Source organism: Nocardia sp. NPDC059229 (assembly GCF_042754165.1).
Taxonomy (GTDB): domain Bacteria; phylum Actinomycetota; class Actinomycetes; order Mycobacteriales; family Mycobacteriaceae; genus Nocardia.
The window spans coordinates 57672-115342 of the sequence record NZ_JBHZAK010000022.1; the positions used below are offsets into that span (position 1 = coordinate 57672).

Annotated in this window: 42 protein-coding genes and 1 pseudogene (2 of these 43 cut by a window edge); 9 read left to right on the forward strand and 34 right to left on the reverse strand. The window is 65.1% G+C overall.

Annotated features, from left to right (window positions below):
* The 21 genes from ACFXHE_RS35870 to ACFXHE_RS35970 all read right to left on the reverse strand — a co-directional run.
* Positions 1 to 1335: the 5' portion of a hypothetical protein gene (locus ACFXHE_RS35870; RefSeq protein ID WP_379389111.1), read on the reverse strand. Its footprint begins 1251 nt before the window's first position; the window shows 1335 of its 2586 coding nt (coding positions 1-1335); it begins with the start codon at positions 1333 to 1335; its stop codon lies beyond the left edge, outside the window.
* A complete protein-coding gene (locus ACFXHE_RS35875; RefSeq protein ID WP_379389112.1) occupies positions 1325 to 1666 on the reverse strand; it encodes a hypothetical protein in 342 nt (113 codons plus the stop codon). The genes ACFXHE_RS35870 and ACFXHE_RS35875 overlap by 11 nt, the downstream gene beginning before the upstream one ends.
* A 16-nt stretch (positions 1667 to 1682) precedes the next feature.
* On the reverse strand, positions 1683 to 2018 hold the full coding sequence (locus ACFXHE_RS35880) for a hypothetical protein (RefSeq protein WP_379389113.1): 336 nt from the start codon (positions 2016 to 2018) through the stop codon (positions 1683 to 1685).
* 14 nt (positions 2019 to 2032) lie between these two features.
* Positions 2033 to 2746, reverse strand: a complete 714-nt coding sequence (locus ACFXHE_RS35885; protein WP_379389114.1) for a hypothetical protein — start codon at positions 2744 to 2746, stop codon at positions 2033 to 2035.
* On the reverse strand, positions 2743 to 3084 hold the full coding sequence (locus ACFXHE_RS35890; RefSeq protein ID WP_379389115.1) for a hypothetical protein: 342 nt from the start codon (positions 3082 to 3084) through the stop codon (positions 2743 to 2745). The genes ACFXHE_RS35885 and ACFXHE_RS35890 overlap by 4 nt, the downstream gene beginning before the upstream one ends.
* Positions 3081 to 4613 (reverse strand): hypothetical protein, encoded by a 1533-nt coding sequence (locus tag ACFXHE_RS35895; protein WP_379389116.1) that lies wholly within the window; start codon positions 4611 to 4613, stop codon positions 3081 to 3083. Before ACFXHE_RS35895 ends, ACFXHE_RS35890 begins: the two co-directional genes overlap by 4 nt.
* A gap of 25 nt (positions 4614 to 4638) precedes the next feature.
* Complete coding sequence (locus ACFXHE_RS35900; RefSeq protein ID WP_379389117.1) at positions 4639 to 6297, reverse strand: hypothetical protein; 1659 nt, start codon at positions 6295 to 6297, stop codon at positions 4639 to 4641.
* A 7-nt stretch (positions 6298 to 6304) separates the two neighbouring features.
* Positions 6305 to 6787, reverse strand: a complete 483-nt coding sequence (locus ACFXHE_RS35905; protein WP_379389118.1) for a hypothetical protein — start codon at positions 6785 to 6787, stop codon at positions 6305 to 6307.
* A gap of 217 nt (positions 6788 to 7004) precedes the next feature.
* Complete coding sequence (locus tag ACFXHE_RS35910) at positions 7005 to 8756, reverse strand: HEXXH motif domain-containing protein (protein ID WP_379389119.1); 1752 nt, start codon at positions 8754 to 8756, stop codon at positions 7005 to 7007.
* A gap of 41 nt (positions 8757 to 8797) precedes the next feature.
* Positions 8798 to 10024 carry an FxsB family cyclophane-forming radical SAM/SPASM peptide maturase gene (locus ACFXHE_RS35915; RefSeq protein WP_379389120.1) on the reverse strand — a complete coding sequence of 409 codons (1227 nt, stop codon included), beginning with the start codon at positions 10022 to 10024 and terminating at the stop codon, positions 8798 to 8800.
* Positions 10025 to 10270: 246 nt separating this feature from the next.
* Positions 10271 to 11788, reverse strand: coding sequence for an NlpC/P60 family protein (locus ACFXHE_RS35920; RefSeq protein ID WP_379389121.1), 1518 nt, complete (start codon positions 11786 to 11788; stop codon positions 10271 to 10273).
* Complete coding sequence (locus tag ACFXHE_RS35925) at positions 11785 to 12663, reverse strand: hypothetical protein (RefSeq protein ID WP_379389122.1); 879 nt, start codon at positions 12661 to 12663, stop codon at positions 11785 to 11787. The genes ACFXHE_RS35920 and ACFXHE_RS35925 overlap by 4 nt, the downstream gene beginning before the upstream one ends.
* A gap of 46 nt (positions 12664 to 12709) precedes the next feature.
* On the reverse strand, positions 12710 to 15136 hold the full coding sequence (locus ACFXHE_RS35930; protein WP_379389123.1) for a hypothetical protein: 2427 nt from the start codon (positions 15134 to 15136) through the stop codon (positions 12710 to 12712).
* A 2-nt stretch (positions 15137 to 15138) separates the two neighbouring features.
* The gene (locus ACFXHE_RS35935; RefSeq protein WP_379389124.1) at positions 15139 to 17661 is read right to left on the reverse strand and encodes an ATP-binding protein; all 2523 of its coding nucleotides are present in this window, start codon (positions 17659 to 17661) and stop codon (positions 15139 to 15141) included.
* On the reverse strand, positions 17661 to 18152 hold the full coding sequence (locus tag ACFXHE_RS35940) for a hypothetical protein (protein WP_379389125.1): 492 nt from the start codon (positions 18150 to 18152) through the stop codon (positions 17661 to 17663). The genes ACFXHE_RS35935 and ACFXHE_RS35940 overlap by 1 nt, the downstream gene beginning before the upstream one ends.
* The gene (locus ACFXHE_RS35945) at positions 18149 to 18514 is read right to left on the reverse strand and encodes a hypothetical protein (RefSeq protein ID WP_379389126.1); all 366 of its coding nucleotides are present in this window, start codon (positions 18512 to 18514) and stop codon (positions 18149 to 18151) included. The genes ACFXHE_RS35940 and ACFXHE_RS35945 overlap by 4 nt, the downstream gene beginning before the upstream one ends.
* A complete protein-coding gene (locus ACFXHE_RS35950; RefSeq protein WP_379389127.1) occupies positions 18511 to 18777 on the reverse strand; it encodes a hypothetical protein in 267 nt (88 codons plus the stop codon). Before ACFXHE_RS35950 ends, ACFXHE_RS35945 begins: the two co-directional genes overlap by 4 nt.
* Before the next feature lie 18 nt (positions 18778 to 18795).
* Positions 18796 to 19746, reverse strand: coding sequence for a conjugal transfer protein (locus tag ACFXHE_RS35955; protein ID WP_379389128.1), 951 nt, complete (start codon positions 19744 to 19746; stop codon positions 18796 to 18798).
* Positions 19747 to 19796: 50 nt separating this feature from the next.
* Positions 19797 to 21017 carry a GAF domain-containing protein gene (locus ACFXHE_RS35960; RefSeq protein WP_379389129.1) on the reverse strand — a complete coding sequence of 407 codons (1221 nt, stop codon included), beginning with the start codon at positions 21015 to 21017 and terminating at the stop codon, positions 19797 to 19799.
* Positions 21018 to 21184: 167 nt separating this feature from the next.
* Positions 21185 to 22078, reverse strand: coding sequence for an ROK family protein (locus ACFXHE_RS35965; RefSeq protein WP_379389130.1), 894 nt, complete (start codon positions 22076 to 22078; stop codon positions 21185 to 21187).
* Between the two features lie 50 nt (positions 22079 to 22128).
* Complete coding sequence (locus ACFXHE_RS35970; RefSeq protein ID WP_379389131.1) at positions 22129 to 22575, reverse strand: hypothetical protein; 447 nt, start codon at positions 22573 to 22575, stop codon at positions 22129 to 22131.
* Positions 22576 to 22842: 267 nt separating this feature from the next.
* On the opposite strand from ACFXHE_RS35970, the gene ACFXHE_RS35975 reads away from it, so the two are divergent.
* The 3 genes from ACFXHE_RS35975 to ACFXHE_RS35985 all read left to right on the forward strand — a co-directional run bounded on the left by ACFXHE_RS35975 (position 22843) and on the right by ACFXHE_RS35985 (position 24537).
* Positions 22843 to 23541 (forward strand): MerR family transcriptional regulator, encoded by a 699-nt coding sequence (locus ACFXHE_RS35975; protein WP_379389132.1) that lies wholly within the window; start codon positions 22843 to 22845, stop codon positions 23539 to 23541.
* 371 nt (positions 23542 to 23912) lie between these two features.
* Positions 23913 to 24137 carry an FAD-dependent oxidoreductase gene (locus ACFXHE_RS35980; protein WP_379389151.1) on the forward strand — a complete coding sequence of 75 codons (225 nt, stop codon included), beginning with the start codon at positions 23913 to 23915 and terminating at the stop codon, positions 24135 to 24137.
* A 70-nt stretch (positions 24138 to 24207) separates the two neighbouring features.
* A complete protein-coding gene (locus ACFXHE_RS35985; RefSeq protein ID WP_379389133.1) occupies positions 24208 to 24537 on the forward strand; it encodes a hypothetical protein in 330 nt (109 codons plus the stop codon).
* A gap of 257 nt (positions 24538 to 24794) precedes the next feature.
* Here the strand turns inward: ACFXHE_RS35985 and ACFXHE_RS35990 are convergent, their stop codons facing one another.
* The 11 genes and pseudogenes from ACFXHE_RS35990 to ACFXHE_RS36040 all read right to left on the reverse strand — a co-directional run bounded on the left by ACFXHE_RS35990 (position 24795) and on the right by ACFXHE_RS36040 (position 37222).
* The gene (locus tag ACFXHE_RS35990) at positions 24795 to 26135 is read right to left on the reverse strand and encodes a 2OG-Fe(II) oxygenase (protein WP_379389134.1); all 1341 of its coding nucleotides are present in this window, start codon (positions 26133 to 26135) and stop codon (positions 24795 to 24797) included.
* 132 nt (positions 26136 to 26267) lie between these two features.
* Entirely contained in the window at positions 26268 to 26402 is a 135-nt protein-coding gene (locus ACFXHE_RS35995; RefSeq protein WP_379389152.1) for a hypothetical protein, read from the reverse strand.
* Positions 26365 to 26535, reverse strand: a complete 171-nt coding sequence (locus ACFXHE_RS36000) for a Tn3 family transposase (protein WP_379389135.1) — start codon at positions 26533 to 26535, stop codon at positions 26365 to 26367. Before ACFXHE_RS36000 ends, ACFXHE_RS35995 begins: the two co-directional genes overlap by 38 nt.
* Before the next feature lie 67 nt (positions 26536 to 26602).
* Positions 26603 to 26791: pseudogene (locus ACFXHE_RS36005) on the reverse strand (Tn3 family transposase); the annotation flags it as partial.
* Complete coding sequence (locus ACFXHE_RS36010) at positions 26737 to 27027, reverse strand: DUF4158 domain-containing protein (RefSeq protein WP_379389136.1); 291 nt, start codon at positions 27025 to 27027, stop codon at positions 26737 to 26739. The gene ACFXHE_RS36010 and the pseudogene ACFXHE_RS36005, both read right to left, overlap by 55 nt.
* A 130-nt stretch (positions 27028 to 27157) precedes the next feature.
* On the reverse strand, positions 27158 to 28066 hold the full coding sequence (locus ACFXHE_RS36015; RefSeq protein WP_379389137.1) for a replication protein RepA: 909 nt from the start codon (positions 28064 to 28066) through the stop codon (positions 27158 to 27160).
* Positions 28067 to 28375: 309 nt separating this feature from the next.
* On the reverse strand, positions 28376 to 29290 hold the full coding sequence (locus tag ACFXHE_RS36020; RefSeq protein WP_379389138.1) for a replication protein RepA: 915 nt from the start codon (positions 29288 to 29290) through the stop codon (positions 28376 to 28378).
* A gap of 1206 nt (positions 29291 to 30496) precedes the next feature.
* Positions 30497 to 31174, reverse strand: coding sequence for a hypothetical protein (locus ACFXHE_RS36025; protein WP_379389139.1), 678 nt, complete (start codon positions 31172 to 31174; stop codon positions 30497 to 30499).
* Complete coding sequence (locus tag ACFXHE_RS36030; protein WP_379389140.1) at positions 31175 to 32098, reverse strand: ParA family protein; 924 nt, start codon at positions 32096 to 32098, stop codon at positions 31175 to 31177.
* A gap of 212 nt (positions 32099 to 32310) precedes the next feature.
* A complete protein-coding gene (locus ACFXHE_RS36035; RefSeq protein ID WP_379389141.1) occupies positions 32311 to 32799 on the reverse strand; it encodes a hypothetical protein in 489 nt (162 codons plus the stop codon).
* A 2842-nt stretch (positions 32800 to 35641) separates the two neighbouring features.
* On the reverse strand, positions 35642 to 37222 hold the full coding sequence (locus tag ACFXHE_RS36040) for a DUF6259 domain-containing protein (RefSeq protein WP_379389142.1): 1581 nt from the start codon (positions 37220 to 37222) through the stop codon (positions 35642 to 35644).
* Positions 37223 to 38039: 817 nt separating this feature from the next.
* Between ACFXHE_RS36040 and ACFXHE_RS36045 the strand changes: the two genes are divergently transcribed.
* Both ACFXHE_RS36045 and ACFXHE_RS36050 read left to right on the forward strand, forming a co-directional pair.
* Entirely contained in the window at positions 38040 to 39053 is a 1014-nt protein-coding gene (locus tag ACFXHE_RS36045; RefSeq protein WP_379389143.1) for a LacI family DNA-binding transcriptional regulator, read from the forward strand.
* A 151-nt stretch (positions 39054 to 39204) separates the two neighbouring features.
* On the forward strand, positions 39205 to 40461 hold the full coding sequence (locus ACFXHE_RS36050) for an ABC transporter substrate-binding protein (RefSeq protein WP_379389144.1): 1257 nt from the start codon (positions 39205 to 39207) through the stop codon (positions 40459 to 40461).
* On the opposite strand, the gene ACFXHE_RS36055 is transcribed toward ACFXHE_RS36050, so the two are convergent.
* Positions 40438 to 40677: a hypothetical protein gene (locus ACFXHE_RS36055; RefSeq protein ID WP_379389145.1), complete on the reverse strand. Its 240-nt coding sequence runs from the start codon at positions 40675 to 40677 to the stop codon at positions 40438 to 40440. The two genes, ACFXHE_RS36050 and ACFXHE_RS36055, sit on opposite strands and share 24 nt — an antisense overlap.
* 32 nt (positions 40678 to 40709) lie before the next feature.
* On the opposite strand from ACFXHE_RS36055, the gene ACFXHE_RS36060 reads away from it, so the two are divergent.
* Positions 40710 to 41624, forward strand: coding sequence for a carbohydrate ABC transporter permease (locus ACFXHE_RS36060; protein WP_379389146.1), 915 nt, complete (start codon positions 40710 to 40712; stop codon positions 41622 to 41624).
* A gap of 14 nt (positions 41625 to 41638) precedes the next feature.
* Positions 41639 to 42535 carry a carbohydrate ABC transporter permease gene (locus tag ACFXHE_RS36065; RefSeq protein WP_379389147.1) on the forward strand — a complete coding sequence of 299 codons (897 nt, stop codon included), beginning with the start codon at positions 41639 to 41641 and terminating at the stop codon, positions 42533 to 42535.
* A gap of 598 nt (positions 42536 to 43133) precedes the next feature.
* Here ACFXHE_RS36065 and ACFXHE_RS36070 read toward each other — a convergent pair.
* On the reverse strand, positions 43134 to 55451 hold the full coding sequence (locus ACFXHE_RS36070; RefSeq protein WP_379389148.1) for an amino acid adenylation domain-containing protein: 12318 nt from the start codon (positions 55449 to 55451) through the stop codon (positions 43134 to 43136).
* A 611-nt stretch (positions 55452 to 56062) separates the two neighbouring features.
* On the opposite strand from ACFXHE_RS36070, the gene ACFXHE_RS36075 reads away from it, so the two are divergent.
* Together ACFXHE_RS36075 and ACFXHE_RS36080 are read left to right on the forward strand one after the other, a co-directional pair.
* Entirely contained in the window at positions 56063 to 56755 is a 693-nt protein-coding gene (locus ACFXHE_RS36075) for a hypothetical protein (RefSeq protein WP_379389149.1), read from the forward strand.
* Positions 56756 to 56848: 93 nt separating this feature from the next.
* Positions 56849 to 57671, forward strand: part of the annotated coding region (locus ACFXHE_RS36080; protein WP_379389150.1) for a non-ribosomal peptide synthase/polyketide synthase (this coding region is incomplete at its 3' end). 15982 nt of the annotated region lie beyond the right edge of the window; 823 of its 16805 annotated nt are in view.

Below are 57671 nucleotides of genomic sequence, written 5' to 3' on the forward strand. Positions count from 1 at the left end.
CGGATTCGATTGCGACGCAACGGCTTGTGCACCTGTGGGCGCTGCCGCGGCGGAGGTCTGCGAGAGCGGGGTCTGCGAGAGCAGGGAGAACGCCGGCATGAACGCGCTCACCTCACCGATCGGACCGGCGCCCGGCTCGGCAGTCTCCGCGGGGGCCGGATCGGATGCGGCCGTGAGCGAGTCGGCGGTCCGCGCGGACTCGCGGGCTCGAGTCGGGGCCGGCGCCGATTCGCTGCCGGCCGCGGGATCGCCGGTGGCCGTCGATTCGCTGTGGGAGGGATCCGGCCGCACCGGGTCCGGCGCGCCGTCGGTTCGCTGATCCCCGGGGCTGTTCGACTGTGCCGCAACGGTACTGGGCGCAGTCGGCGACTGTTGAGCAGTGACAGCGGCGGTGCCGCGCGGTGTGGTCGCCGCCGGGGAGTGGTCGGTGGAATCGGGCGAGTGGCCGGCGGAATGGTCTGTCACGTCGCCCGCGAATCCGGCACCGGAGCGATAGACGGTGTTCGGATCGATCGACGGACCCCGTCCGGTGAACTGGTCGGGGCCGAGAGGAGCGCTGCTCGGAGCCCTCGTATCCGGCACCGTGCCGGACGGGCCGCCGGGTGACTCCAGCCCTGGCGTGGGTGTGGTGCCGGGGGGCGGGGAGCCGACGCCATTCGGCCCAGGGGTTGCCGCGGGTCCGACGACAGGAACGACCGGAGCGGTCGGAGCGGTCGCCGGGCCGGATCCACGGGAATCGCCCTGGCCGGTGGGCGGGTGTCGCGGTGATCGGTGGCCGGGACCGCCGCCGTCCCCGGTTCCCGGGTGCCCGAGCAGTTCGGTGATCACCGCGAAGCCCGGAATGGTCTGCGGCCCAAGCTGATCCGCGGCCTGCGTCACCAATCCGGCCACCTTGTCACGGGCCCGGCTGAGGATTTCGCCGATCTGCTGATCCCGCTGCCGATGCTCATCGTCGGAGGCGTCCTCGGAGTCTGCCGGGGGAATCTCGTCGAGCTTCGCCTTCGCTTTGTCGACGATGTCGATGATCTGGTGTTGGGTCCGGCCCACCAGATCCGCGATCTGTCCGAAGGCGTCGGCTGCCGCGTCCAGCGCATCGCCGAGATCCCGGATTCGGCCGGCTTGGGCGCGCAGGGCGTCCTTCGCCGGTTGCAGTCCGGCGCTCGCCCGGATCTTCTCGTCGAAATCCCGGCGCGCCTGTTCGAAGCCGGTGCTGTCCAGCGTGGCCGCCGCATCGCGGGCGGCCGCGGCCAGTGCGCCCCACTCTCGCGGTCCGTTGTCGGGCCAGTTGTCGCCGACGATCTCTTTCCAGCGCGGATCTTCCAGATCAGGTTCCATACGGCCACCGGATCGGTCGACCGGCCCGGCCGATCGCGGTGGCTCCGGTATCGTCCACGACCCGGTAGACCGGCGCGATCTCGGCTACCCGGTCGCCGGTGGCGGCCGAATCGGCGCGCAACGCCGACGCGGCTCCTTCCAGGGGCGTCGAGACGTGGGTGTGCTTCGCGTCGTCGAGTGCCCGGTCCAGCGGGGACACCGGCTTGCGCGGTAGGTCGAAGCCCCCCACCGCATCTGACACCTGCCCGGCGATGGCCGCGGCTACCGAGGCGAGGTGGCGTGCGGCCGCGACGATCTCGTCCGGGTCATCGATGTCGAACGTGTCGACCATGGTGGTTCCCGTCGTCTCAGTGGCGTCCGAATTCGGCCGCTTCCATGGCCCGATAGGAAGCCTCGGTCGGCAGGTCGAAGGAATCGATGGTATGACCGCGGGTTCCGTTGTGCTCCATCTCGATACGCAGACCCAGCCGGGACTTCTGGTGCGCGAGCCGCGCGAGGCGCACCAGTTCGGCCGCGAGCCAGATCTCGCCGTTGTCGCGGGCGTCGTCGGTGAGATGCAGGCCGATGATCTCGCCGTCGCGGTTGCAGGCGACACCGACGGTGTGATCGGGGTTGAACACCTCGTAACTGAGCGCGCGCCAGTCCGGCGCGGCAGGGTCGAGGTCGTCGTGATCGTCGCTCATTGGATACTCCTGAATCAATGGTCGGCTCGGCCGGATACCAGCGAATCGTGTTCTTCCGCAGGCATTTCCAGCTCAGCGGTGAGTGCCGCCCAGGTGAGGTCGTTGACGCTCAGCACGTGCTGCAACTGCCAGAAGCGGGTGCCGAGATACAGTTCCGCTGATCCGTCGTCGGCCACGTCGAGATGGTCGGGTCCGTCGATGGCGGGATTGAGGGTCACCGTGGTGACCGGTGGCTGCCCGTCATCGACGGTGAGCAGGGTAGCGCCACCGGGAATGAAGGTGTGCCGGCAGCGCGCCCCCGCCGGGGCGGCCAGTTCGGGGCTGTTGGTGACGATGGTGATCTGTGGACCGAGCAGCAATTGCGCGACCCAGGACCGGGCGGTGGCTTCGGGCCGCTCGGCGTTGATGCCCAGCGCCGCGATGACGGCCAGGTCGAGCACCAGGACCGATTCGGTGGCGGTCACCCCCACCACGATCAGGCGTTTGGATGTCGGGCCGGGTTCGGGCAGGTCATCGGCGGGCATGGCCACCACATCGGTGCCGGGTCCGGTGACCGCCGCGGGAAACGCGGTGATGGTCCCGGTGGCGACGTCCACGGTGTAGGCGACGATCGGGCTCATCGCGCGTTCGCCGATACCGCTCAGCCGCGCCAATCCCTCGTCGTAGAGCCAGCGCACGGTATCCGCGACCGTGACGTCGTTCTCGTCGTTGACGAGCTCGTCGCTCACGGGGCGGGTTCCGGTGTCGCCGAGGCGGGTTCGGAGTCGTGCCACGGATCGGAGTCCATCAGGGCCTGGTACTGCCGTCCGGCGTCGGCGGTGCTCTCGGTGATGGCGGCCATGATCTCGGCGACCAGTTGTTCGCAGTCGAACTGTCCGGTGCTGCCGGGGGCGAGGTAGAGATCGGTCAGGCGGCCCATGGCATCGATCTCGGGCACCACCGCGCCGGTCGGTGACGGGCGGCGGGCGCGGATGGCATCGATCCGCGCGCGGACGTCGGCGATTCGATTGCGCAGATCGCGTGCGGCGTCGAGGGCGGCTTGCACGTCGGGGTGGATCTCACTCATACAGAACCTCCGGTCTTCGTGGCCGCCTGATTGGCGGGGGCCGGTGTGGCGGGTGTCGGGGTGGGCGCGATGGTCGGCTTCTCGCCGATCACGGCCTCCACATGCGGGGTGTGGTCGACGAACATCTTCTGGTCGGGGTGCCAGGCGACGACCCGGGAGCGTTCGCTACCGCCGGCACCGCCGCCCATGCCCGGTGTCACCGGCATGTAGGGCCCCATCGGTGAGGTGCCGACGCCGGCGACGGGCCGGGCGTTCGCCGCCGTGGACAGCGGCTCGATGACGGCCGTGGGAGTCGTGGAAGAGACCGTGCTGGCCAGCGCGGGCGCGCCCACGACCGGCAGCGGTCCCTGGTCGGTCGACACCGTCGGCACGCTCGGTCCGCCCGGGTCGCCGCCGGGCAGGCCGGAACCACCGCCGCCGAAGTCGGACAACGTCGGAACCGACGGCAATGGGGTATCGAGGTAGGGGGACGGGTCCAGCGACGGTTCGTTGGACAGATTGTTTTGCGACAGTTGGCTGTTCGCGCCGGACATCGCGCTGCTCAACAGTGCCGGCAGCATCTCGGCCAGCATGCCGCTCTGGTTGTTGTTGCCGTTGTCGCCGCTGTTGCCGTTGGACGTGCCGGTCCCGCCCGGAACGGGCTGACCGCCGCTCGTCGTGGGTTTCGACGGATCACCGCCGGTGTCACCCGGCTTCGCCGAGGTTCCCGCCTTGGCGGTGTACTCCGTGAACGTCTGAACCGATCGCGCGTTGTGCTCGTTGAATTTGGCGAGCGCCTCCGCGACGGCGACGGGGTCCCGCGGCCGCGTTTTCATCGCGGCGAGCAGCTTGTCGCGGGCGGTCTGGATCTCCTGGGGCGTGGGATGCCGGTTCTTGGCGGTATCGAACGCGTCGGCGTAATTGTCGAGCGCCGAGGCGTGCCCGTCGAGCGCGTCGCCGAGGTCGCTCAGCCGTTGCTGAACCGTCCCCAGATGGGCCGCGATGGATGTCCCCACCGGTGTCCAGTCGGCGATCACCGGGAGCAGCGCCTGTAGTTCGTCGAGCGCGGAACTGTAAGGGCCGGAACGATACTCGCGGAGCGAGTCCGCGAGGTCGCGGGTCGGCCCGGTGCCCGGGCCCGCGTGCAGTTGCTTGGCGAAGGTGAGTGGATCGACCCCCGCGGCGGCAGGCGGCGTCGGCACGGGTGCCGAGTGCGGGGCATAGATGGGCGGTGGCTCGATCGGATTCGAGCGTCCTTCTCCCCCACTGCCGCCGATCGACCGCGCGCCGTCTCCATCGGTCTGGGTCAGGGCGGCGATCGCTTCGCCCATCGGATGGGGATGGCGTGCCAGCTCGTTGAAATGGGCGATGGCCTGGTTTCGCGAATCTTGTATTCCCGCATTGATTCCGGTGGTCGCGGCGTGCGAGTTCACATCCTGCCCCGCGGGCTGCGCCCAGGTCGAGGGCAGCCCGGCGTACAGGCGGCGGTGCAGTTCGTCCAGCGCCTGCGCCGCCCGCAGCTGCGCATCGGGGTCGACACTCAGGTCCACAGTCGATTCCTCCGGCGGTAGGTGGTCAGATCGTCGTCGGCAGCGCCGCGGCGTTCAGCGCCGCCGACGGGTCGTCGGTGGGCAAACCGGTGCCGGTGGGCGAGTCGGAACCGGCGGCCTTACCGGGCTCGGTGATGCCGCGCGGACGCGCGAAGCCGGCGAATCCCTTGAAACTGCCCGTGCTGTCGGACATCTCCTCGGCGTAGGTCTGCACTCGCTTGTCGACGATGACCTCGATCTGATCGTCTTCGCCGGCCCCGTCGAGTCGCCGCACGATGGCGGTCTTCGGCGGGTCCTGCCAGACGACGACGTCTCCGGTGATCAGTTCGTACGGGTCCTTCGGATCACCGATTTGTTTGTCATCCGACCAACTCGCCGAGGTCTTGTCGTAGGCCTGACGCGCGTCGAGCACCGCCGGGTTGTGGAACGCGGCATCGAGCGCCTTCCACACGGTGGCGCAGACCCGTTGCGACTTCCCATCCGGAAAGGTGAACAGCACGCCCCCGTCGGCGTCCGGCGCCGGCATGACCGAGGCCGTCGACGCCGGGCTGCCCGGATTGGTGCCGTCCGGTGACACCGACTGCGGAGCCATCTGCGCGGAGACCGCCGCGGTGGGGGTGGTCCCCGGTTGCGGAGTCAACGGCGCGGCCGGCAAGGGCTGCTGCGGCATCCGGTATGCGGCGTCCAAGGCCGGGTCGCGCCCGAAGCCCTGGTTCATGGAATTGAACAAAGTCGGGAGCGTCGAGAGCATCTCCAACGACGTCAGGTCCGGCATCGACGATGCGTTGTACCCGTCCTGGGTCGAGCCCGCCTGGGTAGGAATATTGCCCGTACCGCCGGTCGAATCACTGATCGATCCGTTATTGCCCGTTGTTCCCGAGCTGTTACCGGTGGTATCCGAGCCATTACCGAGGGTGTTCGAGTTTCCATCATTGCCGGTCGAGCCACCGATTTTCCCGGAGTCCGAATCTCCGGGCTTACTCAACCCCAGATTCTTGAGCAGATCCTCCGCACTGTTATCGGCCGAACCGTTCCCCAGCTTCCCGTTCCCCGCGCCGCCCCCGGCACCCAGTAGCGATTTGAGCGAGGCGGTATCAGTCGCTTCTTGTTGTTTCCCTGCCGCTATTTGATCCGTCAGAGCGTTCACCCTGTCCGTCAGCGCCTGCGTCCCGTTCGCGTTGTCCGACAGGGCCGTGTGCGCTTGTTTCATGGCCGTTTGAAAGTCACCGGTTGCCGTTCCGACGAAATTCATAACCCAGGTATTTTCATCCTGGTCCTCGGACAGCGGACGCTTTGTTGCATTCGTACTCATCGTGTTGATGATATTGTTTATCGACTGTCGTGCATTCTGCGCAATATCTGCCGTAGCGGTAGTAATGGGCGGGATCTTCGCCTCTAGCGCGGTGAGTTCGGTCTGGAGGCTATTCAGTCTCGCCGCAAACTCCTGGTATCCCGCCAATGTCTGACCTGCCATGCCGGCAGCGCTCGCTGATGCATCGGAGGTAGAGGGCGTCGGTGGCGCCGGAGGCGGCGTCGTCTTCCCGGTACCGAGAGAGTTGTACGCGGGTATGAACACCTGGTCAGGTAAATTTAGATAACGCTTGACCAGATTCGGGTCCAGAGTGAACTTCTTTGGCCAGGACGCCTTGAGGATATTCGGATTGGGCATCAGGATACGTGCCATATCGGAATCAGACATAGGTGTACTGACCATGCAGATCCGTAATATCTACCGGCGGGACATCGCCCAACTGAACATACGGAGCCGGACCAGTACCCGGCGATACGATGCCAGGCGGCAGGGGCGGTACAGGCGGAGGGTCGCCCGCCTGATTGTGATGACGCCCAGGTATGAATTTTGTCAGGAAATCTCCAAACTTCGGGAGGCCGCCCGCCATGACCACGCCGGCCAACCCCTTAAGTACCGTGACGGCGTCGCCGGCAGTGGCGATCCCGAGTCCCGCCTTGCCACCCAGGCCGGTGGTCACTCCGTCGATGGCGGCAGTTGCAATGACATTCCAGGGACTACCGCCGTTTTCTACAGCGGCTCCCGCGCCGATTACGGCACCCAAGGCGCCTATGGTGACAGCGCCCCCTGGAATAAATTTCGCCGCCATTCCTACCATTCCCAGCGTCGGGAGCGCCCACCCTTTGATCGAGTTGAAGAATCCCATCTTGCCTCACCCAGTCACAGATCGATGCAGAAGCATGGTGGCCTGTCGCTCCGCTCCGGACGATCACCACAGTCGTCCGAAAGGAGAGAAGCCCGAGGCTACTGCGTTCATTTTCGGCGATTCCCACTCTTGGGAAGTCGGTGCGAACAAGTCCTCATCCGGGCAATGATGGGAAACCTGAAGAGCGCAAGCTTCCCGATATTTCGGCCGCCGCGGTTCATGCCAGCCAGCGCAGGAGGGCCGGGATGTCGGTGTCCGGGCCCGTGGCGTCGTACAGGTGGGCCGCGACCTCGGGCCGCAGACTGAGAATCGTACTGTGCCGTATGCCGTAGATTTTCGGCACGATCAATGCCAATCCGGCCCACACTTGCGGGCGCAGGGGATCGGTGCGCAGTTCGCGGGTGTAGAGGGCGAGCGCTTCGCTGCGGTATCCGGCCAGGTAGGCGCTGTCGCCTTCCGGTTGTCCGGGCAGGCGGCCGGGGGCGGCCGCGCGGTCGGTCGTTTTCAGTTGGGGGGCGAGCGGAAGCCGCCGGTGGTGTTCGGGGATCGATCCCTGGTCGAGGTAGGTCACGGCGGGGACCTCGGCGCTGGGCGGGCGGCCCGCGGCCCAGCGTGCGGCGAGGTCGGCGATCCAGGCCGGGTCCGGGGCGAGATTGCGGACGCGCCAGAAGGTCCGGTGCGCGGTCATCGCCTCCGCGGCGGCGTGTTTCGCGGCCGGCGGCAGTGCCTCCTCGGCCCACGGGCGCATGGCGTCGGCGAGGGCGTCGGTGAATCGGTGTCCCTGCGCGGTCAGCAGTCCCGAGGTCTGCGCCTGGGCGATGGCCGTACTCACCTGCCGGCGCCACAGTTCGAAGTCGGCGTGGGCCTGCTGTGAGCCGTGGCAGTCCGAATGCCGGTGCACCCGCCAGAAGTCGGTGACGCCGAAGAAGGCGTAGATGCCGTGCAGCAGACCGAGGATCGGGCGCGGGTCGTCACGCCAGGGCGCGTAGAACCGGCAGGCGGGGTCGGCGTCGAACAGCTGCACCTGGTCGATCAGCAGATTGAACTTGGAGTGCTGGATTTCGTGGATCAGGGTCAGTGCCAGCTGACAGCCGTCGGCGGGCGCGGTGGTGTAGACGCAGCCCGGGCCTTCGGCGGCGGTGTGACTGGTGCTGGCCACCAGGGGTTTCGCGCTGAGCGGGACGAGACTGCGTAGGGTCTCGCGCATAGCCGGCACACAGTTCTCCAGAGTGTCGCGCAGCAGTCGCCAGGCGTCGGCGAAGTCGCGCTGCCAGTGCCGGGCCTGTTCGGTGTCCAGCCGCGGCGGCTCGGCCGATGTCGCCGCCAGCTGCCGGAACGGGTCGAGGTCGTCGAGCCACACCTTCGTTTCGCCGTCGGCGGCGCGCACCCAGCGCAGCGGCGACCAATTCGGATGCGATTCGCCTGTCACCGTGGTGATTTCGACGCTGCCCGCCTCCCAGGTGAAGGTCAGCGTACCGGTGCCGGACCACCGTAATTCACAGTGCCCGTGGTAGTCCGGGGATTCGAGCCGGGCCAGCCCGAGCATGGGAAGCATGACCACCCCGTTGCGGACCACCAGCCGCGCGGCGCCTTCGAACCGGCAGCTCAGGGCGGCGGCCGCCGCGAGCCATCCGAGATAGCCGCAGTCGGCCCACAGCGGAATCTCCGAGTCGCCCGGATCGGCGATGCGCGCGAGCGTGTGGCTCAGCCACGGGCCGGTGTGCGGATAACACAGCAGGGCCGCGACCGTTTCCGGGTGTTCGAGTTGCAGTTCCGCGAGCGTGCGGTAGGCCGCGGGGATTCCGGCCTGGTCGGCCGTCTCCGCGTCGAGGCTGCCGATCAGGGTGCGCAGCAATATCGTTCGCATGTCGAGCATGCCGCCGGTGAGCGCCGCGACGCTGTCCTCGGAGCCGTACCCGGAGCTCAGGTCCATGACGATATCGCCGAGGTCGTGCGCCGTTGCGGGCATGGTGCGTCTCCTCCTGTGCCTTCTGGGTTGCGAGCGGCACGTCATCTCGTGGTCCGGTCGAGGGCAGTGCCGAGGTCCTCGCGCACCCGGGTTTCGATGTGAGTGATCAGGGCGATCAGGTCGGGGCAGTACACCGAGGGATTGCGGAATCCCACGCCTTGGCGGTAGCGGTGCACGTAATGCCCGCCGCCGCACACGGTGTGCAGCGCGCAGGCGCGGCAGGTGTCGCCGAGCGCGGCGATGCCGATCTGGCGGGCCGCCATCGCCGGCTCCCACAGGGCCGCGTCGAGCGGGTTGCCGTCGCCGCGAATCGTCAGTGTGGCGGCGCCTTCGAAGGCCGACTTCAGCTCGTCGACCTGTTCCAGGGAGCCGTCGGTTTCGATCACGGCGATCCGAATGGGTTCCAGGCCGATGGCTTCCGAGCCGGCGGGGCGCCCGAAGAGGCGTTGAATGATGGTGTCGAACAGGCGCACTCGCGTTTCCAGCTCCGGCGCGTCGTACCAGCGGTCGAAGATCGGGATCAGCCAGTCGGCGTAGGGCGTCGCGGTGGGGTCCGGTGTGCGGCCGGGCGGTGGTGTGGTCCAGTTTCCGTGCGGCAGCAGGAAATCGACGGTGGGCGGATGATGCCGAACCAGCGCCTCGTAGGCCCGCACCGGATCGTTGGCGAGGTCGATGGTGCACAACAGCCCGGAGTACAGGTGCCGGTAGGCGGGTGCCAGCAATCGGTCCAGTCCGGCCACGACCTTGTCGTGGCTGCCGCGGCCCGCGTGGTCGAGCCGGTGCCGGTCGTGGTCGTGCTCACCGCCGTCGAGGCTGACTCCGACGCGGACGTTCCATCGCTCGCAGACGCGCAGGACGTCGTCGTCGATCAGCACGCCGTTGGTCTGAATTCCCAACCGCACCGTGCTGTTCGCGCCGATGATCGTGGTCGCGGTGCGCGCGAAGTACTCCAGTTCGGTCGGCCCGACCAGCAGGGGTTCACCACCGTGGAAGACGAGCCCGACCGCGGGCAGGGCGTGCCGGGCGGCATGATCGGCGATCATGGCGCAGGACCGGGCGAAGATCTCCCGGCTCATGGCCTTGGGCTTGGCACGCCAACTCTGGTCGGCCATTTCGTAGATGTAGCAGTAGTCGCACGCCAGATTGCAACGGCCGTGGACCTTCACGATGAACTCGTGGAAGCCCAGGGGCTTCCAGCCTCCGCGGCGCACCTCGGCGAAATCCAGTCCCCAAGTGGGCCACGGCAATTCGCCGGCCGGCTGCTCCATCGATCCGATCCTCTCGCCATCGGAGTCGAGCGGCGACGAGTTCGAGACCGCTGCCCACCCGCCGCCCTGAATCCATTGACGGGTGAACAGACGGTGCGCACGACCTTACCGATCACCGGCAGCGGTCGCGGCGACCGCTCCCCACCGATGAGAATTCGCTGGTGACAAGACTTTCGAGCCGGGAGCGGTCCCGACCACACGAATGACGCAGCGGCACAGGCGGTTACCGGTCGCACGGCCGCGGCGTCACGAGGGCAGTCGGCGGGCGTCGAAGCTGGCGGGCAACGAAGTCAGCCTGACATTCGCGCCGGTGTGCGGGGCCTCGACGCACTGCCCGTTCCCGAGGTACATCATGACGTGGCCGGGACCGTCGGCCCCGAACTCGACGAAGATCAGATCCCCGGGGCGGATGTCGGCCGGGTTCACCGCGGGCAGCTGCGCGTATTGCTCCTGGGAGGTGCGCGGGATCGAGATCCCGGCGGCCGCCGCGGCGTACTGCATCAGTCCGGAACAGTCGAAGGAATCGGGCCCGGTGCCACCCCACAGATACGGCTTTCCCAGTTCCGACAGCGCTGTCGAGATCGCCTGCTGGACAGCGGCGGGTGTGTCCGGCTGTGTGTATGCGGCTTGCCGCAGTGCGGCGGCGGGCGCGTTGGGTAGCGTGACTCCGCCGTGCCGCTGTCCGGCGATGTTGTAGAGGAACAGTTCGGTGAGTTGATCGATGGCCCCGGCGATGTCACTCGCGCTCGCGTGCCCGCCGGTGACGATATTGTCGCCCGCGACGAGCGCGGCGGTCACGATGTCATGAACACGTTGCTGACCGGCGGGGGTGTACGCCGCCGGGCCGAGGGCCTCGAGCGCGGCATTGAGTTCGCCGAGCAGACGTTTCACCGCGGCGACATCCAGATCGTGATATCCGGCGAGCGCGTCCAGGTACACGGCCAGCTGACTGTCGATGTTGTAGTAGGCGGTGGCGGTATTGCTCTGATAAAGCTGCGCGGCCTTCACCGCCGCCGCCGTGGCTCCCGTCATGGCGCCGGTCGGCTGCGCGCTGCCAGGGGGTTGGGCGCTGCCCGGCGTCTGGGCACTGCCGGGCGCTGAATTCGTGGGTGTCGGCGGCGTGGTCTGCCGGGTGCCGTATGTCTTTTGCGCCGCCTGGAGCGCGGTCTGCGCTCGCGCGGCGAGTGCGCCACTCGCCACCTTGCCGGCCGTGGGTGTCGCCCCCGATCTCGCGGAGTCGGCCAGGGCCGCTGCCAGGAGCGGGGCCAGCATGCTCGGAAGGGAATGTCCGGATGTGGCCGGTTGGGCCGCGTCCAGCAGCGGAGGTTGCCCGAGGCCGGTGCCCCGGGGGATCGTCGCCGACGTCGGGGCGGAGGTCGGATTCCGCTGTTGGACAGCAGCATTCGCTGATCGTGGCACTGTGGCCGCCGGAGCTGCGGGTGTCGGAGGGGCCGCTGTGGACGGGGACGCCGAAGCGCCGGTGACCGCGGTCGGCCCGGTCGGCGTGGCCGAAACGGTCGTGGCGGTCGGCCGGGACTCACCGGGAGGAGCGTCGGCCGACGCGGCGGATGTCGCTTCGCTGGAAGGAGAGCGAGCGGGCGGCGCCGGCTGGACCGGCGGCGGGAAGCTCGTCCGGGCGGTCCACGGGGTCGTGTGCAGGATTCGGGTCTTGCGGCCGGTCTCGGTGGCCGCTGCGGTGTCGGCCACCGGTTCGGTGTCGAATTCGGCGACCCCGATCTCACCCGCGGGCTCGAGACTCGTCATGGTAGGCCTCCGAGCACCCGTTTGATGAGAACATCACGCCCCGTGGGCATCTCGTACTCCCGGGCCTGTCCGGAGACCGGATCGCTGCTCACGATGAGGTTCGGCCCGATCCAGATACCGACGCGACCGGGCACATGACCGCGGTACGCGTGGTCCCAGAACACCAGATCCCCGGGCGAGACCGCCGAGGGGTCGACCCGTTGCCCGCAGAATCCCTGGACACTGAGGGTTTCCGGCAAGACGATGACCGCCCGGGCGGCCGGATCCTGACATCGAGCCGTCGCCGAATCGTCCTGCGCCACTGGGCTTTCGCCGACTCCGGATTGTCGCGGGTCGGTATCGGCGGTGGTCGCCGACCGGCAGACGCCGCTCAGCGCACCGAGCGACGCGGTACGGATCACCGCCGCGGTCATCACCGCCTGGTCGGCGACCCGCGAGTTCCCTTTCGTGTCACGGTCCAGCTGTGCGAGTGCGGCCTGCCGGGCGCACTCGGCGGCGAAGCCCCGGTATGGAGTCCGCAGGGGTGGCAACTGAGGCGGTGCGTACTGCATCGCGCTCGCACAGTCTCGTTCCCACTGGGACGCCGTCGTATTGTCCGGTGCGATGGTGGCCTTGGCCATGGGGTTGGCGGTCCGCGGAATCGTCGTGGTGAATTCCGGTTCTCCGGTCGGAGCCGACGGCGTGACGGTGGGCGTCTTCGTGATCGCCGGGTCGGGTCCGACCGCCGATTCGCACTGATAATGGCCCACACCGAAGGCCGCGGTGGCGCCACCGAGAACCACGATGATCGCGGCGAAAGGCAACAGAATCGCCAGCGCGATCGGAGCGATCAGACGCCGCCGGCCCATTCCACCGAGCAGTGTCCCCTGTCCCATAGCCTGCCCTCCGAGGAAGTAGTCCGATCGATTCGTGCGGGGTGATCTATCGGAAGAGCGGCGGCATCCCGTCAGGCATCCATCCTCCGACTCTCTCGGCGCGTTCAACGACCCTCATCGCTGTGTTCAAGTTTTGGATTCCCTGAGCTTCGGTCAAGGGCGGCCCCTGGTGGAGATTGGTGATGGCCTCGTGCACGGCGGAAGCATGCCGATAGCCGATTTCCTGCAGGACGATTGGTGCGTCATAAGTGGGGATTCCTTGGAGGGCGATCGGCACCTCGTACCCGCTCAAGTCCGTGCTGTGGGCCAGGTGACCCAGGGCCACCAGGTGCTCGCGCGTGGGATTGGCCATGAATTGGTCGACAAACTGCTGATGGTCGGTGCCAAGATGGCCACGACGGATACTGGCGTTATAGAAGGCAGCCGATCTCCGGTGGAGCTCGGTCACCCCGTCCGCGTAATCGTCCAGGTGTGCTGCGTTTCCGGTGGCGTAGGCCCGGTTGGCCAGGCCATGTACGTGCTCCATGGACTGGGCGATCCCGCCCACGCCCGAAGCCGTTGTCTGGAAGTGCATCAAGCCCGGCGGTATGACGCGGCCTCCTATTATCCGGCCGCCGGGTGGAGCAACGGGTACCGCCGGCCCCGCCACTCCGCCGGGTGCCGGGGCCGGCGGGGCGGCGGGGCGCCGCCACCACGGCCAAAGACCGGGCCGAGCCGCAGGTGCCCCGGGGGTCCCTCCACCACCAGCAGCAGGTCCACCGGCAGCAGGTCCGCCACCACCGGCAGCAGGTCCACCACCAGGAGCGGGGGGGCCGCCAGGAGCGGGGGGAAGGGGGCCGGCGGGGCCGGGCATCGGGGGAACAGGTGCGGCCGCCGGGGGCGCGGGCGGGGCCCCTTGACCGCCACCATTTCCTGCTATCCCATGACCTATCCCTCGACCGATGCGCCTGAGCATCGCGAGCCCGATCAACTCGCTAGCGAGGATGTTGTTGGTGGCGCCGATCATGCCCATGAACCCTGGCATGTGCCAGTGAGCGCCGATCGCGCCCATTCCCAGGGCGAGTCCGTTGCCTCCATCGGCCTGCAGGCGTAGCGCAACTCGGTTTGCCACCCAGTCGTTTCCGCGATCGAGATTGTTCGACAGCCGCCTGAGCTGGCTGATCGCCACGATTTCGAGCATCGAAGCGATGAAGAAGGCTTCCATGACCTGGCCGTGAACCAAGGTGAAGAGATCGCCGAGGAGCAGGATGTAGACGCCGAGGAAGATGGTTTCGACGGACATTCGGACGGCCGCGAAGAATCCGTCCGTGATGTTTCGGACCAGGAATGTCTGGCTCGGGCCGTAGATGAATCCCCCTGCGGCGAAACCGAAGATGGCCAGCAGACCGTGGTAGACCGAATCCAGGGCCGACCGCACGATCCGCAAGGCCAAGCTCACGGCGAACGCCAGCAGGAGAATGCCGGACAGCAGCAGGAGCAGTCCGGTCCCCAGCTGCCCGACGGACGGATATTCGACGTGATAGTAGGCATTGCGGTCACAGGTCTTCAACACGTCCAGCATGGCGCCCTCATGCCCCGTCAGGCCCGCATTCGTCCACGCGTCACGGCACACCGGGTAGTCGTCGATCACATGCCCGAAATTCCAGACTTGCAGCGGGTGACGCGCGAAGTTGTCGGCCATGTGCGTCTGCATGGTCGTGATCAGTTGCGCCGGTGGCGTATAGCGGTCGCCGTTGAGTCCGGCGGCGACCGTGAGACCGACGTCGCGGCCGCGGCTCAGGAAGCCGTCGGGGGACAGCACGCTCGCCAGCGGGTCGGCGAGGAACACCGGTCCGATGACCGCGACCACCACCATGGTGACCACCTGCACGGCGGCCTTGGCGTTCTGACCGCGCAGCACGAACCAGGCCACGCACCCGCCACCCACGGTGACCGCGGTGATCAGCATCAACGGTGTCGCAATGGTGCCGGTGAGGGAATGGGACACGGTGCGCAGCGGGATAACGAGGATACCGAGCCAGCGGAACGACAGCACGTAACCGATCACCCAGATGCCACCGCCCACGACCATGATCCAGCCGCTGAACTCGAAGGACAGGATCACGACGATCCCGGCGCCCTTGAGATCGAAGTTGAAGAAGTCCTGCTTGAGGTCGGTGGCGAGGTCGTAGTTCGAAAGGTCCACGCCTGCGGAATCTCGGACGTACATCCAGCTGAGCGCGCTGTTGGAGACCAGGGTGCTGCCGCCGGGGTCGGCCTGTGCAATCGCGCCGAGGATTCCCGGAATGACGAACAGCCCGATGACCATCGCGATGATGATCACTGTCCGCCGGCGCAGCGTGGTGACGGTGGCCCAGGCGCGTGCCGCGCCCAGGACCGCGCTCGGTCGCCAGCGGCGCTCGTCCCAGAACCGCTCGGGGTCGAACAGGGCGGTGGTCCCCGCCGAATCATGGTGGCGTTCACTGTCGTTCATGGTCACCCCGCCGCTCGCCGACCGGCCGTACCCGCCCGTGATATCCCCGGCGTACTGGTGATGGCGGCCGCCCGGTCGGGCCGTGCGGGACCCAGCACCTTGCCGCGGCCGATGCGATTGAGCGCGTCGCGCATGAACATCTCGCCGCGGCGCTCCTCGGGCACCTGCCGACCGACACCGACCGGCGGCGAGGTTTCCTCCCGCAGCACCTGCAAGAGATACGGTGCCTCGTCGAGATCGACCCCGAGCCATTCCAGACTGTTACGTGCCAGAGTTTCGTCACGCTGACGGAAGACGAACCGGTTCGGGATCAGATTGTGGGCGGCACCTTGGAAGTCGGTGGCCGGGTCGTGCGAGGCCAACGCGATGGCCGCGAGGTGTTTTCGGCCGTCTCGACTGAAATCCGACGTGACCGCCGCGCCGACCTGCGTTTGGGTGAAGTGGTGCGCCTCGTCCCCCACCAGCAGGCCGAATCGCCCGTTATCGCTGAGAAAGGCCTCCCGCGCGGCCACCCCGACGAGTTCGTAGAGGGCGGTACCCAGCCGTTTGGTCAAGGGCAGCCGGTTGTAGAGATGCGGAGTGGTGAGTTCCTCCGCGGTCGGCAGGGCGACATTGTGGCTCCGGATGACTGTCGCGGCGGCGTCGAGTCGCAGGGACGGCAACTGCGGATCGAACAACACCGGAACGCGATCGGCGACGGTGCCCAAACGCGCTGCCAGATCACCGTATTCGGGATTGGCGCCCGGCTCGTCGCGCAGGCGCCGCACTACATGGTAGAGATCCAGCAGCGACGCGATGCGGTGTTCGGCGATGCCGCGAGCGGTCAGCAGGGCGCTGGCCGCGGCGCCCGCGCCCGAGGTCGGCGACAGATCCAGCAGCGGCAGAATGGAATCGAGGGTTCGTTCGCCGGCCACCTGCGGTGCGAACAGGCGCAGCGGGTCCAGCGAGACCGTCGGGTTGGCCAGATCGATGACGACCGCGTCGTCGATGGCCCTGGCGAAATGCTCCCACTCCCCGACCTGACTGCGATCGATGGCCAGGAACTGGCCGCCCATATCGTTCACCAGCGCCGCAACGAGTTTCAGCAGATACGACTTGCCGGAACCCAGTTCGCCGGTGACCGCGAACGAGGCGGACAGGTCGTGCAGCGCGGCCTCCATGATGCCGAAATGGATGGGCTCGAAATGCCCCGACATCAGGTTGACCCCGATCACCGGACCGCTGTCGTCGCCGACCTGGCTGCTGGTGAACGGCACGAAACCGGCCCACATGTCCGAGGGCACGATGTGGGCGAAGTCGTCGAAGGCGCGCCGCGACGGACTGCCGGGCACCAGCATCGACCAGAGATCGAGCTGCGCGCCGAGCGGTGCGGTGAGGTCGACCTGAAACCGCTTGTACCGGCGTTTGAGGGTATTGACCGCGTCCATGGTCGCCTCCCTGTCGCGGCCGCCCACGGCGATCACGGTGGTGAAGGAGACCTCCGATTCGCCACCGTTGACCTCGAAGTGATTGTTGTACTCGCCGAGCATCTGCGCTTTCGACATCAGGGTGTTGTGCGCGAACGACACTTCCTGATCCCGCTGGTCCATCTGCTCACCGAGCCGCCGCAGATTCGTCTCGTTGTTCTTCAGCACCTGATCGGCGGGTCTGGTCGATACCCGGATTCCCCAGTCGACGGTGACCTCGGCGGCCAATCCCTCCAGTACGTTGAGGAATTCGCTGCCGCCGGGAAAAGCCATGCCCGAGTAGGGAAACGAGTGCGGGGTGAGCATGGCCTGATACGAGGGCGGGAGGTCGCTATCGGGTTGGACAACCTTGATCACCGGGACGAACGAGGGGCGCAGGCGCCGGCCGCTGTCGGCTCGCGCCCCTTCGTCGAGCGCGGCGGAGCGGAACACCGCCGCGGTCGCGTCGTCGAGCACCCCCTCCCGGGTCGGTGCGACCGGATCACCGTCGGCGCCCCGGGAAAGGTAGTGCTCCCACAGCCATTGGAACAGCGCGGCGGGGACCGGGACCGGGTCGAAGTCCCCGCCGATCCGCGACAGGATCTCGTTCGCCTTCGATTCATAGGCCTCGAGGTCCGCGCGTGCGATCGCGGCGGCATCGGCGGACGCGGTGCCGCCACGCCACAGCCGCGACAGGGACGACACCCCGGGATTCGTCGAGCCGACCGGTATGGACAGCAGGAACATGCGGGTCTGGGGCCGGATGGCCCGCACCCGCTCGAACGCCGCGACCACCTCGACGGCGTAGGCCTCGCAGTCGTCGAGGTCGACACCCTCCACCATTTTGCTCAGCACGTCCCGGGTGTTGAGGCCGGCTTGGATCCCGAGCAGCAGCGACCCGCTGGGCAAGCTGTTGATCAGTGCGTGATGGGCCGCCTTGACCTCGTACTTATCGCTGGACTTGCGCAAGCCGTAGCCGAGCGGGCTGATGAAATACGTGGCGGTGACCAAGCCCGCGTGGGTGAACTGGAGGTGGCCCCTGATTGCCGCGGTCGGTTGCAGATCACGATCGAAACCCATCAAAGCCTGCCTTCTGTCATCGGGTTACGGTCGCCCACAAGCCTTTCCAGCAGTGGGACCCCGGAGCGCCCGGAGGGTGGCTCGATCGCTGCGACGGAAGGCAGGATGACGACCACGGATTCTTCGATGAACAAGGTGTTGCCGGCAGAGGCCGCGTCGACCGGCATACCGGAGGCGGACACCGGCTTTCGCGACACGATCAAGCGGCCGATCCACACGACCCGCGAGGTCAGGCGAACGCCCGTATAGGGGATGAGCCCGATGGCGAAAACCGTCACCACGGTGATCACCAGGCCCGCGATGAAGATGATGGCCGGATTGGCCGGTAGCGACATACAGCCTATCGAGGTCACCACCAGCAGCACCGCGGCCACCGCGACCTGCGGGAGAGTATAGGGACCGAACGGCAGCTTCTGCCCGTTCTGCGCCTTCCCGATCATGGTCGGGACACGCTTCACCGGGGTGAAGACCTTGATGGTTACTTGACTCATCGCCCGTATTGGCCGATCTGGCGGTCCGGGACGATCCTGCCGGTGTCCGACCTCGCGTAATAGATCAGGTTGGGCAGTACCCAGAACAGCAGTGCGGCAATGATCGCGGATCCGACGACGGTCAGAATTTTGCTGGGCGAGAGTTTATTGGCCGCAGCCTCGGAGACGAGTATCGCCATGCTGGAGATGATCAGGATCAGGATGCCGATGTATCGAACCGCCTGGAGTATCAGAAAGAGAATGGACTCTATATTGGTACCCATAGGAAATTCCTTGGACTTGCGCAAGCCGTAGTCGAGCGGGCTGATGAAATACGGGACACGCTTCACCGGGGTGAAGACCTTGATGATCACCTGACTCATCGCCCATATTGGCCGATCTGGCGGTCCGGGACGATCCTTCCGGTGTCCGACCTCGCGTAATAGATCAGGTTGGGCAGTACCCAGAACAGCAGTGCGGCAATGATCGCGGATCCGACGACGGTCAGAATTTTACTGGGCGAGAGTTTATTCTTCGCGGCCTCGGAGACGAGTATCGCCATGCTGGAGATGATCAGGATCAGGATGCCGATGTATCGAACCGCTTGGAGTATCAGGTAGAGAATGGACTCTATATTGGTACCCATAAGGAATTCCTTTCCCGATCATTTCTGCGTCGGCGGCGGAATCCGCACCGCGCTCGAGGGTGGCCGCGTCGCCGAGGCGGACGGCGGGGAGGTTTCGCGACCCTGATCGGTGGCGACTTGGAGCGGAGACCGAAGAGCGGGAACGGGATCCATCGCCTGCACCTGCCACTGACCGGCTTCACGGACCATGGTCAAGGGGTAGGTCAGAGCCGGTGCCGCGCCGCCGTCGGTCTTGAGGTTGACGGTCGCGAGCACGCGGGCTCGATCGGTGGTGGCGCCGCATCCCGAATCGTCGGCGCTGACCGCGGCGGTTTCCACGGTGGTGAACGGTGCGGGCCTCAGCGCGGAGATCCCGGAATCGGTTGTGACATAACGGGTTATGTCACCGGAACCGGTCAACATCGCCTGCAGGAATCCGCCCGCTACCTCCGCGAGCGGGGTGCCTTGCGTGCACGAGGTCGCGTAGTCCAGAACCAGGTCCGAGCCGTGGGCCGGCGGCTCCACCACGGCCGGCAGCGACAGCGCTCGGAGCCGCCCGCCCACCACCGATACCGCGACCCGGTAGAACTGGCGGGCATCGTCGGTGGACCCGGGCCGTTTGGCGACTCGCACGGAGACGGTCACGGTCCAGACATCGATGTCGCCGTTCGACACACTCCGCGTCGCGTACACGACGGTCGGGTCGACCACCTGCCGAGCACTCGCCGGCAGCACGACCTGTCCGGTACCGCCGACGAATTCGGCGATCTTGTCCTGCTGGCCGGCGGAGGCGCCGAGGTAGACGACGATGAATTCCCGGGCGAACCATTCGGCGAGCCGTTCGCGTCCGATGAGCGAAATCGTCGAGCTGTCCGAGGGTCCGGGCGGAGGTGTGGAAAACGCGTCCAGTATGGCGTGACCGCCGCCGAGCACCGCGAGCGATGCCAGCACGGCCACGATGATGTTCTCACGGCGGCGACGCACGGACATCCTCCGGAGCAGAGCCTCACCGGATTCCGCTCGCCTGCCGCCTCTGGTATTCACTCTCGAAATGGTAGAGAACCGGCGGTTGAATCCAATTCAACTGTGTCCCCACAGTTGGGAAAACGCCAGTGCACGGGAGTTCGCCGCATTCGTTCCGCAACTCGATGCCGTAATTGTTCGTCGTATCCGACCGGCTGCGAATAACAACTATTTCCAGTTCCGACCACAGCGAGTTCGGGCATGGATGCCGCGTCGCCGATCGCGTCGAACTGGACCAGGGCCAAGGGCTGTTTGGAGTACCCGGGATAGGGGTAGATCACCACCGAGCTCGGGGTGTAGCCCCCGGTGTAGTCGAGGGTGCGCACCGTCGCCCGGACCGTGTGCCCGGCACGAACATGATCGGCCATCTCCGCGAGATGAGCTCGTTCGTCGGGGTGGATGACATCGCCGGGCTGGAACAGATAATCCCACCGGATCCATGGCGCCGGGTCTGTGAGCCAGTGCGATATCCCGGCGTGCTCGAGGTGAATCACCGCGACGTGGGTACCGGCTCGGCGGTGCGCCTCCCGCAGGCCGACGTATTCGAGGCCCGGCCACTGATCGCCCGTTTGGCCGGTGGTGACATCCTCGATGAGCAACCAGGCACCGCGACCATGCTCCTCGTTGCGGGCACGGATCGTCACGCACCAGCGGCCGGTGTGGCCGGCGCCCCGCGAAACCGACCCCACGAACTGGAGTTTCGCGCCAGGTCTGGGATCAGCGAGGAGATCGAGAACCTCGATGTGGCGATCGAGTCCCGAGAAGTACTGAAACAGCTCGGCGATGGATATCCGCGGCGCGAATTCCGCCGGGGAGATTCCGGTGAGTTCCGCGAAACCGCTGGGCACGGCGATCGTCTGGGATTCGAGGTCCCAAATGGCGCCGATCGCGGATCCGGGTTGCGGCACAGACGCTCTGGCCGGACCCATCCACAGTCGTATGGCATGCACATCGTGGTTGGGACCGAGCACCGGCCTGATGTGCAGCGCGTGGGGTCCGGACTTGGTGGGAATCCTGAGGTCGACGTCCTGGGCCAATTCGCGAGCGACCTGGACGGCGTCGGTCAGCGACGAGGTCGTCACCCCGTCGTACAGGGCCGGAGTCTTGGCCAGTTGCCGCTGCAATACTCGCTGCCATCCAGCGAAGCCGCGCGGCACGCCTCCGACCGAGGCCACCGAGATGGCGTCGGGCGTGAGGATCTCCGCCGTTACCCATGGAATCACCGCGCTGTCCTGCATCGTTCCCGCCGTACCAGCCGTTCTGAGGATTCGAGCCCCACAGAGAGGCTCGAACTCAATGTACCGTTATCTAGCGGCTCATTCAACGAGCTTTCGTTGTGCCGGTCGGGAGCGATATCTGGCAACGCCCAAGTGACCACCGAGCGATGACCGCCCCGACCCGCGCCTCAACGCGACCCGCTCATCACCGCGATCACGCCGGCCCCGACCAGCACACCGTCCTCGCCCAGCGTGGAGGGAACCACTCGCAGCGTCGTCAAGTAGGACTGTTTCGCGTGCTCGGCGACCGCCTTGCCGAGCGGTCGCCATAGCGCGCTCCCGGGTAGCGCCAGGCTGCCGCCGACAATGACCAGGTCGACGTCGAGGAGGACTGCGACCGACGCGATCGCACGGCCGAGCGCGGTGCCGGCTCTGTCGGCGGCGGCGAGGGCGATGTGGTCACCTTGGTCGGCCGCGCGGACCAATTCGGTCGCCGAGTCTCCCCGCCAGCCTTGCGTACGAGCCCATCGCAGCAGGGCGGCACCACCGGCCACGGCGTCGAGACAGCCCCTCCCGCCGCATTCGCAGGGCTCGTCGAAGCCCGGAACCAGGGTATGACCGAGATTTCCGGCGTTGCCCGTGCGGCCCACGACGGTGTACCCACCGATCAGAAGCCCACCGCTGATGTGGGTGGATGCCGAGATCACCACCGAATCCACGGTATCTCGCGACGTTCCGAAACTCCGCTCTGCGAAGGCCAGGCACACACCGTCCAGAGCCAGGTTCACCTCCGCACTGGGGAAGGTCTTGCGCACCGCCTCCACGATCCCGAATCCGGTGCGCCATTCGGGGATCTCGATCGGTGCCACCACTCCGGTCGCCATATCGATCGGTCCGCTGCACGCGATGCCCACCGCGCTGACGCTGGTACCCGCCGCCCTGTCCAGCAGCAGGTCCCGGCAGGCGGGCCAGGCATCCCGGGGCGGCTGGGGGATCCGGCCGATCCGATCGTCGTCGGCGCCGGCCGCGACCTGGGCGGCGGCGAATTGACCGTCACCGATTGCCAGTGCCAGCAAGGTCATGAATCGCCTCTGATAGAAGGAATTTCATCGAATCGGGTCCGCCCCCTGGCTTATCCGCCATCGGTACCGGTCGGGCGGAGCTGTTGACCGAGTACCAGGTGGCGGCGTGGAGCCGACGACACCAGTTCGTGGTGTGAGGGGCTGGGGCTGGTGCGGATGATCCGCATGGGCCGCTTCCGATCGAAGGGTGCGATGCGGTGCCGATCCAGGTTCTCGACGATCTTCCCGGAGTTGTCGTAGGGCACCCCCGCCCAGATCATCGAGCGCGGTGCGTCGCCGCGATCGATGAATCCCTGCGCCAGTTGCGCGCACTCGGTCAGCAGGGGGCAGCTGCGGCAGACCTCGACCGCGGCACGCCACGCATCTGGTGTGCCGATATCCAGGTCCCAGTCGTTCGGCCCCTCCGCACACGGCGGTCGATTGGACCGGACCGGGCTGTTGGTCGCCTTGGTCGCACGGGTAGCCCTGTCCAGTACAGGGGCATTGGTGAAGCTCATAGCCGTCTCCGGATGATGCGAGGGCACAAAGGCTTTGGAGTGCCCCACTGATCGGACGGGCGTCAGGGCTGCTCTACAGTCCCCGGAAACCGGCTGCCATGGCCGGCAATTCGCACGTTAACGGAGACCCGCCGGACCCCGCAAGGTTTTTCCCGTTATGTAACGGGACATTGACTTGGGCGCAGTTCTGTTGCATCGTTGAACGACGGCGCGTTAGCTCCGTGTCGTCGTGAACCTGCAGACTTGATCCCGAGGACGAGCACAACAGTGGAGTACACGATCGATGAACTCGCGCGGGCAGCGGACACTACCGTGCGCAGTGTCCGCGTGTACCACGAACGCGGGCTCCTACCCTCACCCGATGTTCGCGGACGCATAGGTTACTACGGACACAACCATCTCGACCGACTGCAGACCATCAGCCGATTGCTCAGCCGCGGGATGAAGCTCAACGGCATCCGTGAGCTGTTGGATGCCTGGGACCGCGGTGACGGACTGGCCGACATTCTGGGCGTCACCGACCAGCCCGAGAGCGGAGAACCGGTGACGCCGCAAATCTCCGAGCCCTCCCCCGACCTGCCCGACTACCTGAGAAGGGCACTCGCTTCCAGTGGTGATCCACTCAATGATTACCGGCTGTCGAACCCGCGGTGTTGTGATCTGGCAACCCGACTCGTCGATGCGGGCCTGGCCGTATCGGCCGCAGTGGAACTGGTCGAGCGGCTGCGCTTCGACTGTGATCGACTTGTGGAGCGGTATGCCGAAGCGCTGTTGTATCCGCTGGCGGGCAAAGCATATGCGGAATCCGAGCGAGGACCGAAGGACCGCACCACCTTCGAGACGAACCTGGCGATTGGCCGGCTGATGACGACCCGTGCGATTGCCGAGTTGCTCGATCAGGCGTTGTGCCGCACGGAAGAGCCGCCCTCGCCACTGGACGGATCCCTCGGCCAGCACCTGCCGTAGTCCCGTCACGGTGGGATCGAAGCTGAAACCGACGAGCCTCATCCACACCGAGAACAACACGTACGCTTTCTCCTACAGCCCCCCTGTCCTTGAATGGATGGTAGAGCAAGGAGATGGCGAGTGCATGCCCTCTGCATTGGGGGCAGGGCGACGACGAGCTCGAAAGCCTTTGGTGGCATCGATTCCGAAGATATTGACGTTCGACCCGTCTCTCGAAGAGATGCTCTGTGGGGTGCACGGGCGGTCTGGTGAGAAGCTCTCCGGTATCCCTTTCCTGGGCGAATCGCATCGGATGCGAACTCACGGCCTTTCGACACCGGTGTACGCAACCGCGGTGAAAGACAGGGACACTCGTCGCCGTGCGGGTGATTGTGATCGGTTCAGGGATATCGGGCCTCGGCACCGCCGCGGAGTTGCTGCGCGGGCGGCATGAAGTCACCATTACCAGCGACGAACCAATCACAGCCACAACGTCTTTCCTCTCTGCGGCCGTGTGGTTCCCCACGGCTGCTGGGCCGACGGAGCGAGTGCGCGCTTGGGGTGCTGAAACATTCGAGTATTTGGAGGCACTGGCCGCGCGGGAGACGCCGGGGTGAGGATGCGGGAATCGCTGGCCCTGTACCGGGAAGACCCTACGAGTCCTCGGCGCGTGCCGAGGAGGTGTTGATGCTGGATGTGCCGGATCTCGATACGGTGAACCGGTGTGCGGTGGTGACTCGCAAGGGCGGGGCGCGGGAGGTCATCGCGTGGCAGACGGGGACCGCGCGGTTGTTGCCGCGGCTGCTGGCCGGCCGCACATCCGGTCCGCTGTTTCTCACCGACCGCAAAGCGCGGCCCTCGGTGGCCCGCAATGAGGGCGCGTCAACGCCGGTGCTGATGAAGCTGTCGGGTCATACCTCTGTGCGCAGCCTTGCCAAATCCGCGCGGGTGTCCGACGAAGGGCTGCGCCGTTATCAAGCCGACAGCGACCCGGCCGCACGGCGGTGGGGGCGCTGATCCAGCTCGAAGGGACGCTCCGATCAGTGCGACGCTTACGGCTCCGAGGTCATCCAGTCAAGTGCGCGGACCGCCCGTATCGCCGGTCGACGCGACTCGCCGCCCGGGTCGTGTCAGGTGCTGTCGTCGATCTTCCGGGGCTGACCTGACTTGCTCCGATCAAACAGCGGCAGAGGCAACCCGCCGACTCGTCAGCCTGTGGCTGACAGGTCGTCCCGCGTCGACGGTTGACGCCGGGGATTGCTTGCCGGGCCGTTCTATTGACGGGGCCGGATGATGATCGCCGCGCGCCTGTACCAGAAATTGGCGGTGTTTCCTTGATTGCCCATGTAACCCTCGATTTCCGACGCGAACGGCTCCAGCGTCGACTCGGATTCGCCCGTGCACAACTCCTCGTCCAGGACATACGGCTCAGCGGGCTCACCGGCCGTCCCTGACCGGTCGATCAGCCAGGTCAATGTGATGGTCGACTCGCGCAGCTCGCCGAGATCTTCCGATCCTGGGACCAAAGGAAGGCTGGAGCGCACCGGAAAGCTCTCCGGGTCATCCGGCACAGGATCCACCATTTCCCCGTCGTCATCGAAGTCCACCTCAGAGCTTTCGACGCATTTCCACCCATCTTCGACGCGCTCCCAACGCTGACGATAGATCATCGAGCTGTATTCCTCCTCGTCGTAGGAGTCCTCGGCCTCCGCGAGCGCCAGCGACGTGTCGCATCCCGCGAGTTCGGCCGCGGCGAGCATCATCCCGGTACGGGCAGCATCGCCGCCCTTGAGCTGATCCCACCCGAATCCCTGCTGGGAATACTGATGATCCAGCAGGTAGACGAGTCGATGAGGTGGGCGTTTCTCCGGCTGGTCGTGGAAAGACTCCATCGGTGTGGTGAAATGCGCGCGCAACTGCTCGGCCAGTAATGCGACCGACGGATGCGTGGCGAACGCAGCGGCGTCCGGGCCGGTGCGCCCCTTCGCCACCAGGTTGTAGGTCAGCGTTATCCGGAAGCCGTCGGTGACCGGCAGCACCTCATGCTCGCAGTCGCCATAGAACGCGACGAACGACAGCTCCTGCGGTGAACCCTGGTCGGTGACCTTCGTCCCCTGCTGCTCGATCACCAGCTCCCCGCCGGTGAACGTCGAAGGCAGCGTCACCACCAGCGTGCCGATCATGCCGTCGGCCTTCTCCGAATCCTGGTGGCGCTGAAAGAATTGTCCCGGCTCATACACCAGCATCGAATGCAGCTCCGCCGACAACTCGCAGTCCGGCGCCAGACCCAGCTCGGCCCGCAGTATGTCCAGCATGGGCAGCAACGTCTCGCGCCACTGCCGTTCGTCGATCGTTACGCGGTCCTGCGGAACCTCCCAGGTGTCGCGCACGTTCGCGTCCAATAGGGTCTGCTCGCGCAGACCATACCGCGCCGGCCGCGCGACCTCGCACAGTCGCCGCGCCTGAGCCGGCGTCACCGGCAACCGGATCGGCCCCACCCCATCTACCTCGATCGCCAGGTTCTCCGCCGAGCCCGTCCGCCGCGCAGCAAATGAACCCGCCGACGGCGCCGAACCCATGAGCTCGCCGATCACCCGTAAAGTCTTGTCCGTCATGCACTTCTCCCCATGTTCAACAACGTTCGCGGAGCATCCTCTCAGGGCCCATCGACGATCCAGTCCCCGAATGCGGGAACATCGGGGACTGAGAGTCGGCCGGACCCCGGGCCGGTCTACGCCGGTCAGGTGTCACTCGTCGTCGCGGGCGTCGGGATCACGTAGCGGCCGGTGCGTTCCGCCTAGGTCGGGCAGGTGGAAGGCGTAGTGCCCGTCGATGCCGATGTGGCTACGGATGAACGGACAACCGGGCAGCGTCCTCCTCACGGACCGGATAGTCCTGTGCGCGAAGCTGTTCCAGGGCGCGGTCGCTGTAGACGGTGTTCCACAGCGCGAGACAGTTGAGCACCAGCCCGAGCGCGGAGAGCTGGTCTTCCATGCCCTCGTAGTAGGTGCGCACCATTTCCCCCTTTGCGGCCGTGGTAGATCCGCCGCGCCAGGTCGTGGCGGCCTTCGACGAGGTTGGCCTGGGCTTTGCCTTCGCGCCGGTAGGGTTCGTCGTCGGCCAGCCGCAGGATGTGCAGAGTCTTGAAAATCCGGCCGTAGTGCGCGATCGCCTCCCCCAGCGGAGTCGGGCGCCCATCGCGGGAAATCATGCGGGTCACGTCGTGACCGGAGACCTCACCGGAGTGGATCGACACCGCCACCCGGCACATGTCCTGCCAGTGCGTGGCGATCTTGTCGACGTCGCCACCTCCGTCGGCACATCCAGGGGATCGACCAGGAACATGCCCAAGTGACGGACCGTCACCATCTGAAGCGCGAATCCAAGGCGGTTGTAGTCACGCCGCCGGCCCGCGATCAACCGCCGGTCCTCATCATCGATATAGAAAAATCTCTCCAGCTCAACCCGCGTATACGACCCGAACCGGCCGTAACCCTCATCCGTCACCGCGACACGAAATCACCTACCGGCCAACCCCGTTCACCCGCATCAGGATCGCTAGCGCCGGATCTCGCGAAACTGTTCCTCGACCCCCTATCACCTCGGCCTTCCCGAGCCAGCCGCTCGGCGACTCCGCTCAGAGGCGGGCCAGCGTCCGGAAACCCGGCACCATCGGAACGTGCGGAAGGCCCGGGCGCAGCACCAGGCCGGCATCGGTGGGCTCGACATTGGCCTGCGGGTACACCGTCACGACCTGGTTGAGTGCATCGGTGAAGTCGCGGCGGAACTGATAACGGCGGCGGCGATCGCTGGATTCGGCGGCCGAACCGAACTGCACCATCAGCGACTCCCACGGCACCGTGGTTGCGCGGTTGACCGAGAACATGCGGTAGGTGAGCCAGGCGTAGATGTCCAGACGCAGGGCTGAACCGCCGAGGGCCTTGATCGCGTTCATATCCAACGGGACCGGATGGGCGGTCACCTCACGGAAGAACTCATCGCTCAAGTGCACCGTCGAGGCAGACGACTGTTCCTCCTCGCCACCACACCAGATGTTGTACGCGCTGGCTACGTACAGTTTCGCACCGACCTTGCGATTCGCATCGCCCTTGTACTCGATGGTCAAGGTCGCGTTGAACAGGCGGTGCGACTGATTCCGCATGCGCGTGAGCGATCCGTTCTTCCCCCCGGTCGCAGTCAACCCCATGGAATTCATGAAATCTGTGAGGCTGTTGCCGAGCAGAATGTCCTGGGAGCCGGTGCGCACCGCTTCGGTCGACAGGAAGGTCAGGATCAGCCGCGGCATCGTCCCGTACGGATAGCCGATCGACTGCGGCTTGTTGTTCGCGTCGGTGGTCATGCCCGGCTGCACGGTGAGCGACAAGTCTCCGTTGCGCCGTCCCCAAGCGGGCACGTCACCCGGGTCGCGGTAGGGCAGCGAGGTCTGAGTGAACACCCGGGCGAGATATCCGACCTCTTGCTCGCCATCCCACACCTCGGCGGCAGCACGCACGATGTCCAGCGGGCTGCGTTTCGGTCGTGACACTGCCCTAGCTTCGCATGGGCTTCGAGACTTCCCAGCCGTTGGAATACCCCGCCCCGCCCGCATATCTCGCGGAGATCGGGCACCACCATGGCGGCCAGACACCACGTGCCCGCCGTGCCTCGGCGCAGGTGCCTCCTACAGCTGTGACGCCGGCCATCGACAGGTACCGGTGCAACGCGCTCTCGACGACGGATCCGAGTTCGGTCGGGATATCACCGCCCCGGACACCGGCAACGCCGGTACGAGTCGAAATCGCCTCTCGTCCAGCCGAGTTGACACCGTCACCGGGAAGGGCCCGGGCGCATCGATTCAGGGGCGCGCCAGCGCGCGGAAGCCGGGAGCCATCGGGATGTGCGGAAGGCCGGGCCGCAGCACCACACCCGCATCGGTGGTGTCGACATTGGCCTGCGGATAGACAATCACGACCTGCTTGAGGGCGGCGGTGAAATCGCGGCGGAACTGGTGACGGCGGCGGCGATCGGAACTGTCGGCGGCGGAACCGAACTGCACCATCAGTGACTCCCACGGCACCGTGGTTTCCCGTTTCACCGAGAACATGCGGTAGGTCAACCAGGCATAGATGTCCAGGCGCAACGCCGATCCGCCCAGCGCCTTGATCGCGTTCATGTCCAAGGGGACCGGATGGGCGGTCACCTCGCGGAAGAACTCATCGCTCAGCCGCACCGTCGAGGCGAACAGCGACGGTTGTTCGTCGTCGCTGCCGCACCAGATGTTGTAGGCGCTGGCCACATAGAGTTTCGCACCGATGCGCCGGTTGGCGTCGCCCTTGTACTCGATGGTCAAGGTCGCGTTGAACAGCCGGTGCGACTGGGTACGCATCCGGGTCAGCGACCCGTTCTTCCCGCCGGTCGCGGACAGGCCCATCGAGCCCATGAAATCGGTGAGGCTGTCGCCGAGCACGATCTCCTGGGATCCGGTGCGGACCGCCTCGGTCGACAGGAAGGTCAGGATCAGGCGCGGCATCGTGCCGTAGGGGTAACCGATCGATTGCGGCTTGTTGTTCTCGTCGGTGGTCATCCCCGGCTGCACCGTGAGCGACAGGTCGCCGTTGCGCCGTCCCCAGGCGGGCACGTCACCCGGATCCCGGTACGGCAGTGATGTCTGGGTGAACACACGAGCCAGGTAGCCGACCTCCTGCTCACCATCCCACACCTCGGCGGCAGCGCGCACGATGTCCAAAGGAGATCTTTTGGGTCGCGGCATGGCCCCTAGCATTGCACGTACGCCGGGATTTGCCAGTTCACCCCGGCCCCGTGTGTTCGGTTCTCTCCCCCCGGTAGCGGAGCCTCTCCGCACTGCCCAATGCGCATATCTTGCGGACATCCGCTGGTGAACACGCCACCACAGTGCGGGCAGACACGCATAACTTGCGGACACCGCCGCGGTCAGGGGCCTGGATTCCGGCCCTTGGAACAGTGGTCCGGACACGCATATCTTGCGGACATGCGCTGACCGGCGGTCGGCTGCGCATACCTTGTGGACGTCCGTCGGCCGGGTGCGTACACCTCGCCCGACCACTCACCCCGATACGCATAACTTGCGGACGCTCCACGATCGGCACGCATATCTTGCGGACGCTCGACCGCGGCCCGCGCATACCTTGCGGACATCGGGACGAGGCGTGCGCATATCTCGCGGACGGTGGATAACTCGTGTCCGCGAGATATGCGTGGCCATGACGGGTCACGCCACCGGGCTGGAACAGCTCGGTGCTGGTTGCGACCGGATTCTGCTCCGGCGTGTCCGCGCCTTATGCGCGCTCGATTGCGAGTAGCTCCGCATAAGATGCGGACACCCGATCGCTGTGGTTATCCACGCATATCCTGCGGACGCGTGGGGACTCAGCCTGTGGATAACATGGCCGAAAAGGCCTCTGTTCACGCATATCTCGCGGACAGGCCCGAGACTGTTTTCCCAGGACCGCGCGCATAACTTGCGGACGCCGCGCGCATAACTTGCGGACACCGACACAGTATTTCCGCAGGTGACACGCCATAAATCGCGGCCCCATGTAGTTCTTTTCCTAGAAGAGATTCCTGTAGTAGGGTGGTGGAGGCTGTGGATAGAGACCTCGCACGGCCGCACCCCCAAATGTCCCGGCCGTCCGAGCCGTGAAAAATTCTTCTTCGAGCGTCTGATCCGTCCACGCACACCTGATCTTGGTGGAATCGGTTGTCCTGCAACGTTGTCCGCAACCAGGATCCGGACACCCACCCTCTTCCCGGCTCGTTTTTTCGGACCCCGTTCGAAGATCGCACCTCATGACCAACCGCCGGCGACCCCCACAGCGCTTTCGCAGCACGTCATCACTGCAACCGCGGACGCGCCGCCCGTTCTCGGCTTGGTCCCCGGTTCGGGGCGTGCACCACCAAGCGGCGTACGCCCCGAAGGCCTTGCTGTGCAGTCGGGTCAGATCGCTGCCGAGTTGTCCGCTGAGGTCTCGGAATCCTCGGCGTCACCGGCGAGTTCAGCGATCTCCTCAGCAAGATAGAACTTCAGCGCCTGGTCCACGAGGGCGCTGCGACTGCCGGCATGCCACTCCTCGGCCAAAGTGTCCAGCGATTCGACGTCGGTGGCGATGATCCCGGCGAGCGGGATCTTCACCGGGGGTTCGGCATGACGGCGCCGCCGCGGACGAGAGTGGTCGACGCGCTGAAACAACCGTCCCTTGGGTTGTGCGGCGGCCGCGGTCGCGAAATGGTCTCGCAGCTCGGTTTCGAACTGCTCGATGGCGTCGAGCACCACCTCGCCGTAGCTGCGTCCACGTCCACGCTGCTGCTTCTCACGGTGGGTCACCTGGCGTAGCGCCTCGGCGACCACGGCCGCGACATGGGCCTCGGGCGTGGACTGAGTGGCGCGGGCACGAACAGCGGTCTGGCGCGGCCGCTTTGGAGTCGCTGTCTCGGCGGCGGCCTTGGCCGGGACCTTGCGGGTCGACTTTGCCGCGGTCGGTGCCGCGACGGGGTCGAGGCGGACAGTTTCGGGCGTAGGGACGGGCGCGACCGGCGCGGCGATGGGTGGAGGCGGCGGGAGCAGATCGTCGATGTCGTCGAGATCGTCGGCCTTGAAAGCCCCTTTGCGGCTCATTTACACAGCCTCCTTCGTGCGTTCGCCGGTAGCCAGGCGAACGAGTATTTCCTTGGTCAATGCCTGATAGTCCGAGGCCAGCGGCTCGGTGTCACGTGACCATCGCTTGGTCGGGCCGTCCTCGCCGCCGGCGCTTTCTCCGGCCTTCGCAGGAGTGAAGTTGATCAGCTCTTCCGGGGTCAGGTGGAATGCTCGCGCGTCGAGCGCGGTCGCCTTGTCCTGGCGGATGAAGCTCCGGAAGGGCTGAATTCCGGTGCCGTCCAGCAGATCCATGATCTTGCCGAGAGTGTCCTCGTTGCGACGCACGGCACGAGGATTGCAATCGAAAAGGATCATTCCCATCAACTCGACCAGCGCACCGTTCTTGCGGGCCCACAGATACCGGCGGGCCAGCAACTCGGCGCCGTCGATGCTGCCGTCGTCCTCCTTGGTCGGCACGACGAGCCAGCTCACCACCTGCAACAGCAGGTCGAGGACGCCACGGTCACCCGGGCCCGAGTCGATCAGCACCAGGTCATAGCGACCCGACTCGATCAGCGCCTCCAGCGCGGTCAGCAGGTTGTGGCGAGGGTCGATCCCGTGCTGCTCAGCATTGGACACCACGGTGCCCGCCATGGCCAGAAGCTTTCCCCCGCAGACCACATCGAGGCCCTCGCGGACATCGAGCACCGGCTCGAGCGCGGACCCGTACTGGAGAGTCATGGCCAGGGAGCGGCCCTCGTCGGAACCCTTGACGCCGAGATCGCGGATGGTGCAGTTGCCCTGCTGGTCCGCGTCGACGACGAGCACTCGTTTGCCCCGTTTGGCGACAGCCACCGCGATGGCGGCGACGATCGACGACTTGCCCACTCCCCCCTTCTGATTGGCCACCAAGATGGTTCGTCTCACGGCGCGGGGAACGGGCAGCAAACGCGTACTTGTCACGCCAGCGACGCTACCCGAGTGATCACCTCACGAACAACAACCGGAAGGGGGTGTGTCGGACTCGTCGGACGGTTCTGTCACGAGGTCGATCAGATCGTCAATCCCTATCCCAGGCAACATATCTGCCCTTCAGCACAGCGTCTGAGCAATCAACAGGAAGTTGATGCGACAGTGGACACCATCATCCGAATGCCCGGTGTGTCACCCCCGCATCAGAACCGGCAGGACGCCTTCTTCATGCTCGCAGGACAGATCGGGTTGCTGGTCCGGACAGAAGCGTTCGAGATCTCCTGTCCAGCGGTTGGTTTCAGGGTCTCTGCCAAGGTAGCGACAGCGTTCTTTGGAACCGTCATGTCTGCTTCAAGTGTGCAGGGCGGATTTCCGGGTATATCAGCGATCTTTCGTTGGTGCGGACGCGAGGTGAGAGAAGATGCATCGCGTCTGTCCATGGGTGCTGTCATTGGAAGGTGGGTGAAACAGGCACCGTATTCGCCAAGTTGGCATGCATGGCTGGCCGCACGAGGAACCGCAGGTTTTCCGGGCATATGAACAACATGACCTATGACATGTTCGATGAACTGGGCGCTCGCCATGTTGACGGCTGATTCGTCGGCCTTCTCAACCTTCGTATCAGCAGTATCATCGACGTCCCGAATGACGGTCTCTGAAAACACATAGGGGCTGTTCGTAGGTACGGTCAAGCCAGCTACCTTGTGTAGAGGTGTTGCTGGTGTCGAACGGTACGCCGGAGCGGTCCCATCAAATGATGCGACAAGGATAGCCATTCGACCGGCGGTGGTCACGGTTGATTCTCTTGTCCATACAGGAGTCTTCTGTACAGCGTTCCTCGCTGTCTGAAGACACGTAGATGTCGAGACCGCATACAGGGGTGTTGAACTAATCTGTAAAAAGCCCTGATAGGCATCCGTAAAACGACCAGGTTCGACGATCTTTTGACGCACCCGTTTCGATGCGCCAAACCTGACTCGAGATGCGGCCATGTCAGGAGTGCTTCCAGTGGAACTATCAAAGGCTAAGTTGAAGACCACTGAAGCGGTCGCAACACCGGTCATGCATTTGGCACAGTGTGAAACGGTCCGGAAGACCCGCGACAAAGTGAACTTAGCGGCATGTCGACAGTTCTGATGATCGATCGCGCATTCTGCACTGAACATCGCATATCTGCTGGCCCGCAGAGGGTCCGAGTGCACTGTCGTTGCTAACGTCGTACGCACCGTCGCATCTAACGTCGTACATTCAGTCTGCGAAGCTGTCGCATGTACGACGTTAGCCACGGTCAAGTCAATGGCTCCACTGGCGGCCTGATTGCGTGTATGCAGATGAACCCGCAGGCAGGAGCGATTTTTCAGCGCCAGATCAGCTTGCGCGCCAGGCCAGGATCGGGGGCGTCTGCGGGCGCTGGAGGAGCGAATCGACACCGACGGGAGGTGCACAGTCGCATACTGCTCCGTCATGACTCCTCCTCTCCGCGTTACGTATTCGTCCTGTAGTTGCTGCAGCGAAGTCTAACGTGAAACCCGAAATCAATGCCCGACCTGATGGACGGTGTCAGGGATCAGAAGTTGGGTCAGCGCCACCCGCACGGATGCTCAACCGCCCTCACGAGGCGGCTACTGAAGCATCCCGGCCCCCGGGTTCACATGGCCACGACGAGGCTGCGCCTTTCGGCTTGAATGGCGGGATCGATTCAGGCGAAGCGAAGCGAATCGGTACCGCGAACGGTACGCATCGCTCAGGAGTGACGTAGACCTCCGAGAACCGGCGGATTCGCGTTACCCAGCCAACAGGATTCGAAGACGAGGACTCGTCGGAAATCGAAGCATGCTTACATGTCGTGTGCCCGGGGAGTGCGCGCTGACAACTGTATCTGCCGTGCGTCTCGTCGGTCTTGTACCGGCATCGGCAACACCGAATAGGTACGCGCCTTTCGGAGGGCATGGCGTAGAAGCAGACTGGGGGAGCGGACAAGGATCCTATGAGCCATCGGCAGAGCACGACTGGCAGAGTCAAGCGTTCGGCGTGGCAGCTGGTTCTGACCGCAATGCGCGGACCCTCGTGCAACCACGGCGGTGTTGACACCCGTGCTGCGGCTACTACCGACACGATTCGAAGTCTTGTGCGCCGCACCCCAGTGGATTGTCGATAGCGGCGAGATGCACCGTGCATCGTGCCGATCCGCCGGAAACCTCGGGGGATCGAAAGGCCGAATGCGATGCCGAACGTGGGCGGCGATCGTGGCTCCGAATACTGTTGGCAGGCAGCCGACCTGCCATCGGCATTGAGAACTCGTGCAAGGGCTCGATTGTGCCCCCGCTTCGTCGATACCCGACAGGGTGCAGAGTCCGACGATCGATCAGTGAGCCACCCGAATTGCCCTGTGTCACCGATCGCCGGCGCGGAGAGGTGTGTTGGAAGCCTCCAGGTCGGAGCGCAGAACCTCTCACCTCCGCGGCGTGGTCGCCACCGTGAACGGACGCTCGGCCCTGATCGGGGAGCGGTGGCCGAACGCAGCGAGACGATGACCTCGGTGGGGATGTCGGCGAACTGTGTTGTCGATCCGGGCGGAGACCGTGATGTCGAGTGGATCCGAGCGTCCTCGGCATGGCGTCGAGCGGGGCGACATCGCGGCTTCTCATCCTTCACCGGCTGCCCGAGCACCCCGTCCCCGGGTGAGACACCCGTAGCATGGTGATTGCTGAAAGGATGCTGATTCATGGGCCAAAGCTGACGGTTTCGGCCGTATTCCGGTGCCCCAATCCCTAGCGAGAGCGGAAATGTGCCCTATTTGAGCCGTGGGGCGACCTGAGCGCCTGAATGGCGTCCATACCCGATTTCGCGTCAAAAACGGCTCTACGGGGAAATGAGGGGCAATTGCCCGCTGACCTGCGTAAATGGCGCACCAGAACCCATGGGGGAGCTCAGGGCGCTGCGAGTTCGGGAAGAGCGGTGGGTCTCGGCTTCGGGCGAGCGGGGCTCTCGATTCGGTTGCTCGTCACCGCGGTTTGTCCCAGGTTCTTCTGTAGGCTGGGAGAAGGCCGTGTTTCTGCCGTTGACCTGGTGTTCTGTCGCACTTATGGGCCGCTGGCGGCCTCCGGTATCGCATCCGAGCGCGCGAGCCGAAGCATGGATTTCTGTGGTGTACCTACCACCCTGGCAAGTCGGTTGGAGATTTTTTGTTCTGAAGCTTGATAACTTCTCTTATCAGGCGTCAATGAGGAGTTTATCCACGTAGAGACCCATTTCCTGTGTGAAAGTGCGAGCTGCCACGGAGACCACGGCCCGTATCACAGCCTTCGCGCGTGGGATTTATTGCCGTGCGATTCGTCAGTGAATTGTCAGTATGTTCTCGTCACGAAGGATGTCAGTAGCGGTCCGTGCTCACCGCGGCGATCGATCTGGCTCGGTTGCGCCTTCTTCGGCATCTTGGCGTGAATCTCGGCCGCGGCTTGCCGAGTCCGACCGCTGCTGCTGTAGCCGCCCCGCTGAGCGACACACTGGCCGCAGGTGTGTCCGCGTTGATCGTTATGGCACCCGCGGCAGAACGACTGCGGCGGAGCGAGGTCCGAGTGTCAACCCTCCATTGCTGAGTTCGAGCCATTCGTCGGTGTCGACTGCCTTGGCGAAGAGCAGCCCGTCGTATCCGTCGACGCGGATGGTGACAGAAATCGGGCTGCGGTCGTAGTTCGCAACAGCAACCGCGCGGCTGCCGTCCTGGGCCTCGAAGACTGTGTACGGATGGTGTGCTCGCCCGTTCGCGTGCTTGACACTCGCTCCGACGGTGTCGGTGAAGCGGCCGTCCCACGTCCAGGCCCTCGTTTCCCGACGCAATGCGTCCATCCGACCGCTGTACGCCACGGTGCTCGGGAAGTCGGGCAGCCGCCCTTTGAAGTTGAACGGTTCATAGCTCACGATGTAGCGGTACAGCAGGCACTGAGCGATCATGTTGCGGTCGTCGAAGCCTGTGACAGCTGTCATGAACTCCCCGTATGGCTGGGTGTAGCGGTGTAGCGGGAGATGGTGCCGGTCTTCGCTGCGGTGATAGGAGACCGCGTACGCATCGAACTCCCAGTCGTAGATCCCTTCGCCCGCGTAGAGGAAACCCTCGGGCGCCTGGGTGTCGAGGCGATGAATAAGGGCACGATCGTTCGCGTATGTCGGCGCACCATAGCGATGGCCGTGCTCTTCGTCGAAGCAAAGCAGTGTCGGCGAGTGGTGCTGGCACTCGTCGAAAAGCATCCCGTCGGCGCCCAGGTCGACGATGATCTGGAATTGTCGCGCGCACTCCTCGAGATAGGTCTCGTAGAGGAAGCACATCGGAACCAGGCGTCGGGTGCTGATATCGAGTAGCTGGGTGACCGTCTGGTATCTGTATCCGGGGTGCATGTAATAGTCGCCGTACGGATCCTTGACGGCGTGGTCGATGAAGTGCTCACGGAACGCGGCCGTCGACCGGTCTGCCCAATTGAACTTGGCGAACAGGATGACCTTTACACCGAGCGCCTGTACCTCGGCGATCGCGGTCGCGAGGGCGTCGAAACCGCCGAGCCGAGGCTCCGGTTGATGCGACGGGTTGTTGCGATCCTGGCCGCCGTCGTTCCACCCCACGAGCTGAATCGCGGCCACACCGGCTGCGGCGCATTCACGCCCCACCTCGACGAGCCGCTCGAACGGCAGGCGTAGTTCGTCCTCCGGTGAATTGATCTGAATCTGCATCCAGGAGTGCGGCTCCCGCGCCCATTCGGGCGGGGATGCACGTCGGAACCAGGTGTCTCGCCACTTCCTGTAGATATCGGCTCCCACGTGCCAGTCGCCGTCGTAGACCTCCAGGAACAGCGGTGTCAGATCGCGCGCTTCTCCCGGACGGATAAACGGCAGATGCACTGCCGCGTAGGTGATCGCCACGGGATGACCGTCGATCTCGTCGGTCTCGGGCACAGTCGCCTCGAGCGAGTCACCGTAGCCGGGCCAAAGCTCGGAATGCCAGGCGACGAGTTCCGTACTGCTGTTCGCCACACCCAGGTACAGCCCGTGAGTATCCCCTTGGATCAGTCGGTACGGTGCGGCCGGCGTTCCGTAGTTGCCTTCCGACAGCTGAGTCGGCACATCGGATCCGAAGTAGCCGACATTGTTCGCATAGGTGGGCCACAGCGGCTGCCGGCTCCCGGCGCCGTAGTCCTGTCCGATCGATTCGAGCCGGGTGTCACCCGGCGCGGGCCGGAGGTCGCCGATATATGGCGAGTAGACGTTCTCGACGATCAGGTCCGACCTGTTGTCGACGTTTGTCTCGACCGTGAGCCGACGGCCGTCAAGACGGTATCGCTGCACGATCCGGATGTCGTGCTCGCCGCCGAACTGCGACCGCACGCCGTTCCAGCGCAGCTCGATCGACGATCGATCCGCCTCGATCGACGGCGGTCGTTGATGGACGCCGAACACGGAGTTGTTCCGTCGTCCTTCGAGCGGGACGAGCAGGCGGAACGACGAACCGAGCGACTCCCGCCCGACGACGCGCCACCCTGAGCCGATATCGACGTACGCCACCAGTGCCCCGGTGTCAGCGGCTATTCCCACTCTCGTCGAGTCGCGCTCCAGCCAGCGGATATCGCCGCTCATATTCTTCTTCCCCGTCCCGCATGACCACGCCGATGGCCGCCAAGGTGTTGCCGAGCAGCCATCCGCTCATCTGGCTTCCGCTGGCCTTTTGCTCCGCTTCGCACGAGCTCGCGAGCGGTCGCGCGACTGATTCCGGAACTGGCTGGTGGTGATTGCGACAACCGTGCCCGCAGGAGAGCGAGGTTCGGGTTCCACGGTGACCCCTTCGTGGTCCGGCCGGACTGGGCAAACGTTTTCCCATGTGCTTCGGCACAGTAGTATTACCGAAGCACTCGTGACAATGCCCGGGCGACAGAGAGGTAGTGTCATGACGCTGCAACGTAGGGTGACGATCCACGACGTGGCGCGGGTCGCCGGCCTGTCCACGTCGTCCGTGTCGCGAGCCCTGACGGGCGCCCGTCGTGTGAACCCCGATGTGGCCGCGCGTGTGAAGGAGGCCGCGCTGCTGCTCGGGTACCGTCCGGATGCGGTCGGCCGGTCCCTCAGACGGCAGGAGACCGGAACTCTCGGCCTCGTGGTTCCCGACATCACCAATCCGTTTTTCCCGTCGCTCGTGCAAGCTGTCCAGCAACGGTCGCGTGGCGCCGGCTTCGGTCTTCTCTTGGTCGACTCGCAGAACAGCGCCGACCTCGAGGCCGAAAGTGTGCGACTTCTGCTCGACAAACGGATCGACACACTGTTGATCTCGGCGAGTCACCGATTTCTGAGCAAAGCAACGATCGATATGGCGGCGCAGACAGTTCCGGTGATCCAACTCGACCGCGTCGTCGATGAGCAGAGGGCGTACGTGCGCATGGATCAACGTGCGGCGATTGAACTCCTCATCGATCATATGGTGGGCCAGAACCGCATCCATCTGGCGTTCCTCGGCTCTGATCCCACCGTCGCCACCTCATGGGAACGTCAGGAGGCGTTCCTGCAGATCGCGCCCGACAAGGATCCCGCCGCGGCAGGACGAATCCTGGTCGGAGACTTCACCGTCGAGTGGGGCCGTGACGCTGCCCGCAAGGTACGGAGCCTCTGGCCGGAAGTGAACGGCGTGATCTGCGCGAACGATCTCATCGCCCTGGGCGCACTTCAGGAGTTCACGGCGCAGGGCCTGTCCGTGCCCCGCGACATCTTGATCTCAGGCTTCGACGACACGCTGATCGCGCGGGCGAGCGGGCTCACCTCCGTGCGGCAGCCGGTCGACGACATGGCCGAGGTCGCCGTGCCGGATCTCATCGCCGGCGTCCGTAGCGACGACGATCCACTGCACGCAGTCCTCGAGCCCGAGCTCGTCATCCGAGACTCCAGCAGGTTGCGCACGGTTGCCGGCTGACCCGCCAGCCTTCCCAAGGCTGGACATGTCGGCTTCGGCAAGCTGTGTTGGGATAGGGCACACATCTTGGCAAACGTTTGCCAGATGGGCTATCGAGTAATTGCACTCCCCGATGCTGGAGTTAGAAATGCCCAAATCCAGGTTCCGTGCGATGGTCGCGCTTGTCGCAAGCGTCGCAGCGCTTATCGGTGTCACCGCATGTTCCTCGTCCGACGGCGACGCCAAGCACCTCGTTGTGTATGGCACAGATCCTGGGAACCCGAACTATCAGAAGGTCCTCACCGAGTTCGGCAAGGAGAACGGTGTCTCGATCTCTGTCGTCAACTATCCGAGCTCGAGCTTCATCCAGCAGTTCACCCCCGCCGTCAACAGCAAGAGCCAGATCGATGTCCTGCTCGCCAACGGGCAGGACATCCGCTACCTGCAGAGCCGCGGGCTTGTCGGCTCTCTCGGAGGTGGCTTCGACACCAGTGACCTGATTCCGGCGGCTTACGCCCCTTTCACCATCAACGACAACCTCTACGCGGTCGGGGTCGGTGGCGTGAACGTCACGGCATTCGTCTACAACCAGGCGATCTTCGACAAGTACGGACTCACAGTGCCGAAGACGATCGATGACCTCATCGCCGACGCGAAAAAGCTGCAGGGCACCGGGGTGGCGCCGGTCAGCGTGCCGGGCGGCCAGACATACCTCTGGCCGATGTGGATGATGCAGATGCTTCAACAGACCACGAAGAACACCCCGACGGAGACGACGTTCAGCACGTTGCAAACCGGCAGCCCCACATTCGATTCGACGGAGTACACCCAGGCCCTGACCCAGATGGCCAGGCTCGGTGCCGGTGATGTCTTCGCCAACGGGTGGCAGGGTCTGCAAGAGCCAGCTGCGGTCTCACTGTTCACTCAGGGCAACGCGGCGATGTTCTTCGGCGGTTCCTGGGACATGTCGACCATCGTGCAGCAGGCGCCATCGATGGATGTCAAAGCGTTCCCGTTCCCGAATTTCGTGCCCGGCGTAACGTCGACAGGATTCGGCGGAGCCGGTGTCGTCGCCGCCAGATACGGGAAGATCAACCCGATCCGTGAGACTCTCGCCGACAAGTTGGTGACGTATATGGCTTCGGCCGCTGTCGACAGGCAGCTCCTGTCCGGAACCGAGGCCATCTCGCTGCCGACCGTGAAATCCGTCCAGCCGTCGGCATCCACGACGTTGCAGACCCAGCTGGTGAACGCCTTTGTCCCGACCGCGAGCACCTTCCTCGACTGGTACTGGCCCAAGCAGGTAACCGCCGCCTACCAGAACACCATGGTCGGTGTGGTCTCCGGATCGAGAACACCGCAGCAGGCGTCGCAGGATGTGCAGAACGCATTCACCAAGGCCAAGTCAGGCGGATGGAAATTCAATTAATGCACACTGTCGCTCGAGGCCGCGCAGTCGTCTCGGAACGGTAGGTACCGCCTCCGCGCCGTCGCCGCGTGCCCGCTCCACGAGCGCCTCGATCGGCCGCTGGTGGTTGTCGACCTTCTGCGCCAGGCACATCGTGCCGTTCTCGTCGACGATGCGCCCCTGATGCGACGCGTTGCCGAGGTCGATACCGATCCGACCGTCGCCAGGCGGCACCAACTCTAGACACCGACGACCTCAGGCAAGGACCGATGGCAGCGCAGACGCAAACTGTGTACGTACCACGGCGGCGGTCCCGCCGGTTCCGCTTCGACCCCTGGGCGCTGATCATGGTGCTGCCCGGGCTCACGCTCTTCGCGATCTTCATGCTGTGGCCGTTGGTCAACGCCTTCGCGAACAGCCTGTTCGCCTGGGATGGCCTGGGTCCCAAAGTATTCGCTGGCGTCCAGAACTACAGACAAGTCTTCGCATCGCCGGAGACTTACCAGACGCTCGAGCACACGGCGGTCTATGCGATCGGAACGGGCGTTGCCAAGGTCGTGCTCGCGTTGCTCATCGCGTTGCTTGTTGCACGACGTACTCGTGGTGTTGCCCTATTCCGCTCCGTTATTTTCATACCGGTACTGATGTCGTTCGTGGCCGTCGGTGTGCTGTGGACCTTTCTTCTCGACCCGAACCAGGGCCTTCTCAACGGAACGCTCGGCGCGCTCGGCTTGCCGCACACCACGCCGTGGCTCGGACAGCCTGGCTTGGCTTTGTTCTCGGTGATGGCCGTCGACGTGTGGAAGTGGCTGGGCTATCACGTCATTCTTTTCGTCGCCGGACTTCAGGCCGTGCGACCCGAACTCTACGAAGCAGCCAAGGTCGATGGTGCGGGGCGAATCGCCTTGTTCTTCTACGTGACGGTGCCGTCCATGCGCACGATGATCGGTTTGAACCTCATCATCGCGATCGCGGGCGGGTTCAATGTCTTTGATCTCGTCTACGTCATGACGAAGGGCGGTCCGGACGGATCCACTGACACTGTCATGACATTCATGTATCGGCAGGCATTCGACGTGCAGCAGTACGGGTTCGCCTCCGCGCTTGCTTCGGTCTTGTTCGTGGTCGTGGCCATCGTCACCCTTATCCAGATCCGGGTGCTTCGTTCGGATTACAACGCGTGAAAGGGGTCGAATCGATGGTCGACACCTGCATTGCCCCCGCCGCAGGCTCGGCGACGGCTGCGAATGAACCGCGGAAACCTCGTCGTAAGCGCAGTCTTGTATTCGGAGTGCCCAGGGCAGTCGTGCTGATCCTGGTGTGCGTCTTATTCGCCTATCCGCTCATCTGGATGGCGCTCGGCGCGTTCAAAACGCAGAGCACCTTCTTCGCGAACCTTTGGGGCCTGCCCTCCACATGGGACTTCCAGAACTTCATCGATGCATGGTCGGTCGGAAACATCGGCCGCTATCTGCTGAACAGCATTGTCGTAACCGGGTCCAGCGTGCTCCTGGTACTCGTTCTCTCGCTTCCTCTTTCCTTCGCCTTGGCAAGGACCCTGTTCACCGGGGGCAAAGTGATCTTCGGGTTGTTCATCATCACCCTGTTCATGCCGCTGCAGCTGCTGATCATCCCCATGTACGAACTCGAGGCGAATCTCGGTATCATCAACACTTACTGGGGACTCATCCTGCCGTATGCTGCCGGTGCGCTCCCCTTCTCTGTGGTTTTCGCGACTTCGTTCTTTCAGGGCCTTCCAGCTGAACTCGACGAGGCCGCGCGGCTGGACGGCTGTAACATAGGACAGATATTCGTGCAGATATTCCTGCCTCTGTCACGTCCCGTGATAGCCACGATTGTCATCCTCACGTTCTTGAACACGTGGAACGAATTCATTCTCGCCCTCACACTGACCCAGTCCGACAGCGTCCGAACGATTCCGGTCGGATTGCTGAATTTCAGTCAGCAGATGGGACAGACAAATTATCCGCAGTTGTTTGCGGCCCTGACCATGGCGACGATCCCGATCTTCGTCGTATTTCTCTTGACGCAGAAGCAGTTCATCTCCGGACTTGTAGAGGGAGCGGTCAAATAGTCGCACCTGGAAGTCGCTCGCGACGGACCCACATCTGATGAGCCTGTACGCGGCACCACCCGCCACCCTCTGTGGGTAGCGTCCAGAAATGGCTGGTCGGTGACAGCGATCCTGGATACTTGCTGCCAGATGCTCTGATCAGCAGCCCACCACCAGATTGGACGCGACGGCGTCAGTGCGATGCAGTGCAAGCTCGTCACCAGGAATGTCAGTAAACCGCCGCGTGTCGCCAGCGTGATCGTGGTCCAATGCGTTCGGTAGCTGTCACCGGGGGCCGCGCGGGATCAACAGGCAGATTGGGACCGAGCTTCGCCGTGTCCATCACCGAGTATGCTCGGGCACGAAGCCCCGAACGATTCAACGACCATCCTCGAAGTGGCCCGGACATCGCTGGGGTTTCGCCATAAGAGTCCTCGGCCCCGGTAAGTGCCGAGAACCTGCGCTTATCGGTGGTCAGGCGGAAATGCCAGCTCAGCACCCTTTCGAGTGCAGTCGAGCGTCCCACTGACATCTGCGATGACGAATCCCGCACGCATCTTCCCGTGCGGGAAAACCGCAGGTCGCAACCACTTATCTACTGACATTCCAGTGACGAGAACTACTGACATTCAGTGACGAAGCTGCAGGTCAGCGCACTGACGTCGGAGTGATGAGTCGCAGGAGGCGCGTCTCGCTCAGCGGTCGTCTGGGTAGTCAAGACCTTCGCGAGCACGTCCGCGATGTGCCGGAGTGCCTTGTCGCCGGTCATTCGCCAGTGGGTGGCGTCTATGTGGGTGTTGTGGATGTGTCCGTCGATGACTTCGATCCACGTGTCGGCCCCTTGCCTCTCGGGCGAGAGGGCTTGTGCGGCAGTGAAATACATCAGGTCGCCGTGGAATGTGCGAGGGTGGTAGCTGCCTATGAGTTGGGCTGATCGGGCGGCGTTGTCGATGGCCGCTGCGATTCGGTCGGCGCCGAAGGAGGCGAACGGTTCTCCGTGTACGGCGAGCTGCTGGGCCAGTTGCTCCGGTGTGGAGTCCAGGCTGGGCAAGGTGTCGGCGACGTCGCCGAGCAGGCCGCCCAGCAGCTCCGCGAGTGGGACTGCTCCCTGTGGGGATGCAGCCGTGCGTCCGGTGGTTTCGAGGTGGCTGTCCAGCATGGCGAGCAAGGCGACCTCCGCGCCCTCTTCCTGTAGCTGTACCGCCATGGCGTGTGCGATGACGCCGCCGAGTGACCAGCCGAGCAGATGGTAAGGACCTGTCGGCTGGACGGTTCGGATCTCTTTCACATAGCGGCGGGCCCAGTCCTCGATCGAGTCGGGAAGTGGCTCGTCGCCGCGCAGCGCTGGAGACTGTAATCCGTACAGCGGCCGGTCATGGTCGAGGTGTGCGGCCAGACCCGCGAATGACCAGGCGATGCCACCGATCGGGTGGACACAGAACAGAGGTTCCGCGGAGCCGGTGGTTCGCAGCGGCAGCAGTACGTCGAATGCCGCGCTGCCGGTGTCCTGCTCGGCTATTGCGGCGATCAGCCCGGCGGGGGTGGGTGTGGTGAATACCAGCATGACGGGAACTCGGTGTCCGAGCGCGTGGCCGAGAAGACTCGCCAATCGAGTCGCGCTCAGTGAATTGCCTCCATGTTCGAAGAAGTTGTCGTCCAAACCTATTCGTTGGGCACCGAGCACCTCGGCGAATACCGCGCAGACCGTCCGTTCCCGGGTGGTGACCGGCTCACGGAATTCCTGTGCCGCAAGGACAGGTGTGGGCAATGCCTTGCGGTCGAGCTTGCCGTTGGCGTTGAGCGGCAACGCGGTCAGCGGCATGAAGACCGACGGGATCATGTACGACGGCAGTTCGGCGGCCAGCGCCGACTGCAGCTGCTGCTTGTCGGGCTCGCCGTCGCTGCCCACGATGTAGGCCACCAGGCGGTCGCCGAGCACCGGATCGGTGTGCGCGACCACGGCCGCCGAGGCGACGGAATCCAGGCGCAGCAGCGCGGATTCGATATCGCCGAGCTCGATGCGGAAACCGCGGATCTTCACCTGGAAGTCGGTGCGACCCCGATACTCCAGCTCCCCGTTCTCCTGCCAGGCCACCAGGTCACCGGTGCGGTACATGCGGGAACCGTCGGCGGCGAACGGGTTCGCCACGAACCGGTCGGAGGTGAGGTCCGGACGGCCGTGATAGCCGCGCGCCAGCTGCGCGCCTGCCAGGTACAGCTCGCCGGAGACGCCCACCGGCACCGGCCGCAGACGCGAATCCAGCACGTACACCTGGGAGTTCCACTCGGGCGAGCCGACCGACACCGACAGCTCGTCGCGGACGGTGACCCGGTGGTTGGTGACCGACACCGCGGCCTCGGTCGGGCCGTACAGGTTGAACAGCTCGGTGCGCGGCCGCTCCCGCAGCACGCGCTGCGCCAGCGGTCCGGGCAGCGCCTCACCGATGGCCAGGATGCGCCACAGCGAATCCGGCAGCCCGTCGGCGAGCAGCGCGTCCAGCATGGACGGCACCACATGCAGGGTGGTCACCCACTCGCGGGCCATGAGCTCGTTCAGGTACGCCGGATCCTTGTGCCCGTCCGGCGCGGCGATGACCATGCGGCCACCGCAGGCGACGGCGGACCAGAACTCCCAGACCGAGAGGTCGAAAGTGGCGGCGGTCTTGAGCAGCACCGCATCCGCCGGGTCGAGGCCGAATTCGGTGACCTTCCACAGCAACTGGTTCACGACCGCGCCATGCGGCAACGCCACACCCTTGGGGCGGCCGGTGGAACCGGAAGTGAAGATGACATACGCGGTGTTCGAATCGTGCAGTGGTGCTGTGCGTTCCGAATCGAAGACAGGGGCTCCGCTGACGGTGTCGAGGGCGAGTTCATCGAGTCGTACCAGCGGTGCGAGTGCGGTCTGGAATCTGGCGTCGGCGTTCGTGAGCACACAGATCGGCGCCGTCGATTCGATGATGTGGCCGAGGCGATCAGGCGGCTGGTTCGGGTCCACTGGTACGTAGGCTCCGCCTGCGACCGATACCGCGTACATGGCGACGACCAGGTTCATCGAGCGAGGCAAAGCCAGTACGACCCGCTGTTCAGGGCCCACCCCCAAGGAGATCAGGTGTCGTGCGAGGCGGTTGACACGTTCGTCCATCTCCGCGTAGCTGATGCGGATGGCGGCCGAGATCAGTGCTGGCGCACTGGGGTTTCGTGCGACGGAGGCCGCCAGTAGCTCCGGCAGGGTTGCCGGAGTGCTGGTCTGCCGGGTGGTCGAGTTCCACTGCTCGAGGACGCGGGCACGTTCGTCGTCGTCGAGCAGTTCGATATCGCCGACCGGCACAGCGGGATCGGTGGTGACGGCGGCCAGCAGCCGGATGAATCGCGCGACGAACCCTCGGGCGGTGGCTGGATCGAACAATGCGGTCGCGAAGGTGAGTGCCCCGTCGATTCCCGCCGGGTGGCCGTCCTCGCGGTAGTGGTCGCTGAGTATCCAGTGCAGGTCGAATTGGGAGACTTCCAGCTCGAAGTCGACGGCCGAGACCGCGAGTCCTGGAAGTTCGAAGCTGGTGCGAGCCAGATTCTGGAAGGACAGGCCGACTTGGAACAACGGGTGCCGAGCAGCCGAGCGCGGCGGATCGAGAACTTCGACGAGTCGCTCGAACGGCACGTCGGCGTTGGCGAAGGCGGCGAGGTCGGGTTCGCGTTGCCGCATGAGCAGTTCGGCGAAGGAAGACCCCGCATCCACCCGGGTTCGGAAGACAAGGGTGTTGACGAACATCCCGATCATGTCATCCAACTGGGCGTCGCCGCGGACGGCCATCGGCGTGCCGATGGCGATGTCCGAAGCGTTCGCGAGGCGTGCCAGCAACACCGCCAAGGCGGTGTGAACCACCATGAACAATGTCATGTTGTGGGCACGTGCCAGAGCTGCCAGGCGAGAATGTATTTCGGAGTCGACGCTGACCGCGACTGTGTCGCCGGCGAAGGATTGAGTCGGCGGCCGCGGGTGATCGCCGGGAAGCGCGAGTTGTTCGGGAAGCTCGGCGAGAGCGGTCTTCCAGTGCGCAATCTGTCGTGCGGCAACGGAATCGGGATCGGATTCCGACCCGAGCAGGTTGTGTTGCCAGAGCGTGTAGTCCGCGTATTGCACCGGCAGCGGCTCCCATTCGGGTGCGTGTCGGTGTGCACGGGCGGTGTAGGCGATCATCAGGTCGCGGGTGAGGGGAGCGATGGAGGTGCCGTCGCCGGCGATGTGGTGAATCACCAAGGCCAGCACGAACTCCGCAGAGTCACTGTCGGCGATCTCGAACAGCGCGATCCGCATGGGAACCTCGAGAGTGACGTCGAAGCTGGTGCCGGTCATGAACGCGGATACCGCCGCGATGACGTCTGCCGCGCCGATCGCATGGATCTCCATTTCCACGGCCGCCTGCTCTACCGACAGAATCACCTGTTCCGGTAGAGCCGCCGTGTCGTGGGCGCGCGGGTAGACGGTGCGCAGAATTTCGTGGCGGGCGACGACATCGGTGATCGCAGCTTGCAACGCGTGTGTGTCGAGTACACCGGAAAGCCGGACCGCGAGCGGAATGTTGTAGGCGGTCGAGGCGGGGTCGATCTGATTGAGCAGCCACATCCGCTGTTGTGCGGGTGAGAGCGGAATGTGGTGCGGTCGTGGGACGGCCGTCAGAGACTGGCGCCGGTGGCGGTCGTGCTCGAGCAGTCGGGCCGCGAATCCGGCTACCGTGGAGGCCTCGAACAGCAGGATCACCGGCACCTGTGACGAGATCGCCGTACCTATCCGGGCTGTGACCTGGGTGGCGATGAGGGAGTTGCCGCCCAGGTCGAAGAAGTCGTCGTCGGCACCGATCGGATTTTCGATATCGAGCAGTTCATCGAAGATCTTCGCGACCAGTGTCTCGAGCTCCCCGGTGGGGGCACGGAACTGCTTGACCCGCAGGGCGGGTTTCGGCAGCGCGCGGCGATCCAATTTGCCGGTCGCGGTCAATGGAATCGACTCGAGGAGGGCGATCGAGTTCGGCACCATGTGTGCGGGCAATCGGTCGGCGACGTAGGCGTGCAGGGCCTCGACATCCACCTCGGCGCCTGGTGCGGCATGAACGTAGGCAGCCAAGATCGTCGCATCGTTGTCGAGCTGGTGGCCGAGGGTCGCTGCGAAGTCCACGCCGTCGTAGGCCATGAGCAGCGCGTCGATTTCGCCCAGTTCGATGCGGAATCCGCGGATCTTGACCTGGAAATCGTTGCGTCCCAGGAATTCGATGTCGTCGCCGGCCCGGCGCACCAGGTCGCCGGTGCGATACATGCGCTCGCCCGGTTCGAACGGGTTGGCCACGAACCGCGAGGCGGTCAAAGCGTGACGGTCCGCGTAGCCACGCCCGAGTTGTGCACCAGCGATGTACAACTCGCCCGCCACTCCGTCGGGGACAGGCGCAAGCCGGCTATCGAGGATGTACTCGGCCACAGCGTGGATCGGTCCGCCGATGGTCACCCGGTTTCCCGGCGTCAATGCGGCGCTGATATTGGTCACGATCGTGGTTTCGGTCGGACCGTAGAGGTTGTAGAACTCCCGTGTACGCCGACCGGAAATCGGTGTCACCCAACGCCGCACGAGATCAGGCGGGCAGGGTTCACCACCCACCACCACGACGCGCAGCCGGTCCAGTCCGGCCGGGTCCACCGACGCCACTGCGGCCGGGGTCATGAAGGCGTGGGTCACCTTCTCTCGGCGCAGCACCGCCGCCAAGTCGTCGCCGCCGTAGACGTCGGGGGAGACCACCACCATGGTCGCCGCTGCGCCGACGGCCAGCAGCAGCTCCAGCATCGAGGCATCGAAGGATGGCGAGGCGAAATGCAGTGTGCGCGACGAATTGGTGACCCGAAAGCGTTCACGCTGCTGCGTACACAGGCCCGCGAGGCCCGCGTGGGTGACCTCTATGCCCTTGGGGCGGCCGGTGGAACCGGAGGTGTAGATGACATAGGCCGGGTGAGCCGCGCGCAGCGGCCGTACCCGGTCGGCGTCGGTGATCGGGTCACTCGGGTAGTCGTCGATTCGCCGGGCCAGTTCGGTGCTGTCGAGCATCAGCCAGTCGAGGGTGTCGGGCAGTTCGGCGCGCACGGCGTCCACGGTGAGACCCAGGGTTGCCCGCGAATCGGTCAGCAGGTAGGCGATGCGTTCGCTCGGATACCGTGGGTCCACCGGCACGAAGGCTGCGCCGGTCTTGGCGATCGCCCACACCGCCACGACCGACTCGACGGACCGTGTGATGGCCAGAGCCACTCGATCTTCGGGGCCCACACCACTGTCGATGAGCAGTCTCGCCACGCGTGTCGAGTGCTCGTCGAGTTCGAAATACTCCATCGTGGAGAGGGTTTCGACGGCATCGGCGTGTACGAGCGCCAGACCGTCGGGATTCTGCTCGACGGCGGTCTCGAGCAGCTCCGGCAAGGTCGCGACATGTGGTGTGGTCACTGAGACGGCTGATGTGGCCCGCGTTGGCCCGGCGAGCAAACGTGCTCGTTCGCTGTCGTCGAGAATGTCGATGGCTCCCACGGCGATGTGGGAGTCGGCGGCGATGGCCGCCAGCACGCGCGCGAAGCGCCGGCCGAATGCGGCCACGGTCGGCTCGTCGAACACGTCTGTCGCATAGACGAGTCCGATCATGATCTCGCCGATCGTGCCGTTGGCATCGACCTGCGGCACGACCAGGACCTGGAGGTCGAATTTGGCTGCGACCTCACCGGTTTCGAGTGCTGACACGGTCAGGTCGGGCAGCTCCAGACTTGCCCGTTCGACATTCTCGAACGAGAGCATTACTTCGATCAGGGGCCTTCCCCCGGTGTTGCGGGTGGGTGCCGCGACCTCGACGACTCGTTCGAACGCGATGTCGGCGTGTGCGAAGGCCGACAGGTCGGTCTCGCGCACGATGTCGATGAGGTCCGCGAAAGCAGTGCCGCCGTAGACGCGGGTCCTCAGCGCCAGGGTGTTGACGAACATGCCGACCAGGTCGTCGAGAGCCTGCTCGCCCCTGCCCGCGATCGGTGTGCCGACGATGACGTCGTCGCCGCCCGAGAGCCGGGCCAGCAGTGCTGCCAGTGCGGCGTGGACCACCATGAACAGCGACGAGCGATGCTCGTGTGCCAGGGCATCCAGCGCGCGGTGCACGTCGTCGGGCATGGTGAATTCGATCGTGCCGGCCCGCCGCGACGGTGTGTGGGGTCGAGGCCGATCGGTCGGTAGCTCCCGGTCGGTGAGGTCGCGAAGCTGCTCGCGCCAGTACGCCAATTGTGCGGCGGCTATGGAGTTCTCGTCGTCGTCGCTCCCGATCGTCGATCGCTGCCACAGCGTGAAGTCCGCGTATTGCACCGCGAGTGGAGTCCAGGCCGGAGCACTGCCATGGCTGCGTGCCAGGTACGCGGTCACCAGATCACGAGCCAGCGGAGCCAAGGAGGCCCCGTCGGCGATGATGTGGTGGACGATCAGCACCAGGATGTGTTCTTCGGCCGCCGCGTCGGTGAACAGGCGGGCGCGCAGTGGCGCGGACGCGGTGACGTCGAAACCCGCGGTCATCATCGCTACGACGCGGTCGGTGACCGAGGCACTGCCCGCGACGACCTCGAGCCCGTGAGGCAACACCGCGTCGGCGGAGAGAATGTCCTGGAAGGGGAGAGCGTCGGCTATCGGGAATCGGGTGCGCAAGGCCTCGTGCCGCTCGAGGACATCGAGGAGGGCCTGCTGTAGCGCGTCGACACGCAACGTGCCGGTCAGACGGATCGCGAAGGGCAGGTTGTACGCGGGGGAGGCCGGATCGATCTGATTGATCACCCATATGCGTTGCTGCGCAAGCGACAATGGCACGTGATCGGGTCGGTGCATGGGCTGCAGGCGCGGGCGTTCCGATGGTTGTGAGTCCTGTACCAGCCGTGCGGTGAGGGCGGCCACGGTCGAGGTGTCGAACAGTTCGCGTACCGCAACCCGGGTTCCGAGCGCTTCACCCAGGCGTGCGGCAAGGCGGGTAGCCATCAGCGAGTTGCCGCCGAGGGCGAAGAAATCGTCGTCCGCGCCGATCTGCTCGAGGCCGAGGACATCCGCGAACACGCGGGCTACCGTGATCTCGGAATCGCCGGCGGGAGCGCGGAATTCGCGGGTGCCGAAGACCGGTTCCGGCAGGGCCTTGCGATCCAGTTTGCCGCTGGTGTTCAACGGGAGGGCGTCGAGGGCCACCACGGTGGATGGAATCATGTAGGCGGGCAGGCTGTCCGCGGCAGCAGCCAGTAGCGACTGCGGGTCGATGACCGCGCCGGGTGTCGGCACGGCGTAGGCCACCAGGTGATCTCCGAGCGGGGTCGCCACGACCAACGCCACGGCCTGTGAGACCGTGGGATGCGCCAGCAGCGCGGTCTCGATCTCGCCGAGCTCGATGCGCTGACCGCGGAATTTGACCTGGAAATCGGTGCGACCGATGTACTCGAGTCGCGCCGGCCGCTGCGTGTCCGCGGCACGCCAGCGCACCAGGTCGCCGGTGCGGTACATACGGGAACCGTTCGGCCCGAACGGGTTCGCCAAGAATCGGTCCGCGGTGAGGTCGGGGCGGCCCAGGTAGCCGCGGGCCAGTTGGTCACCGGCGAGATACAGTTCGCCCGGGACTCCGGCCGCGACGGGATGCAGGCGAGCATCGAGCACGTACACCTGGCTGTTCCATTGCGGCAATCCGATCGGCACGCTGGTTCGATCGGTTCCGTCCGCGAGCCAGGAGGTGATGGAGACGGCGGCCTCGGTCGGTCCGTAGAGGTTGTGGACTCGGATGCCCGGTCCCAAAGCGCGCGTGGCCGTGACGGTCTCCGGTGGCAAGGCCTCGCCGATGACGAAGATGTCGCGCAATGAGGGCATGCTGCCCGGGCGGGTGTGGGCCGCGAACATGGTGAGCATGGACGGCACGAAGTCGGTGACCGTAATGTTCTGTGCGGCAATGGTTTCAGTCAGGTACTCGGTGTCGCGGTGACCGTCGTGGTCGGCGATCACCAATCTCGCACCGCTTCGCAGCGGCATGAAATAGCCCCAGAGAGACACGTCGAAGGTGGTTGCGGTCTTCTGGAAGTAAGCGTCGTCAGGGCCCATCGGGTACTCGCTCAACATCCAGCTGATCTGGTTGTGGATGGCGCGGTGACTGACGGTCACGCCCTTGGGGCGACCGGTCGAACCGGAAGTGAAGATGACGTAGGCCGGATTGTCCGGCCCCATCGGACGCCGCAATTCGTTCGCAGTGACCGGTGCCGCCGAGAAGGATTGCAGCGCAACGGCATCCGTATGCACGATGTCGATACCGAACGGCATATCGATCGCATCGGCGGAGGTGGTCAGCACGCAGACGGGTCGGGCGACATCGAGTATGTGCCTGATGCGATCTGTGGGGTGATCAGGATCCAGCGGCACATACGCGCCGCCCGCGGTGAGGATCGCATACATGCCGACGACAAGATCCGATGACCGGCGAATCGCGAGACCTACCAACGACTCTGCCCCGACTCCGCGCGCGATCAGCAAGCGCGCCAATCGATTGACCTGTGCGTCGAACTCCGCATAGGTCAAGACCTCGCCGTCGAAGGCGACCGCGACCCGAGTCGGATACTGGGCGACGGCTCTGCGGTAGCCGTCCAGCAGCAACTCGGGTGCGAGCGCATGCGCGGTCTCGTTGCGGTCCACCAGCATTGCCCGGCGTTCGTCGTCACCGAGTAGGTCGAGGTCGCCGATGGGGAGCTGCGGCTGCTGGACAGCGGCGGCCAGGGTTCGCCGCAGTCGATCGGCCAGCGTGGCGACGGTGCCCTCGTCGAACAGGTCGGTGGCGTAGATGAACGTGGCGGCCATTCCGGCGGGTTCACCGTCGGCGTCGCCCGGCATGACGGTCAGATCGAGATCGATCTTGGCCAGGTGCGTCTGCAGATCGACACCGGAGATCGTGAGATCTGGCAGTTGCATGGTGCCGGTTTCCATGTTGTGGAACGAGAGCATCACCTGGAACAGCGGATTCCGACCGGGCGATCGCGGCGGGTTGATGACCTCGACCAGCCGTTCGAAGGGAACGTCGGCGTGGCCGAAGGCGCCCGCGTCCGACCGCCGAATCTGGTGCATGAGGTCGGTGAACGACAGACTCGGGTCGATGTCGGCCCGCAGCACCAGGGTGTTGACGAACATTCCGATCAGGTCGTCGAGTGCCGCCTCACCGCGCCCGCCGATCGGTGTGCCGATGGCGATGTCGCGTGTGCCGCTCTGCCGTGCCAGCACAATCGCCAGCGCGGCGTGCAGGACCATGAACAGTGTCGAATTGTGTTGCTGCGCAATCCGAGTCAAGGCAGCGTGCAGTGCTGCGTCGAGGTGGAAGTCGTAGGTGGCGCCGCGCCCGGACGCGGTTGCCGGTCGCGGCCGATCCGAGGGCAGGTCGAGCTGATCGGGCAGGTCGGCGAGCCGCTCGCGCCAGTAGGCGATCTGCTGGGCGAGCACGGACTGCTCATCGTCCTCCGAGCCGAGGGCCTCGCGCTGCCACAGCGTGTAATCGGCGTACTGCACAGGCAGCGGGTCCCAGCTCGGTGCGGTCGCACGCGTACGGGCCAGGTAGGCGGTCATGAGATCACGGGTCAGCGGACGAATCGACATTCCGTCGCCCGCGATGTGGTGAACCACGCAGACCACGACATGTTCGGTGGCGCCGAGTCGCAGCAACCGCAGTCGAATCGGTGGTGCGGCGGTCAGGTCGAATGCGGCCGTAGCTGTCTCGGCGATGAGTGCGGGCAGTTCGTCCTCGCGCACATCGAGGACCGTGACCGTCGGCACTGCGCGTGAATCGGTGAGTGGCAGTATCTCCTGACGTCCGACACCGTCGAGTTCGGGATAGAAGGTTCTCAGCACTTCATGTCGTTGTGCCAGGTCACGGACTGCATCGGTGAGGGCGGTGATGTGCAGTGGGCCACTCAGGCGCACGGCGAAGGGCATATTGTCGACCGCGCTGGCCGGATCGAAGCGGTTGAGGAACCACATTCGCTGTTGTGCGTAGGACAGCGGGATCTGCGGCGGGCGCGGCATCGCTCGCAAGCGTGCCCCTCGTCGACCACCTGCCGTTTCGGCGATCAGGGCGGCGAGACCGGCGACGGAGGAGGCCTCGAACAGCGACTGCACCGAGACGCGGACTCCCAGCGAGTCTCCGATGCGGGCGACGGCTTGCGCCGCGAGCAGTGAGTTGCCGCCCAATTCGAAGAAGTCGTCGTCGAGCCCGATTCGGGTGTCGGCTCCGGTCGGCAGGAGCAGCGCCGCGAATACGGTCGCAATCGTCTCCTCGGCGGGAGTGGTGGGGGCACGGAATTCCCGGGCGGCGAATTCCGGTTGCGGCAACCTGTCGCGGTCCAGCTTGCCGACCGGGGTCAGCGGGATCTCGTCGATCAGGACCAGCGCCGAGGGAATCATATAGGCGGGCAATGACTCTGCCGCGAACCGCAACAGCTCGCCCGATTCGAGCGCTGCACCCGCGCGCGGCAGGACATAGGCGACCAGTCCGGTGGCGCCCGAGGGCAGGGTGGTGCCCAGGGTCACGGCGAAAGCCACGTCCGGGTGTGCGGTGAGGACGCTGTCGATCTCGCCGAGTTCGATGCGCAGGCCACGGATCTTGACCTGAAAATCGGACCGGCCCAGGTACTCGATGAGGCCGTCAGGACCGCGGCGCACCAGATCACCTGTCCGGTAGAGCCGACTGCCGGACGTTCCGTCGGTGGCCCAGAACGGGTTGGCCAGAAATCTCTCCGCGGTCAGGGCGGGTCGGTTCAGGTAGCCACGGCCCAGGCCGGCACCTGAGAGGTACAGCTCGCCGATGACGCCCTCGGGGACGGGTCGCAGCCGCGCGTCCAGGATGAAGGCGCCGACGCCGTCGATCGCCGAGCCCACGGTGACCGGTCGATCCGGCAGCATTTCCCCGGTGGTGACCATGACGGTGGCTTCGGTGGGGCCGTAGGCGTTGAACATTCTGCGGCCGTCGGTGGCCCACCGCGATACCAGATCCGAGCCCAGGCGGTCGCCGCCGCACACCACGACGCGGACCTCCCCGAGCCCGGTCGGATCGACCGATTCCAATGCGCCGGGGGTGATGAGAAGGTGCGAAACGTGTTGCCTGCGTATCAGATCAGCCAGTTCGGGGCCACCGAAGATGGTGGGCGGGGCGATGACCAATGTCGCGCCGGCCGCGAAGGTGAACAGCATCTCCATGATCGAGAAATCGAAGCTGGGCGAGCTCAGATGCAGTACCCGTGACTGGCTGGTGACCAGGTAGCGGGCTCCGACCAGCGCCATGGTGGCGATGCCGGAGTGCGTGATCACCGCGCCCTTGGGTTTGCCGGTCGAACCGGAGGTGTAGATCACGTAGGCGGCGTGGCCGGGCAGCGGGCGAGTTTGATCGAGGTAGGAAATGGCGTGCGCGGCACGCGCATCCACGGTAGCTCGGAGGGCCGGATCGTCGAGTTCGAGCCATTCGATGTGTGTGCCGAGGGAATCTCGGTGTGTGGCGGTAGTGAGACCGAGCACGACGCCGGAATCGGTGACGATGTGCTCGATACGGTCGGCGGGATAGCCGGGATCGATGGGGACGTAGGCCGCGCCGGCCTTGGCTACCGCCCAGACCGACAGTATCGATTCCACCGACCGCCGGATGCCGACGGCGACCATGTCGCCCGGGCCTATTCCCCGCGCGATCAGTTCGCGAGCCAGCCGGGTGGATGATTCGTCGAGTTCCCGGTAGGTCAGGACGCGTTGATCCTCGGGCATTCCGGTCGGGTCGAAGTGGAGTGCGATGGAATCGGCGTGTGAGTCGGCCGCCGCTGTCAGCACCTGCGCGAAGGAAAGGAAGTGGGTGCGGCGGCGAGTGCCACGTGGGGAACGACGCACCGACTGCATACGAATCTCAACCCTTCGACAGCAATTCACCTCATGGCCCGCCGCGATCAGTGGAGCCCTGACGAAAGTAGTGAATCGGCCGATCTCGCCTATTCCCACTGCTGGGAAGGGGCGCGGTACGTTCTTCGGCCATCCCGCGAATGCCTTCCCAGGTATGAGAACGCGTGCAGATGAGTCGAGCTCGCTACACGCTAGTTTTCATGCGACGGCCGTCACCGCAGAGCTCTGTGCGTATGCGGATATCGCATAGGGTTGTGCCGTCGCGAGGCGGCCCCGCCTTCAGCGCAAAAGCCTTCAACGGCTAGGGGGCGGTGCCGCACCGCATTTCTTCCAGGGGCGACGGGGGCGGTGTTGGCAGCTCGCCTTGAACGACACGCTGCAGCCCAAGGGCTGAATACGGGTCACCCGGGTATTCCCATGGGTGGGAATACCCGGGTGAGTGCGTGCTGAATGTGGTCATATGATGTGTCCAGTGTGGCTGTGGGATCTAGATCGGACGACGTGAGGGTATCGCGGTTTTGAAATGCAATCATCTTGCCTACCCGCATTAGATTTGCTGCCGGACTGCGACTACTGCGCCTTTCGTATTCCCAGAGACCCAGGTGAGGTTCATGATCGATGTGCTCATCGTGGGTGCTAGATGGACATCGGCACACCATTCGGTAACGCATACTTTTGCCGATGCACTGGACCGGGATCGTTTCAATCCTCGGACGTTGGCGTGCCTGGGCAGTCGATCGATCGTCAAGGCCGCTGTCGTGCGCGAAGTTCATCGCAGCGTTCGTCCACTTATTCTGGTCGGCTATGCACAGGGAGCCGCAGTCGTAGGAGATGTGGCGTCGGAATTCGGCGGAGGCGGATCACCGATAGCGGCATGCGCGCTTATTTCCGACCCGTTTCGTCCGCGCGGACATGCAGTCGGAAACGATCCCGGTGGCTACGGAATTCTGGGCGAGAGAGAAATCGATGAGGTACCGGCGTATTGGGCGGCTGCTCGCGGAGACCTCACCACTGCTCTGGCCCCTGGAAGTTCCTTACGAATGGTGCCGGAACTATTCGAATATTTCGATCTCTCGACCGATGAAGCCGTGATCGATTGGCGCGGGCGTCTGGTGGATGCCTCGATCAGGGAGCAGCTCGCGCGATATCCGGCGGCTCGGAGACTTTGGCACAGCAAACGTGGCGAGTACTTCATGGCGACCGCGAGCCTTCTCACGGGTCCGCACGAGACGAACTACGTCCGTCTGGGGCATGTTGAACGACTGGCGCAGACCATCAACAAAGAGATAGCAGTTCACAACTGACTCGTGCGCCACCTTTCGGTGGTGCGCGAAGCGGCTTATTCCATAGAGCCGCGAGAGCGCGTCGCGCAGTGTTTGTCGGAAGCGAGGGTACAGGTGGATCGGCTGGATTTCGGTGGGAACGGGGAGCCCGGGGAAAAGTGTTTCCCGCTGTCGCCTGCGCAGCTCGGTATCTGGTACTCCCAGCATCTGGACCCGCAGGTACCGATCAATATCGCCCAGTACGTGGAGCTGCGCGGGGAACTCGATATCGAGTTGCTCGAGCGTGCCATGGTGCACGGCTCGGAGGAGTTCGGGTCGGGCTTCTTGCGCATCGTCGAACGTGACGGTGAGCCCATGCAGATGGTGGACCACTCGCTGGACCGCACCATCTACCACGTCGACTTCACCGGCGAAGCGGATCCGGCCGCGGCCGCGCACGCGTGGATGCGCGCCGAGTACTCCGCCCCGCTGGATCTGACCCGCGACCGTCTGATCAAGACGGCCATGCTGAAGCTGGCCGATGGCCATTACTACTGGTACGCGCGTATCCACCACATCGTGCTGGACGGCTTCGGCGCGGTCACCTACCTGACCCGTGTCGCCGAGCTGTACACCGCGTTCGTGCAGGGCGTCGAGCCCGCGCCGCACAAGCTCACCGACCTGCCGACCCTGGTCGAGCAGGAATTCGCCTACCGGGACTCCAGCCGTTTCAAGGCCGACAAGGAGTACTGGGCTCAGCGGGTCGCCGGGCTCGAGGACGGCACCAGCCTGGTCGGTCGTTCCGCGCCGCCGGCCGCCCTGAACCGGGTCGCCGCGGGGGCGCTCACCGATGATCAGGCCACGCTGCTGGACGAGGCTGTGGCGCGGCACGAGTCCTCGCCGGCGGGTCTGCTCATCGCCGGTTTCGCCGCCTACCTCGCGCAGTGGACCGGTAGCG

Bases quoted from the DNA above. Each gene is read 5' to 3' on its own strand.
- ACFXHE_RS35940 (WP_379389125.1), bottom strand. From the start codon at position 18,152: ATGAGTCAAGTAACCATCAAGGTCTTCACCCCGGTGAAGCGTGTCCCG.
- ACFXHE_RS35880 (WP_379389113.1), bottom strand. From the start codon at position 2,018: ATGAGCGACGATCACGACGACCTCGACCCTGCCGCGCCGGACTGGCGC.
- ACFXHE_RS36050 (WP_379389144.1), top strand. From the start codon at position 39,205: ATGGTCGCGCTTGTCGCAAGCGTCGCAGCGCTTATCGGTGTCACCGCA.
- ACFXHE_RS35970 (WP_379389131.1), bottom strand. From the start codon at position 22,575: ATGAGCTTCACCAATGCCCCTGTACTGGACAGGGCTACCCGTGCGACC.
- ACFXHE_RS35905 (WP_379389118.1), bottom strand. From the start codon at position 6,787: ATGGGATTCTTCAACTCGATCAAAGGGTGGGCGCTCCCGACGCTGGGA.
- ACFXHE_RS35930 (WP_379389123.1), bottom strand. From the start codon at position 15,136: ATGAACGACAGTGAACGCCACCATGATTCGGCGGGGACCACCGCCCTG.
- ACFXHE_RS35935 (WP_379389124.1), bottom strand. From the start codon at position 17,661: ATGGGTTTCGATCGTGATCTGCAACCGACCGCGGCAATCAGGGGCCAC.
- ACFXHE_RS35890 (WP_379389115.1), bottom strand. From the start codon at position 3,084: ATGAGTGAGATCCACCCCGACGTGCAAGCCGCCCTCGACGCCGCACGC.
- ACFXHE_RS35960 (WP_379389129.1), bottom strand. From the start codon at position 21,017: ATGCAGGACAGCGCGGTGATTCCATGGGTAACGGCGGAGATCCTCACG.
- ACFXHE_RS35990 (WP_379389134.1), bottom strand. From the start codon at position 26,135: ATGACGGACAAGACTTTACGGGTGATCGGCGAGCTCATGGGTTCGGCG.
- ACFXHE_RS35900 (WP_379389117.1), bottom strand. From the start codon at position 6,297: ATGGCACGTATCCTGATGCCCAATCCGAATATCCTCAAGGCGTCCTGG.
- ACFXHE_RS35965 (WP_379389130.1), bottom strand. From the start codon at position 22,078: ATGACCTTGCTGGCACTGGCAATCGGTGACGGTCAATTCGCCGCCGCC.
- ACFXHE_RS35920 (WP_379389121.1), bottom strand. From the start codon at position 11,788: ATGACGAGTCTCGAGCCCGCGGGTGAGATCGGGGTCGCCGAATTCGAC.
- ACFXHE_RS36075 (WP_379389149.1), top strand. From the start codon at position 56,063: ATGATCGATGTGCTCATCGTGGGTGCTAGATGGACATCGGCACACCAT.
- ACFXHE_RS36070 (WP_379389148.1), bottom strand. From the start codon at position 55,451: ATGCAGTCGGTGCGTCGTTCCCCACGTGGCACTCGCCGCCGCACCCAC.
- ACFXHE_RS35910 (WP_379389119.1), bottom strand. From the start codon at position 8,756: ATGCCCGCAACGGCGCACGACCTCGGCGATATCGTCATGGACCTGAGC.
- ACFXHE_RS36065 (WP_379389147.1), top strand. From the start codon at position 41,639: ATGGTCGACACCTGCATTGCCCCCGCCGCAGGCTCGGCGACGGCTGCG.
- ACFXHE_RS36020 (WP_379389138.1), bottom strand. From the start codon at position 29,290: ATGCCGCGACCCAAAAGATCTCCTTTGGACATCGTGCGCGCTGCCGCC.
- ACFXHE_RS35985 (WP_379389133.1), top strand. From the start codon at position 24,208: ATGCTGGATGTGCCGGATCTCGATACGGTGAACCGGTGTGCGGTGGTG.
- ACFXHE_RS35950 (WP_379389127.1), bottom strand. From the start codon at position 18,777: ATGGGTACCAATATAGAGTCCATTCTCTACCTGATACTCCAAGCGGTT.
- ACFXHE_RS35945 (WP_379389126.1), bottom strand. From the start codon at position 18,514: ATGAGTCAGGTGATCATCAAGGTCTTCACCCCGGTGAAGCGTGTCCCG.
- ACFXHE_RS35925 (WP_379389122.1), bottom strand. From the start codon at position 12,663: ATGGGACAGGGGACACTGCTCGGTGGAATGGGCCGGCGGCGTCTGATC.
- ACFXHE_RS36060 (WP_379389146.1), top strand. From the start codon at position 40,710: ATGGCAGCGCAGACGCAAACTGTGTACGTACCACGGCGGCGGTCCCGC.
- ACFXHE_RS36025 (WP_379389139.1), bottom strand. From the start codon at position 31,174: ATGAGCCGCAAAGGGGCTTTCAAGGCCGACGATCTCGACGACATCGAC.
- ACFXHE_RS36045 (WP_379389143.1), top strand. From the start codon at position 38,040: ATGACGCTGCAACGTAGGGTGACGATCCACGACGTGGCGCGGGTCGCC.
- ACFXHE_RS35875 (WP_379389112.1), bottom strand. From the start codon at position 1,666: ATGGTCGACACGTTCGACATCGATGACCCGGACGAGATCGTCGCGGCC.
- ACFXHE_RS35955 (WP_379389128.1), bottom strand. From the start codon at position 19,746: ATGTCCGTGCGTCGCCGCCGTGAGAACATCATCGTGGCCGTGCTGGCA.
- ACFXHE_RS35915 (WP_379389120.1), bottom strand. From the start codon at position 10,024: ATGGAGCAGCCGGCCGGCGAATTGCCGTGGCCCACTTGGGGACTGGAT.